Origin of the sequence: Chlorogloeopsis sp. ULAP01, from assembly GCF_030381805.1 — a bacterium.
GTDB lineage: Bacteria > Cyanobacteriota > Cyanobacteriia > Cyanobacteriales > Nostocaceae > Chlorogloeopsis.
This window is the reverse complement of record NZ_JAUDRH010000016.1, coordinates 1-57,671: the sequence shown is the minus strand read 5'-3', so window position 1 is coordinate 57,671 and position 57,671 is coordinate 1. Positions and strand designations below refer to the sequence as shown.

At 40.9% G+C, this 57,671-nt stretch carries 52 protein-coding genes, 1 tRNA gene and 1 pseudogene (1 of these 54 running past the window's edge); 23 read left to right on the top strand and 31 right to left on the bottom strand.

What is annotated here, in order from left to right; translation table 11 throughout:
• On the bottom strand, window positions 1-53 hold the 5' end (the start) of the coding sequence (locus tag QUB80_RS27315) for a hypothetical protein (protein WP_289792620.1). 163 nt of this gene lie to the left of the window's left edge; 53 of the gene's 216 nt are visible here — the first part of the coding sequence; it begins with the start codon at window positions 51-53; the stop codon falls past the left edge of the window.
• 453 nt (window positions 54-506) lie between these two features.
• Here QUB80_RS27315 and QUB80_RS27310 point away from each other — a divergent pair, with 453 nt between their 5' ends.
• Window positions 507-1,313 carry a creatininase family protein gene (locus QUB80_RS27310; protein WP_289792619.1) on the top strand — a complete coding sequence of 269 codons (807 nt, stop codon included), beginning with the start codon at window positions 507-509 and terminating at the stop codon, window positions 1,311-1,313.
• A gap of 163 nt (window positions 1,314-1,476) precedes the next feature.
• On the opposite strand, the gene QUB80_RS27305 is transcribed toward QUB80_RS27310, so the two are convergent.
• Window positions 1,477-2,343: a serine/threonine protein kinase gene (locus QUB80_RS27305; RefSeq protein WP_336622355.1), complete on the bottom strand. Its 867-nt coding sequence runs from the start codon at window positions 2,341-2,343 to the stop codon at window positions 1,477-1,479.
• Window positions 2,344-2,420: 77 nt separating this feature from the next.
• Window positions 2,421-3,257 (bottom strand): alpha/beta fold hydrolase, encoded by an 837-nt coding sequence (locus tag QUB80_RS27300; RefSeq protein WP_289792777.1) that lies wholly within the window; start codon window positions 3,255-3,257, stop codon window positions 2,421-2,423.
• A 128-nt stretch (window positions 3,258-3,385) separates the two neighbouring features.
• Between QUB80_RS27300 and QUB80_RS27295 the strand changes: the two genes are divergently transcribed.
• On the top strand, window positions 3,386-3,523 hold the full coding sequence (locus QUB80_RS27295; RefSeq protein ID WP_289792618.1) for a hypothetical protein: 138 nt from the start codon (window positions 3,386-3,388) through the stop codon (window positions 3,521-3,523).
• A 201-nt stretch (window positions 3,524-3,724) separates the two neighbouring features.
• Here QUB80_RS27295 and QUB80_RS27290 read toward each other — a convergent pair whose 3' ends face one another.
• The 5 genes from QUB80_RS27290 to QUB80_RS27270 all read right to left on the bottom strand — a co-directional run bounded on the left by QUB80_RS27290 (window position 3,725) and on the right by QUB80_RS27270 (window position 8,556).
• Window positions 3,725-4,960: an LL-diaminopimelate aminotransferase gene (locus QUB80_RS27290; protein WP_289792776.1), complete on the bottom strand. Its 1,236-nt coding sequence runs from the start codon at window positions 4,958-4,960 to the stop codon at window positions 3,725-3,727.
• 59 nt (window positions 4,961-5,019) lie between these two features.
• Window positions 5,020-5,349, bottom strand: coding sequence for a thioredoxin family protein (locus QUB80_RS27285; RefSeq protein WP_289792617.1), 330 nt, complete (start codon window positions 5,347-5,349; stop codon window positions 5,020-5,022).
• Between the two features lie 200 nt (window positions 5,350-5,549).
• Entirely contained in the window at window positions 5,550-6,329 is a 780-nt protein-coding gene (locus tag QUB80_RS27280) for a PspA/IM30 family protein (protein WP_289792616.1), read from the bottom strand.
• Window positions 6,330-6,490: 161 nt separating this feature from the next.
• Window positions 6,491-7,165, bottom strand: coding sequence for a PspA/IM30 family protein (locus QUB80_RS27275; protein ID WP_289792615.1), 675 nt, complete (start codon window positions 7,163-7,165; stop codon window positions 6,491-6,493).
• 83 nt (window positions 7,166-7,248) lie between these two features.
• The gene (locus tag QUB80_RS27270) at window positions 7,249-8,556 is read right to left on the bottom strand and encodes a hypothetical protein (protein ID WP_289792614.1); all 1,308 of its coding nucleotides are present in this window, start codon (window positions 8,554-8,556) and stop codon (window positions 7,249-7,251) included.
• Between the two features lie 192 nt (window positions 8,557-8,748).
• Here QUB80_RS27270 and QUB80_RS27265 point away from each other — a divergent pair, with 192 nt between their 5' ends.
• Together QUB80_RS27265 and QUB80_RS27260 are read left to right on the top strand one after the other, a co-directional pair.
• The gene (locus tag QUB80_RS27265) at window positions 8,749-9,309 is read left to right on the top strand and encodes a DciA family protein (protein WP_289792613.1); all 561 of its coding nucleotides are present in this window, start codon (window positions 8,749-8,751) and stop codon (window positions 9,307-9,309) included.
• Window positions 9,310-10,088: 779 nt separating this feature from the next.
• Window positions 10,089-10,385: a hypothetical protein gene (locus QUB80_RS27260; protein ID WP_289792612.1), complete on the top strand. Its 297-nt coding sequence runs from the start codon at window positions 10,089-10,091 to the stop codon at window positions 10,383-10,385.
• A 339-nt stretch (window positions 10,386-10,724) separates the two neighbouring features.
• On the opposite strand, the gene menB is transcribed toward QUB80_RS27260, so the two are convergent.
• A complete protein-coding gene (gene menB / locus QUB80_RS27255; RefSeq protein ID WP_289792611.1) occupies window positions 10,725-11,558 on the bottom strand; it encodes a 1,4-dihydroxy-2-naphthoyl-CoA synthase in 834 nt (277 codons plus the stop codon).
• Between the two features lie 102 nt (window positions 11,559-11,660).
• Here menB and QUB80_RS27250 point away from each other — a divergent pair, with 102 nt between their 5' ends.
• The 3 genes from QUB80_RS27250 to QUB80_RS27240 all read left to right on the top strand — a co-directional run bounded on the left by QUB80_RS27250 (window position 11,661) and on the right by QUB80_RS27240 (window position 15,053).
• Window positions 11,661-12,653 carry a P-loop NTPase fold protein gene (locus tag QUB80_RS27250; RefSeq protein ID WP_289792610.1) on the top strand — a complete coding sequence of 331 codons (993 nt, stop codon included), beginning with the start codon at window positions 11,661-11,663 and terminating at the stop codon, window positions 12,651-12,653.
• Window positions 12,654-12,718: 65 nt separating this feature from the next.
• Window positions 12,719-13,255: a hypothetical protein gene (locus tag QUB80_RS27245; protein ID WP_289792609.1), complete on the top strand. Its 537-nt coding sequence runs from the start codon at window positions 12,719-12,721 to the stop codon at window positions 13,253-13,255.
• 457 nt (window positions 13,256-13,712) lie between these two features.
• Window positions 13,713-15,053, top strand: a complete 1,341-nt coding sequence (locus QUB80_RS27240) for a YncE family protein (RefSeq protein ID WP_289792608.1) — start codon at window positions 13,713-13,715, stop codon at window positions 15,051-15,053.
• Between the two features lies 1 nt (window position 15,054).
• Here QUB80_RS27240 and QUB80_RS27235 read toward each other — a convergent pair whose 3' ends face one another.
• Together QUB80_RS27235 and QUB80_RS27230 are read right to left on the bottom strand one after the other, a co-directional pair.
• Window positions 15,055-15,336 carry a monooxygenase family protein gene (locus QUB80_RS27235; protein WP_289792607.1) on the bottom strand — a complete coding sequence of 94 codons (282 nt, stop codon included), beginning with the start codon at window positions 15,334-15,336 and terminating at the stop codon, window positions 15,055-15,057.
• A gap of 237 nt (window positions 15,337-15,573) precedes the next feature.
• Window positions 15,574-16,401, bottom strand: a complete 828-nt coding sequence (locus QUB80_RS27230) for a carbohydrate ABC transporter permease (protein ID WP_289792606.1) — start codon at window positions 16,399-16,401, stop codon at window positions 15,574-15,576.
• Between the two features lie 384 nt (window positions 16,402-16,785).
• Here QUB80_RS27230 and QUB80_RS27225 point away from each other — a divergent pair, with 384 nt between their 5' ends.
• The 5 genes from QUB80_RS27225 (at window position 16,786) to folE (ending at window position 21,648) form a co-directional block, all read left to right on the top strand.
• The gene (locus tag QUB80_RS27225) at window positions 16,786-17,481 is read left to right on the top strand and encodes an aldehyde oxygenase (deformylating) (RefSeq protein WP_289792605.1); all 696 of its coding nucleotides are present in this window, start codon (window positions 16,786-16,788) and stop codon (window positions 17,479-17,481) included.
• A gap of 208 nt (window positions 17,482-17,689) precedes the next feature.
• Entirely contained in the window at window positions 17,690-18,709 is a 1,020-nt protein-coding gene (locus QUB80_RS27220; RefSeq protein ID WP_289792604.1) for a long-chain acyl-[acyl-carrier-protein] reductase, read from the top strand.
• Window positions 18,710-18,812: 103 nt separating this feature from the next.
• On the top strand, window positions 18,813-19,793 hold the full coding sequence (locus tag QUB80_RS27215) for an acetyl-CoA carboxylase carboxyltransferase subunit alpha (RefSeq protein WP_289792603.1): 981 nt from the start codon (window positions 18,813-18,815) through the stop codon (window positions 19,791-19,793).
• A 376-nt stretch (window positions 19,794-20,169) separates the two neighbouring features.
• Window positions 20,170-20,895: an SDR family oxidoreductase gene (locus QUB80_RS27210; protein ID WP_289792602.1), complete on the top strand. Its 726-nt coding sequence runs from the start codon at window positions 20,170-20,172 to the stop codon at window positions 20,893-20,895.
• Window positions 20,896-20,937: 42 nt separating this feature from the next.
• Window positions 20,938-21,648, top strand: a complete 711-nt coding sequence (folE, locus tag QUB80_RS27205; protein ID WP_289792601.1) for a GTP cyclohydrolase I FolE — start codon at window positions 20,938-20,940, stop codon at window positions 21,646-21,648.
• Window positions 21,649-21,709: 61 nt separating this feature from the next.
• On the opposite strand, the gene QUB80_RS27200 is transcribed toward folE, so the two are convergent.
• Complete coding sequence (locus QUB80_RS27200) at window positions 21,710-22,342, bottom strand: phosphoribosylanthranilate isomerase (protein ID WP_289792600.1); 633 nt, start codon at window positions 22,340-22,342, stop codon at window positions 21,710-21,712.
• A gap of 89 nt (window positions 22,343-22,431) precedes the next feature.
• Here QUB80_RS27200 and psaK point away from each other — a divergent pair, with 89 nt between their 5' ends.
• Both psaK and QUB80_RS27190 read left to right on the top strand, forming a co-directional pair.
• Window positions 22,432-22,683 (top strand): photosystem I reaction center subunit PsaK, encoded by a 252-nt coding sequence (gene psaK, locus QUB80_RS27195; RefSeq protein ID WP_289792775.1) that lies wholly within the window; start codon window positions 22,432-22,434, stop codon window positions 22,681-22,683.
• Window positions 22,684-22,882: 199 nt separating this feature from the next.
• Window positions 22,883-23,167, top strand: a complete 285-nt coding sequence (locus tag QUB80_RS27190; protein WP_289792599.1) for a photosystem I reaction center subunit PsaK — start codon at window positions 22,883-22,885, stop codon at window positions 23,165-23,167.
• 38 nt (window positions 23,168-23,205) lie between these two features.
• On the opposite strand, the gene QUB80_RS27185 is transcribed toward QUB80_RS27190, so the two are convergent.
• The 5 genes and pseudogenes from QUB80_RS27185 to QUB80_RS27165 form a co-directional block, all read right to left on the bottom strand.
• A complete protein-coding gene (locus tag QUB80_RS27185) occupies window positions 23,206-25,305 on the bottom strand; it encodes a cation:proton antiporter domain-containing protein (RefSeq protein WP_289792598.1) in 2,100 nt (699 codons plus the stop codon).
• A gap of 197 nt (window positions 25,306-25,502) precedes the next feature.
• Window positions 25,503-27,860, bottom strand: a complete 2,358-nt coding sequence (locus tag QUB80_RS27180) for an alpha-glucosidase (RefSeq protein WP_289792597.1) — start codon at window positions 27,858-27,860, stop codon at window positions 25,503-25,505.
• 565 nt (window positions 27,861-28,425) lie between these two features.
• Complete coding sequence (locus QUB80_RS27175) at window positions 28,426-28,785, bottom strand: hypothetical protein (RefSeq protein ID WP_289792596.1); 360 nt, start codon at window positions 28,783-28,785, stop codon at window positions 28,426-28,428.
• Between the two features lie 324 nt (window positions 28,786-29,109).
• A complete protein-coding gene (gene ccmS / locus QUB80_RS27170) occupies window positions 29,110-29,538 on the bottom strand; it encodes a beta-carboxysome assembly chaperone CcmS (RefSeq protein ID WP_289792595.1) in 429 nt (142 codons plus the stop codon).
• Between the two features lie 161 nt (window positions 29,539-29,699).
• Window positions 29,700-31,506, bottom strand: a pseudogene (locus QUB80_RS27165) (ABC transporter ATP-binding protein).
• Between the two features lie 104 nt (window positions 31,507-31,610).
• Between QUB80_RS27165 and QUB80_RS27160 the strand changes: the two are divergent.
• The 3 genes from QUB80_RS27160 to QUB80_RS27150 all read left to right on the top strand — a co-directional run bounded on the left by QUB80_RS27160 (window position 31,611) and on the right by QUB80_RS27150 (window position 35,215).
• Window positions 31,611-32,453 carry a prohibitin family protein gene (locus QUB80_RS27160; RefSeq protein WP_289792594.1) on the top strand — a complete coding sequence of 281 codons (843 nt, stop codon included), beginning with the start codon at window positions 31,611-31,613 and terminating at the stop codon, window positions 32,451-32,453.
• Window positions 32,454-32,530: 77 nt separating this feature from the next.
• Window positions 32,531-32,947, top strand: coding sequence for a DUF1824 family protein (locus QUB80_RS27155; RefSeq protein ID WP_289792593.1), 417 nt, complete (start codon window positions 32,531-32,533; stop codon window positions 32,945-32,947).
• Between the two features lie 336 nt (window positions 32,948-33,283).
• A complete protein-coding gene (locus QUB80_RS27150; RefSeq protein WP_289792592.1) occupies window positions 33,284-35,215 on the top strand; it encodes an ABC transporter ATP-binding protein in 1,932 nt (643 codons plus the stop codon).
• 19 nt (window positions 35,216-35,234) lie between these two features.
• Here QUB80_RS27150 and QUB80_RS27145 read toward each other — a convergent pair whose 3' ends face one another.
• The 9 genes from QUB80_RS27145 to QUB80_RS27110 form a co-directional block, all read right to left on the bottom strand.
• Window positions 35,235-36,587 carry a selenium-binding family protein gene (locus QUB80_RS27145; RefSeq protein ID WP_289792591.1) on the bottom strand — a complete coding sequence of 451 codons (1,353 nt, stop codon included), beginning with the start codon at window positions 36,585-36,587 and terminating at the stop codon, window positions 35,235-35,237.
• A 122-nt stretch (window positions 36,588-36,709) separates the two neighbouring features.
• Window positions 36,710-37,834, bottom strand: coding sequence for an aminotransferase class V-fold PLP-dependent enzyme (locus QUB80_RS27140; protein WP_289792590.1), 1,125 nt, complete (start codon window positions 37,832-37,834; stop codon window positions 36,710-36,712).
• Between the two features lie 132 nt (window positions 37,835-37,966).
• Window positions 37,967-38,701 (bottom strand): tryptophan 2,3-dioxygenase family protein, encoded by a 735-nt coding sequence (locus QUB80_RS27135; protein ID WP_289792589.1) that lies wholly within the window; start codon window positions 38,699-38,701, stop codon window positions 37,967-37,969.
• Window positions 38,702-39,128: 427 nt separating this feature from the next.
• Window positions 39,129-39,977, bottom strand: coding sequence for a class I SAM-dependent methyltransferase (locus QUB80_RS27130; protein WP_289792588.1), 849 nt, complete (start codon window positions 39,975-39,977; stop codon window positions 39,129-39,131).
• A gap of 47 nt (window positions 39,978-40,024) precedes the next feature.
• Window positions 40,025-40,630 carry a gamma-glutamylcyclotransferase family protein gene (locus QUB80_RS27125; RefSeq protein ID WP_289792587.1) on the bottom strand — a complete coding sequence of 202 codons (606 nt, stop codon included), beginning with the start codon at window positions 40,628-40,630 and terminating at the stop codon, window positions 40,025-40,027.
• A gap of 102 nt (window positions 40,631-40,732) precedes the next feature.
• Complete coding sequence (locus QUB80_RS27120; protein WP_289792586.1) at window positions 40,733-41,419, bottom strand: class I SAM-dependent methyltransferase; 687 nt, start codon at window positions 41,417-41,419, stop codon at window positions 40,733-40,735.
• A gap of 10 nt (window positions 41,420-41,429) precedes the next feature.
• Complete coding sequence (locus QUB80_RS34970; RefSeq protein WP_502875333.1) at window positions 41,430-42,104, bottom strand: DUF8738 domain-containing protein; 675 nt, start codon at window positions 42,102-42,104, stop codon at window positions 41,430-41,432.
• 117 nt (window positions 42,105-42,221) lie between these two features.
• Complete coding sequence (locus QUB80_RS34965) at window positions 42,222-43,115, bottom strand: DUF8738 domain-containing protein (RefSeq protein WP_336622353.1); 894 nt, start codon at window positions 43,113-43,115, stop codon at window positions 42,222-42,224.
• A 396-nt stretch (window positions 43,116-43,511) separates the two neighbouring features.
• Window positions 43,512-44,747, bottom strand: a complete 1,236-nt coding sequence (locus QUB80_RS27110) for a DUF4336 domain-containing protein (protein WP_289792585.1) — start codon at window positions 44,745-44,747, stop codon at window positions 43,512-43,514.
• A gap of 206 nt (window positions 44,748-44,953) precedes the next feature.
• Between QUB80_RS27110 and lysS the strand changes: the two genes are divergently transcribed.
• Complete coding sequence (gene lysS / locus QUB80_RS27105; RefSeq protein ID WP_289792584.1) at window positions 44,954-46,480, top strand: lysine--tRNA ligase; 1,527 nt, start codon at window positions 44,954-44,956, stop codon at window positions 46,478-46,480.
• A 132-nt stretch (window positions 46,481-46,612) separates the two neighbouring features.
• Here the strand turns inward: lysS and QUB80_RS27100 are convergent.
• Window positions 46,613-46,684, bottom strand: a tRNA-Thr gene (locus QUB80_RS27100).
• A gap of 38 nt (window positions 46,685-46,722) precedes the next feature.
• Between QUB80_RS27100 and QUB80_RS27095 the strand changes: the two genes are divergently transcribed.
• Window positions 46,723-47,001 carry a DUF3493 domain-containing protein gene (locus QUB80_RS27095; protein WP_289792583.1) on the top strand — a complete coding sequence of 93 codons (279 nt, stop codon included), beginning with the start codon at window positions 46,723-46,725 and terminating at the stop codon, window positions 46,999-47,001.
• 315 nt (window positions 47,002-47,316) lie between these two features.
• Here QUB80_RS27095 and aroF read toward each other — a convergent pair whose 3' ends face one another.
• A complete protein-coding gene (gene aroF / locus QUB80_RS27090; protein ID WP_289792582.1) occupies window positions 47,317-48,192 on the bottom strand; it encodes a 3-deoxy-7-phosphoheptulonate synthase in 876 nt (291 codons plus the stop codon).
• A 1,152-nt stretch (window positions 48,193-49,344) separates the two neighbouring features.
• Here aroF and QUB80_RS27085 point away from each other — a divergent pair.
• A complete protein-coding gene (locus QUB80_RS27085; protein WP_289792581.1) occupies window positions 49,345-49,836 on the top strand; it encodes a hypothetical protein in 492 nt (163 codons plus the stop codon).
• A 912-nt stretch (window positions 49,837-50,748) separates the two neighbouring features.
• Window positions 50,749-51,435, top strand: a complete 687-nt coding sequence (locus QUB80_RS27080; protein ID WP_289792580.1) for a pentapeptide repeat-containing protein — start codon at window positions 50,749-50,751, stop codon at window positions 51,433-51,435.
• Here the strand turns inward: QUB80_RS27080 and QUB80_RS27075 are convergent.
• Entirely contained in the window at window positions 51,426-52,241 is an 816-nt protein-coding gene (locus QUB80_RS27075; RefSeq protein ID WP_289792774.1) for an alpha/beta fold hydrolase, read from the bottom strand. The two genes, QUB80_RS27080 and QUB80_RS27075, sit on opposite strands and share 10 nt — an antisense overlap.
• Window positions 52,242-52,831: 590 nt before the next feature.
• Between QUB80_RS27075 and QUB80_RS27070 the strand changes: the two genes are divergently transcribed.
• Window positions 52,832-53,614: a hypothetical protein gene (locus QUB80_RS27070; RefSeq protein WP_289792579.1), complete on the top strand. Its 783-nt coding sequence runs from the start codon at window positions 52,832-52,834 to the stop codon at window positions 53,612-53,614.
• 92 nt (window positions 53,615-53,706) lie between these two features.
• Here QUB80_RS27070 and QUB80_RS27065 read toward each other — a convergent pair whose 3' ends face one another.
• Window positions 53,707-53,898: a hypothetical protein gene (locus QUB80_RS27065; protein WP_289792578.1), complete on the bottom strand. Its 192-nt coding sequence runs from the start codon at window positions 53,896-53,898 to the stop codon at window positions 53,707-53,709.
• Window positions 53,899-53,907: 9 nt separating this feature from the next.
• A complete protein-coding gene (locus QUB80_RS27060; protein ID WP_289792577.1) occupies window positions 53,908-54,696 on the bottom strand; it encodes a B12-binding domain-containing radical SAM protein in 789 nt (262 codons plus the stop codon).
• Between the two features lie 336 nt (window positions 54,697-55,032).
• Here QUB80_RS27060 and ptsP point away from each other — a divergent pair, with 336 nt between their 5' ends.
• Window positions 55,033-57,603: a phosphoenolpyruvate--protein phosphotransferase gene (ptsP, locus tag QUB80_RS27055; protein WP_289792576.1), complete on the top strand. Its 2,571-nt coding sequence runs from the start codon at window positions 55,033-55,035 to the stop codon at window positions 57,601-57,603.
• Window positions 57,604-57,671 lie beyond the last annotated feature (68 nt).

Here is a 57,671-nt window from a genome sequence, read left to right as displayed (position 1 = left end):
GGACGTAATATCAATACCTTAGCTCCGATTTGAACGTTCTCTGGGGTGTGCAATCGCCCTCTTCAAACATTAGTACAAGTAAATCTTCAAATTTAGCATAACCTGATATTAACCTTAAGTTAATCTATAATTAAAGATTATTTTTTTGCCTTTGAAGTGGGTGTACAGGTATCTTTATAGTGAGCTGCGGATAACGACACAGCGAAAGCGATTTTGTAAATCTGCATTCAAGACTCCATTCCATGCTTTGACAAAGCCATGAGGCTGAATTTTTAGTAAGTTTAGGTTATTTTTCTGGTTTAGACAAAATCAGCAATATTTAATTAATAATTATGTATAGTTTACGTCTTTTAGAAATCGGCCACAGATGCACACGGATAATTTACCTCTGTACATCGGTAGTCATGATCGCCATAAAATTTGGATGTTGCAAATTTATTATTTGATACGGCTTAAGGTGAGTTTGGCTAATTTAGATTAGACGTAATTTTTAATTGTTTCTGAATATGCACAGCTTTATTCCTCCAGAACGCTTTTTCCCCTACTTGAGTTGGGCTGATATTCAGGCGATGCCAGACAAGGAAAATGTGGTATTAATTCAACCAGTAGGAGCAATAGAGCAACATGGCCCTCATTTGCCTTTGATTGTGGATGCTGCCATTGGTGTGGCTGTACTGGGAAAAGCTTTAGAAAAACTTGATGCAAGAATTCCTGCCTATGCTTTACCAACTCTTTATTACGGCAAATCTAACGAACATTGGCACTTTCCCGGTACGATAACCCTGAGTGCTGAGACTTTATTGGCAACAATTGTGGAAATAGGAGAAAGTGTTTACCGATCTGGATTTAGAAAGCTGGTGTTAATGAACTCCCACGGAGGGCAACCCCAGGTAATGGAAATTGCTGCCAGAGATTTGCACATCACCTACAGTGACTTTTTGGTATTTCCGCTCTTTACTTGGCGAGTTCCACATATTACTTGGGAATTGCTCTCACCTCAAGAAAAACAATTGGGTATTCATGCCGGAGATGCCGAAACTAGCATCATGCTGTCGATTTTGCCAAACCAAGTCAAGATGGAAAAAGCTGTGGCTGAGTATCCTCCACAGCAACCAGAAGATAGCTTGTTGAGTATAGAAGGTAAATTGAGCTTTGCTTGGGCAACACGCGATTTAAGTAAAAGCGGAGTTGTCGGCGATCCTACGACTGCAACAACAGAAAAAGGCGATCGCATCCTCGAATCTGTATCTGATGGTTGGGTACGAGTGATCAAAGATATCTATGCGTTTAAACAACCCCAAGCAAATAAGTAGAAGGCAGCTATGCTGAGGGCAGATGGCAGTAGACGCGTAGGGGCTACTTACCCGACGGGAAGCCGGGCAAAGCCCGTCTACAGAAGTCGCTAGCTAACGCAACGCCTGACGGCGAATGCGCAAGAGCGCAGATAGGGAAGACTTGGAGAAGGAGAAAGGGAGATTAAAAATTACTGGGTATGGTTTTAAATTTCTCAGCAGAACCTAACGAATAATCCTTTAATTTAAAATCGGCAAAGGGTTTTTTCTTGAGCCTATTTCTTAGTGCTTCATCTAAGACTACACCCTCTGATTCTTTGCGCACGCCAATAATAATAATACTTCTTTGATATGCAGTTAAATCACGTTTTGATTGACAATCTTGACGATGAAATTGGCCAAGATTTAAAAGTCGATAACTTTTTACACTAGATACATGAAAAAATAGTTTTTTGGCTAGAACTTGAGTTTGCTTTGCACGTTCAAAAGCCTTACGTTCATCAATTTGTGGTGTCCCTTCGCAAGCTGCTGTTCCCACTGAAATTATTTCAGTTGGGTTTTCCATAATAGTTTGTATTCCCTCTTGTTCGAGATTTGCTCTTAATTCGTCAATATTAATAATTTTATTCTTATGTTTAATTTGTTCTTCACTGCCCAATAACCATTTATATTTTGACAAAATAGCGATATTAAATTCTGCTGATCTGCCCTTACTATCCTTTCCTTCTTGATAGGGAAAGTAAGCAACTTTACCTTTTTTTTGGGGAATTTGTCCATAATCTGGAGGATAGGAAGTAAATTGAGGCGATCGCGCAGCCAATGCCCCTACACTAATTAACCCCAGCGAGACTAAAAGCGCAGTAACCAATGCCGATAGCGGTACTTTTTTTCGCGGCATTTGTTGTGGTGATTTTATATTACTTGATGGTGCTAAATTTTCTGCATTTCCATTCTCCGTCAACTCCAACGGAGAACCACTACTTTGACAAGAGTTTTTATCATGATCTGGATGATTTGGTTGAGGACAGTTGGGATTCTGACGAAAGCTCATAACCGATCCAGAAAACTACAAATGAGTGGTTCGTTAATACTCCTTTAGACAGATGTTAAAAGGTAAAAGTTGCGTGTTTATCTATTTTTTTTCAAAAAACTTTCCACTGTTTGATTAAATGCCTCAGGTTGTGTCAAAAACGGCCAATGATTTCCGGGAACCTGACACAATTGTAAGTTTCTCAAATATGTTTTATAAGGTTTTAATTGCCAATCTTGACGGTTCACACCTTTTTGTGGCTGTACGAGGAGAGTCGGAATCTGAATAGGAACTGTTAAACCAGGAACCCGCATAACTTCATCAAAGATGCCATCACGGACGGCAATGGTGAATTTACTACCCCAGCTACCATCAGATTTTTGTTCTATACCAGCTTGGAAGACTTGCTGCTGTAATGAACTCCATCCTTGATATTGATTTAACTGGCGTGCTTGCTGTTGTGCTGCTTCATAATTATGAAATGGCCCCATTGCTTTTAGAAACGGCAAAACACGATACAAAAGCGGAAATGTTGCCTTCAGGAAGCCGGGCATTTTCCAGATGAAAATTGGATCGACTAAAACCATGCTCCGCAGCCTTTGGGGATATTGCCTTGCCCAGATACAAGCTAGTTTACCAGACCATGAGTGAGCAACAACATGAGTGCTTGCCCATCCTAAGCGATCCATCAGTGCTTCCAAATCAGCGATCGCACTCTCAAAGCTATAGTCTTGCTCAGGTTTACTGCTTTCCCCATGACCGCGCATATCGGGCGCAACTATATGATATTCTGCTGCCAGATAATCTCCCAAACTAGACCACACCAAGGCATGATCGGCTAAACCGTGCAGTAATAATAAAGGTTCTTGACCTTGATTCCACTCTAAATAAGAAAGTTGAATATCAGGCTTTGATAAGGTTTGGCGTACAGGCAACATTAGTATTGTGGAGAGAAAGCTTTCCGCTTCAATGGTACAGGAATGATGCATCTGTGGGTTGCGATCGCTTTTGCAGTCTTAAGTAGGTTGCCGTGAATATTTATTGTTAAGATAAGGCAGTCCCAATGAAACAAGTTTCATCGCTAGGCATGAAAAACCTCACCCCGTCCTGTCGGACACCCCTCTCCTTAGCAAGGAGAGGGGCAGGGGGTGAGGTGACTTTCAAGTCAGAGGGCAGAGGGCAGAATGTAACAGAGTTTTAGTTTATTTTACTTTGCTGCATTTTAAACGCGATCGCATTCATTTTTTAACCACAGAACTAACGCCAAATACCTCTCTAAATCTTCTTCCTCCGTGCTCTTTGCGCCTGGAGCGATTTTATTCTTCAGTAACTCCTGCGTAAGCTTAATCCACTACAAGCTTTATTCTTATAGCCCTAGATTTTCACTCTGCGAATAATTTTCCTACAAAAACTCCGCAATTCTTCGTACTGCTGTTTCCAAAATATCTGGTTCATGCACTAAGGCAAAGCGAACATAACCTTCGCCAAATTTACCAAAGCCTGCACCAGGCGAAACTGCTACTCCCGTATTTTCAACTAGCTGAGTACAAAATCCTATCGAATTTTGACTCCAAGGTTCCGGTAACTTTGCCCAAACATACATCGTTGCTTTGGGAGTGGGGACTTGCCAACCAATATTGTGTAGCGCATTCACAAACGCATCCCGACGTTGACGGAAGGTAGCAACAGTTTTTTTCACTCCATCTTGGTTACCAGTCAGAGCAGCGATCGCGCCATTCAAAATCCCACGATACTGATTAAAATCAACTGCTGCTTTTACTTGCCGCAAAGCCCGAATTAACTCGGCATTGCCAATAGCAAAACCAATCCGGAAACCGCCCATATTATAGGACTTGGACAAAGTGAAAAATTCAATCGAGACACTTTTTTCTGGATCGGCTTGAAGAATAGAGGGAGCCAGAGAAGAAGGACGCGGGGACGCGGGGACACGGAGACGCGGGGATGTATTTAAAGAACTCTCCGCATCTTCTTTAGTATCCTCAAATACTAAATCGACGTAGGGGAAATCGTGAACTAAAACGAGATGGTGTTGCTGACAAAATGCAACGGCTTCTTGGAAGAAAGATAATGGTGCGATCGCACTGGTTGGATTGTGCGGATAGCTTAATACCATCATCCGTGACTGTGCCAGAACGGGTGTGGGAATATCGGCAAATACTGGTAAAAAACCGTTTTCTGCCCGTAGTGGCATGGGATAAATTTGACCGCTAGCTAAGTAGACTCCGCCTGCATGGGAAGGATAGCCCGGATCGAGTAATAAAGCAAAATCTCCAGGATTGAGTACAGCTAAGGGTAAATGAGCTGTTCCTTCCTGGGAACCAATTAGTGGTATGACTTCGGTTTCTGGATTGATGGGAATGCCAAATCTTTGCTCGTACCACAAAGCAGCAGCGTGGCGAAATGCTTGCGTACCGTGAAACAGTAGGTAGCCGTGGGTACTTGGATCGTAGAGAGATTGGGCGATCGCCTCAATTGCGTGGGCTTCAGCTGGCAAATCCGAAGATCCTAATGATAAATCTATTAATTGCCGTCCCGCAGCCAAAGCTTTTGCCTTGGCTCTATCCATGTCGGCAAATACATTCGATTGGAGAAATTGTAAACGTTGTGCAAACAGCATATGTGATTTGTCCTTCGTCATTAGTCATTAGTTAATGACCAATGACTAATGACTAATGACTAATTTAAGTGAGTATCTAACAAATCGAGTAATTTATCTTTGGTAATGACACCTTCAGTTGATGCTAGGAGTTGTTCCCCTTGAATGAGTCGTAGAGCCGGCACTCCCTCTACCTGGTATTGCTTAACAGTGGCTGGGTTGGGATCAACTTCCATTTTCACCACTTTCAAGCGATCGCTATAGGTATCAGCAGCTAAGTTTATCAATGGCGACATCAATCGACAAGGCCCGCACCAGGAAGCCCAAAAGTAAACCAACACCGGGCTGGAGGCTTGCATGACTTCGTTTTCAAATTCGGCATCAGTTATGGCTTTTACACCCTTATTCATTCCAGTCTCCATCAGGTGATATCGTTTTATCGTTATAAATTGACACACAAATTACTCTATCCCAAAGTAGTCAATCGTCCATAACCAATAGTCAATAGTGATTTTTACGATCAACTATTAACTTTTATGATGGTCACTTGTGGACACAAAATCCCACTACCAATAGGCGTGGGATTAACTTGAATAAGGAACTATAACTTTTACATTTGATCCAGTTGCTTGCGTAGGGAATCCAACTCGGCATCAACCACTTCAGATTGTTGATTTGATTTTGGCGCAGAGGTTTCTGGTGGTAATTGCTGTTGATTGGGCGTAGCACCTGGTAGGGAAATCTGAGCTTTTAAAGCTGCCAGTTCATCATCGATATCACTACTAGCCTCCAAACGAGCAAATTGCTGTTCTAAGTCTGCTCCAGCCAACTCAGCCGACGATTGAGCACGAGCTTCTTGGATCATGACTTTTTCTTCCATGCGCTCGAATGCAGCCATTGCACTGCTGGTATTCATACCGCGTACCATACCTTGGAGTTGTTCTTGGGCTTTGGCGGCTGTGATCCGAGCTTTGAGCATTTCTTTTTTGGTTTTGGCCTCAGAAATCTTGCTTTCGAGCTGAATTAAGTTGCGCTTGAGAGATTCTACCTGAACGGATTGCTGCTCTAGGCTAGCTTTGAGGGCAGTTCCTGATTCTGTAAAAGTCTTTTTGCGCTCTAGTGCTTGCCTGGCTAAATTTTCGTCGCCTTTTTGCAGAGCTAACTGGGCATTGCGTTGCCATTTATTGATTTCATTTTGAGCATCATTGTACTGTTTTTCGGTACGTTTTTGAGCAGCGATCGCCTGAGCAACTCCCTGACGCAGTTGTACCAAGTCTTCCTGCATTTCCAGAATGGCTTGTTCCAACATCTTTTCAGGGTCTTCGGCTTTGCTGACCATATCGTTGAGGTTGGCGCTGACTACTCTCTTAATGCGATCAAATAATCCCATAACTTTGTTTTTCCTTTTGAGATTTACGCGCTACTTTTTTACTATTTAATGCCTACTTATTTAAATTTAATCTTTCTAGACTGGTTCAGTCCTCCCCTGTATTAGTCTTTATTGATTAAGATATGCTTTTCAATTGGTCATTGCCCAATTTTTTCTATTCTTCAGGATTGGGTATTTTCCTTACTACTAGGAAGTTGTGCCTTCATTTGCGCCAAATCATTATCAACACTAGACTCTAAGACTGCAAATTTTTTCTCTAGTTCATCTGTACCCGTAACGGCAATAGCATCTTTTTGGGCTTCGAGTTGTAAAACTTTATCTTCCATGCGCTCAAAAGCACTTAAGCTGCTTGTACCCGAAACTCCATCCAGCATTTCTCGCAACCGTACAGAAGCTTCAGCAGAACGAGCGCGGGCAATATAAATATCTTTTCTGGTTCTCAGCTCAGTAATTTTGAGTTCGAGTTCCCGCATATCTTTTTTTAATCTAGCCACAACGCTACTTTGTTCTTCAATCTGGTTTAAGAGATCTGTGGCAGTTTTTTGATAAGCTTGACGTTTGGTCAGAGCTTCCCGTGCTAGAGGTTCGTTGCCTTGTTGTAGTGCTATTTGGGCGCGACGATACCATTCCTCTGCCGCAGACTGCGCTTGAGCCGCCTGCCGTTCGGTGCGTTTTTGGCTGGCGATCGCTGCTGCTACTGCTTGTCGTAACTGCACCAAATTGTCCTGCATTTCGATTACAGCTTGTTCCAGGACTTTTTCTGGATCTTCGGTAGCCCCAATTAAACTATTGATGTTAGCACGAATTGCCCGCCCGATACGGTCTATCAGTCCCATGTCGGCCCTCCAATGATATTTTGCCAGTCAGCAGCAAAGTTATGAGTAGATATTTACCTCATGGTATCTTATCGTCTGACTCGTTATGGCTGCTGCACCCTAGCTTTAATTCCTTTTGTCTCTAACATTTGCAAATGTTGTTTGACTTGCTCTTTTGTCTTAAAAGCTCCTAGATAAATAAATTTTTTTTCGGGTGACAAATAAGCATCAGGAACTGCTAGCCGTGCTTTAGTCAAATTATTGTCACCTTGATTATCAACGACCACATGATAGAAGCCATCCGCCAACGGTTTAATTTCTGCATCATCCAGCTTTTCTGGGGTGGGAGTTGGTTGGGGGGAGGGTGTGGCTGTGGCAGTCGGCTGTGGTACTTGGGCTGTATTTGTAGGAGTAATAACTGGGCTGGGTGTTGCGATCGGCAACGGTGGTGCCTGAGCAGTGGTTGTGGGAGAAACTATGGGGTTTTGGGTAACAACTGGGCTGGGTGTTGATATTAAAGTTGGTGTGGCTGTAGGTGCTAAACCAACTACATCATCAGGGGTTTTCACCTCTGAAAATTCGTTGTTAGCCAAATTAGGATATTTTGGTATGGGTGTGAGTGGTGCTTGCGTCTGTGCTTTAGTGTTGCTGCTTACATTTTCAGTCTTTATCCCTGAGTTGGAAGCGTTTCTTTGAAACAAATTATTTAAACTAAACTGGGGTAAACTTTTTGGATTAAACATTACATAACCAAGGGTAAGACTCGATAGTAATAGCAATAGCATCGAGCCAATACCTATGGGCGAGAGCAGACTATCGCTGGAAGTGCGAATTTTAGTTGTTTGGGGTTGTTCTTGTGCCAAACTCCGCAGCAGTGCTTCTGATGATTCTAAATAGTCATCTGGTGGTTTGGGAGTAGCTTGCGGCTTGACAATATCTTCACTCTTATTTTCCCCGATCGCCGCAGGAACAATATTGGCAGAATTTGGTGTTGGCAATGTTGGTTTTTCTTCTGTGGTGGATGCAGAGGAGATTTGAAGAGTATGCTGTCTTGGCAAGTTTTCCTTTTCAGACTTTGGCGATTCCTCATGAATATCTGCTACAACTGTTGGCGGTGTGGAGGATGAAACTTGGGGCAAGGAAATTTCGTTAACATTTTCTCCAATGGGTGGTGGTTGAGTTGTCACCCCCGCAGTCGTCACAACAGCTATCTTCTGAGCTTGATTGCTCATTGAAGCACGCATCCGGGGTTGATTGAGTGTTCTATATGCAGCTAACCGCGTTCGTCGATATCGCGTTAACTCTTGCTCTAGTTGTACTTCTAAACTTGCCAGTGCTGCTGCTAGAACTGGCTTCAAGCCAGGTGTTTTAGACGACTGTACACCCGAATCTTCCAGGTGATTTTGACTCATTGCCTATCTGCCTCAAATTTAGACTGCCGAAAATTAGGAATAATAGTAAAGTTAAAAACGGCTAGCTAAAAACTGTTAGCTAATCGGTGATAATTTAATTTAAATTTCAAAATACAGTTGTACTAAAAAACTGTGAAATTAGCATAAGGTTATTCCATCATCTAGATGCTATTTTGACACGCCCATACCAGGATGTCTTTGAACTCAGTTAACAATATTTTAGGTAGTCTAGAAATACAGACAAAATTACAACAGCAGCCGTTCCAGCGTTTGCTTTGCTGCTGGGCTGAAATTGTCGGAGTTGCGATCGCCGCCCATACTCGCCCAATATCGATACAACGTGATGTCTTGTATGTGGCTGCTTCTAGTGCTGCTTGGACACAAAACCTAACTTTTGAACGTCAGCGTCTGCTTGTTAAGGTCAATGCAGTGCTGCCTACTCCTTTGTTAGATATTCGTTTTTCTACAGCTTATTGGCATTCTAAAAAAGAAATTGCCGATCAACAAATACTCCTTCCGCAACAGCATCCGAGTCACCTGGATGAGGAAATCACATCGCCCCCTGAGGTTCCGTTGACTGCCAAAAACGCAAATACAGCGTTTGCTGATTGGGCAAAAACTGTACAAGCGCGATCGCATCACTTACCCTTGTGTCCTCAATGTCAATGTCCTACTCCTCCTGGGGAACTACAACGTTGGCAAGTCTGTTGTCTGTGTGCTGCTAAAAAGTTTTCAAATACTTTTGACTCTTAACTGTAATTTTTGTTACAACTATAATTGTTGATTTTCTGGATTCACATTATTTTTATTTGCATTTAGTTTAGTTAGGTTAAGCCTAGTGCTAATACTATTTCACGAAAAGGCTGATATGGATGTACCCCACCGCCTATGGCACCTCCCCTTAGTAAGGGGAGGTTGGGAGGGGTTGAATATGAATCACTCAAAAAGTTAAATAGTATAACAAGGCCACTAGAATAGTTCAAGGCATCTATATCTAGTAATTTTACTAGCCTGATTATCAGCTTGCCCTAAAGGTACTTATACACAAGTAGGAGGTTCATAAACTATTTCTTTATTTCGGTCATAGCTCAATAGTTGAACGAAACTTTATTAGCTAATTTATTCTTAAGCACATTCTTCTCCCATTGGATAGAAATTTTTGTCATTCAAACGTTACACAGGCTACCTTTTTTCTAAGACTTAATATGGCAGAATATACGATTGCCTTTATGCTCTTATGTATATCTTTTGCTAAGATTAGAAGATTAAAAGGAATTGAGAGCTTAGTTTTTAACCTTGATCCCTAGCAATTTTAAGTCAAAAGTCATTAGAGTCTAACTTTGGAAGTATATGTATCGTAATGTTAACTAAAATAATTGAAATATATAACACAAAGCTAAAAAGATTCTAAAGCAAATTATTTCTTAGGGATCGCTATAACCTAGATAAAAATATGCTTTTTGGCTCTTATCAGTATTTATATCTAGATGCAAAATTAGATTATGTAAATGAGCCGTAAAAGGCAATATATTATGAAAAATATTAAAGACTTAACTTCTGCTTGTAGATATTGTCGCTACTATCAGCCAGAGGGTCGTCGTGGTGGTATGTGTCAGCAGTTAGGAGCGCCAGTTCAAGCTAATTGGAAGGCTTGCTCTCTATCACTTCCGCCCTTTGCTCCCTCATGGGAAAGTTTGGAAGATGTTTGGAATTTGCCAGATGCCACCCCAGCGATCCCTTCAGAGATCAAGAAAGTAGTTATTGCTTCAATTGAAGGAACAGTTAGCAATACTACTGAACAGCCAAAAGCAAAAGTAGTAATAAGTTAGCTGTGTGGTTTAGACCAAGGGCAGTTAAATTACAAAAATAAAATTTGTATAGTGTTCAAATGCATCGTCAGGGTGAATTTCATCTAAACCAAAAAAATGAAACCAAGAATTTTTGAGAGACAACTTTTTACATTTGGCATTTGGAAACCGAAGCAGCACAGAGAGTTGTTAGTTATTAAAAAATTTCTTTGCAGGCAGTCTAAAAGAAAATTTACTTTTAACTTTTATTAACATAAGCGTGAATACTCCCCGCTAAGTAGATGTGGAACTGTATAGGTCTATAAATGACCTTAATATTTAAGAATCGCTCCTCGATATTAAGGAGCGATTTTTGCAATTTTAGGGTAACCAAGGATACTGACGAAAATTAGGTGGACGTTTTTCCAAAAATGCTTGTTTACCCTCGACTCCTTCTTCTGTCATGTAATAAAGTAAAGTGGCATTACCAGCAAGCTCTTGTAAACCAGCTTGCCCGTCACAGTCAGCATTAAATGCTGCTTTTAGACAACGAATCGCAATTGGACTTTTTTCTAAAATCTCTTTTCCCCACTGGATACCTTCTGCCTCTAATTGTTCTACTGGCACAACGCAGTTAACTAAGCCCATTTCTAGTGCTTGTTTAGCGTCGTACTGGCGACAGAGAAACCAAATTTCTCGTGCCTTTTTTTGTCCAACTATACGAGCGAGATAACTAGCTCCAAAACCACCATCAAAACTGCCTACTTTAGGGCCAGTCTGTCCGAAAATGGCATTGTCAGCAGCAATGGTGAGATCGCAAATTAAGTGAAGAACATGCCCACCACCGATCGCATAACCAGCTACCAAGGCAATCACTACTTTCGGCATTGTTCGGATCAGGCGTTGTAAATCTAGCACATTCAAACGGGGAATGCCGTCATCATCTAAATAACCTGCATTACCCCGTACACTTTGGTCACCTCCCGCACAAAACGCATATTTACCGTCTGTATGCGGCCCATAACCTGTAAATAAAACTACACCTATGCTAGTATCTTCGCGGGAATCACAGAAGGCATCGTAAAGTTCAAAAACTGTTTTAGGACGAAAGGCATTGCGTTTGTGTGGACGGTTAATGGTGATTTTAGCAATGCCATCGGCTTTGTGATAGAGAATGTCTTCGTAGGTTTTGGCAGTTTGCCAGTCAATTTGCATAACTGTGGAATGCTACTTGGAGTTGAAAATTGTATCTTGGGATAGGGAATACACCACCTATTAACTGTGCCACGATTACGTTACGAGTTGGAGAAGTTTCTCATGGCACAGACTGAAATAAATTCACAATCAGCCAACAATCCCCTGATTACTCCTGAACAAGACAAGCTAGGATATGCATCCTTTGCCCAGTATCTTGCAGATAGTATCTGTAAAATGAAATTTTCAGGAGGATTTGCGATCGCCGTGTATGGTGGTTGGAATTCTGGCAAATCTACGTTACTAAATTTTGTCATTAACTATCTCCAACAAAAGCCAGAAAACGAGCAACCAATCATAGTCCACTTTAATCCTTGGTTATTTTCTGGAAATGAAAACATTACAAGGCAATTTTTTGACCAATTACAAGATGTTTTAAGTCAAGTAACAAGTGTACCGAAAGGCTTGAAAGAGAGAATAGCAGATATTGCGAATGTGATTTCGGAAATTCCGCTTCCTTATACTAAAGCTACTAAGGCAGTAGCAAAGTTATTTGATGAGGAAGAGAAAGAAGCATCTGAAATCAAAGAAGAAGTTGAACAGATAGTTGCACAGCAACCACGACGAATAGTCATCGCCATTGACGATATTGATAGACTTGGTGCGGATGATATCAGAACACTCTTTCGCATTGTCAAAGCAATTCCCCATTTTACTAATGTTGTCTATCTTTTATTTTTTAATAAAGCAGTAGTTGCTAAAGCACTTGCAGAAACTGGAGACTCTCTAGAAAAAATTATCCAATATGCGTTTGAAATTCCTACTCCAGATCAAACATCGCTACGTAGATTACTGTTTGAAAAGCTGAATTTCATCATGGCTGATACACCAGAGGAGCTATTTGAATCAAATCGCTGGGGTAATATTTACTTACGAGGTATAGACCACTTTATTAATAATATTAGTGATATTGTTAGCTTTACTAATGCTCTGACAGTAATGTATCCTATCGTAAAAGGAGAAGTTAATGCAGTTGATTTTATTGCTATAGAATCACTACATTTGTTTTGCCCCAGCATTTATGAAAAAATATACAATAACTTTCCTGTTTCATAGAATATAACTATTCAGAGGAGAAAGTTAAAAGTTTAGTAAATACTTGGCTAGCTCAACTCAACGAGTTGGATAAACAACCTGTACAATATTTGCTCATGCAGCTTTTTCCAAAACTAGGAGACGTTTGGGGTAATATTAATGGTGACGACAGACAGCAAAAATTAGAATACTGTAAGCAACTTCGTATATGCTGTCCCGAAATATTTCCTATCTATTTTCGACTGAATTTAACAATAGGTGAATTAACCGATAGCCAGTTCCAATCCATTCTTACTTTAGCTGATGATACTCAAGTATTTAGCAACAAACTTATAGAATTGGTTCATCAAAAACGGCCTGATGGTATTACGCAAATTAGAGTATTTCTAGAACAGCTTGAAAATTACACTGAGAATAAAATTCCTCAAGATAGGCTTTCTATGATAGTAAAAGCTTTATGTAATATATGTGATAAAATTTCCTGTTTTGGAGATAAATCTCAGACAATGTTTGATTTAGGAAATAAAATAATAATCACTAACATTGTTTATAAAGTGTTACATAGACTGGATGAAAATACACGCTCTCATGTGTCTAAATTGTTATATCACAAAGCAAATTAACATCAAGAATTGTGAAAGAATGGGATATTGATATTCAAAATAAGGTAAGAGTTATCGTAAGATAAATTACTCACCCAAGTTAGAGATACTGAGTGCAAACACATTCAATAACTAAAATACATACCATTTCAAGTCAGGAAGAAAAGAACGAGACTGGTTTTAACGTCAATTCCTGCTAAGAAAATATGAATTTATTAGTAGATAACTCTCTGACAAAATAAAGTTGTTGACTCTATGATATAGAAGCTACATATAAATTTGGAACTAGGAGTGTGTTCAAAATAGCATATTGAAAGAATATCAAAATAAATTTTCTATCTGATTGTTATTCAAGAGTTTTCTTGTATTAATAGACAAAGTCTTCGAATTTTGTATTGCCAAAGTTACACTTCCAGAACATCACATCCAAGGATGAATGATGTGAACTGTGGTGTCAAATCTTTGGCATCAGTTTCTAATGTTGAATAGAATTATTGAAGCCATGTTCAAGATGAGAAATTGGTTAATTTTTGGATTACTGCTAGTTTTGGTAGTGTCGGGATGGAATGGGCAGGCGATCGCCAAGGATAATTTTGAAGTTTGGTTAGTGGATCAATCTAATTCTCCTGGAGTTTCCCACGGAGGCAAGATTTATATTTATGAAGGTTCCGATTTAATGGGCAAGCATCTCTCATCTGTGAAGCCCACTAGCGTGATTGACTTGGCAGGAAAAACTGCACAGATGTGTTCAGCCAACACTGGTGCGAACCCAGTTCGACCACATATGCTCTTATTTAATTCCAGCAATAGCCACGCTATTCTTTCATTTGTGGCAAGCGGGCATGTGGTAATTTATGATGCTGCCAAGCGAGAGCCAATTGCCTGCATCAGAACTAGTAAAGGAGCAGGTGGAGTACAACAAGCACATGCAGCCTATCCTTCTTCAGACAACAGCTACATTTTAGTAGCCAATCAAAATGGTAAATTACTAGAACGAATTGATACAGATTATAAAACTAACATTTACACGCTCAATCCTAGTGCAACAATAGATCTAGCCAATTGTACAACTCCGAATGGAGTAGGTTGCGAGTTAGCAGGTGTACGACCAGACAATGCACCCATCTGTCCTATTCTCGATTCATCAAGTCATCTGGGGTTTGTTACCTTGCGTGGAGGTGGAATGTTTGTTGTCAATCCAAAATCAAGCCCGATGACAATCTTGGCTGAGTATGACATGAATACAGTGCATGGCAACGGATGCGGCGGTGCTGAAGCTAGGAGCAATATGTACGTGAACTCTGGAGGTGGAACTGCTAGCAATCTTTCGCAGTTTGATGTATATAAATTTCCCCTTTTGGGTTACAACCCATTAAATCCACCCAACATACCTACACCGAAAGTCGTCTTTTCTGATAACACCACTCCCGATCGCGATGCTCACGGAATGGTGGTTACAAAGAATCAGCGTTTTGTGTGGGTAGGCGATCGCGCTGCAAACAAGATAGAGGTTATTTCTGTAAACTCAAACACGCAAGTCAATACGATTGACTTAGTAGGAGTATACAGTAACGATCCGACTCCTGACCTGATAGATATTGCTCCATCAGGTAAACTAGTTTTCATCTCTCTGCGTGGCCCTAATCCCTTGAGCGCCGATCCACACGTTTCCACTGGTAGTACTCCAGGTTTAGGTATCGTAAAAGTTACCGAAGGCGGCAAGAGTGGTATGATCAAGGGAATCGTCCCCATCAGTAATCTTGGCTTCGACAACGTAGAACGCGCTGATGCACACGGCATCAAAGTGCGGATTAAGTAAATTACTTCTGTTGGGCAATTCGTTCTGCTTCCTTTGCTGCCCTAACAAAGCACTGCTGACGCTCTTTTGATTTTCCCTCTCCATTCTTCACGGAATGCAAAGAACAAAAAACACCTGGGTCGACGGGTTTAATTCCTGGCTTATAAAGGGCTTCTGCTGTCTTTACCTGGTAAATTTCATGGTAGAAGCCTAACCCCCTACCTGCATTCTCCGTCAACCATTGCCACCAACAACTATGAGACAAATGACGCGCCCATTTATCTAGATCTGCATATGGTCGCAATATTGCATACTCACAGGCCCCTCTTCAGTCATCATCTGGCAAGTGAGTAAAAGTACTTCCGTACGAGCGGCTTCTAAGGCGGGGAACATTTCCTCTTATATACCAGATTGTTGGTATAAACGTTGTCCTTCCTTAGTATGAAATTGCACACCGAAGAAAGCTAAACATAGCGTCGGTTGTTCCCATAGTGCGGCGAGATAAGTTTAATTGGCAGGAATTTCGGGCATACAGTTAATCTCAATTTTTCATTCCCGTTGTAGCAATACCCCGAATCAACTGACGCTGACCGAGAAGAAATAACAACAATACTGGTATGGTGGCTATAGTTACTGCCGCCATCAGTAAGGGCCAATTATTGGTAAATTGCTCCTGAAATTCTGCTAGGGCTAGCTGCACTGTCCTTAATTCTGGTCGCGTGGTAAATACTAATGGTTTAAATAAGTCATTCCATTCACCAATAAAGGTGAATAAAAACAACGTTACCAAGGCTGGGCGTGCTAAAGGTAACATGATTCGCCACAAACTTTGCAGTCGGTTTGCCCCATCAATTGCTGCGGCTTCCTCTAATTCTACTGGGATAGTTAAGAAATACTGCCGCAGCAGGAAAATACCGAAACCATTAGCCGCAGTTGGAAAAATTAATGCCCAGTAAGTATTGATTAAGTGTCCCCACTTTAAAACTAAAAATATTGGAATTACTAACAATTGAAAGGGAATTACCAATGTTGCCAGTACAATGAGTAATAGTGCTTGCCGTCCGCGAAATTTTAGCCTGGCTAAAGCATAGCCTGCCAATGCCGAAGTTATAATCTGAAAGCCTGTGACAGCTAGGGCTACCAAGGTAGAATTAGCAAACGCCAGCAAAAATTTACCTCGTTGCCATGCCTCGCGGTAATTAGCAAAAGACCAACTATTTTTGGAGAAAAGTGTAGGAGTTGCCCCAGATGGTGCAAAAGATGTCAGGAAAACCACACATAGGGGCAGCAGGACAACAGTGGCCCCTAACAATAATACTCCCAGACTCCAAATGAGAGGATATTTGAGATTTGAGCTTGGTTTTGACATGAATTATAAAGAGATCCAAGCATTTTCTGATGCAACTGACGTAAACCTCCTTTCGGAAGAGATACGCTAAGGCTGCCAGCAACAGATAATCTATAACATAGTACTGGTTAAGTTAAATTAAACCATAGTGAGTAAATTAAAGGATGAAGGAAAGCAGAAGTAAGAAGTCAGAATCTGGAAGGGTACGTATTATTTGATTACTTCATGCTCCTTGCCCTGTAGCAAATAAGCGTGCAGGTGTTGACGAGTCTCCATAACTCGTTCATTAACCCTCTCCTACTGGCTTCTATAGATTTTAACTTAGGGATGATTATTGCCCTGCATACATAGGGTTAAATACAAATTTGGGATCTAATACTCTACACATTCAGGAGTGAAAATAAAATGCAGCAGCTAGCAGAGCAATTTGAAATTGATTTCCACAGTGAGACTTACAAAGATGCCTACAGCCGGATTAACGCAATTGTGATTGAAGGGGAGCAAGAAGCCCATGAAAATTATCTCAAACTAGCTGAACTGCTGCCAGAACATCAAGATGAACTAATTCGTCTTTCCAAGATGGAAAGTCGCCACAAAAAAGGATTTGAAGCGTGCGGGCGTAATCTCCAGGTGACACCAGATATGGAATTTGCCAAGCAGTTTTTTGCCGATCTACACCAAAATTTCCGTGATGCAGCTGCAGAAGGTAAGATTGTCACTTGCTTGCTAATTCAGTCTTTAATTATTGAATGTTTTGCGATCGCAGCATACAACATTTATATTCCTGTTGCCGATCCGTTCGCCCGCAAAATTACTGAAGGTGTAGTGAAAGATGAATACACTCATCTCAATTTTGGTGAAGTTTGGTTACAAGAACACTTCCAAGAATCCAAAGCTGAATTGGAAGAAGCAAATCGTCAAAATTTGCCTATAGTCTGGAAAATGCTTAATAAGGTTCAAGAAGATGCCGAGACTTTAGCAATGGAAAAAGAGGCTTTGGTAGAAGACTTTATGATTCAGTACGGTGAAGCTTTAAGTAACATTGGCTTCAATACCCGTGACATCATGCGTCTTTCAGCTTACGGACTTAGAACTGTGTAATTACTGCAACAGGTAGAGCTTGCAGAGCAAAGGTAAAAGGCAGAAAACACAAAGCTTTATACATTTACCTTTTACCTTCACCTCCTAGAAGCAGCTACTCTCAGTCTGGATAATCTTACGCTTTGTGTAGTATTTTTAAGGGTTAGTTAGCATCTTTCCCAACTTCCACCACGCTTTTGGCAAAGCTCACGCCTAAATAGAATAGTTCATGTTTGGTCTCATCGGACATCTCACTAGTTTAGAACACGCGCAGTCGGTAGCCAGAGAATTAGGCTATCCAGAATATGCTGATCAAGGTTTAGATTTTTGGTGCAGTGCTCCGCCCCAAATAGTCGATCACATTACCGTTACTAGCGTCACTGGGCAAAAAATCGAAGGTAAGTATGTAGAATCTTGCTTTTTACCAGAAATGCTGGCAAATCGCCGGATCAAAACAGCGACGCGTAAAATTCTCAACGCTATGGCTCATGCTCAAAAGCACGGAATCGACATCACGGCTTTGGGCGGCTTTTCTTCGATTATTTTTGAAAATTTTAAGTTAGAGCAGTTCCGGCAAGTCCGCAACATCAAACTGGAATTTGAACGCTTCACTACAGGGAATACTCATACAGCTTATATTATCTGTAAGCAAGTTGAGGAAGCCTCAAAACAATTAGGAATTAACCTATCGCAAGCAACTGTTGCTGTTTGTGGTGCAACCGGAGATATTGGCAGTGCTGTCTGTCGTTGGTTGGATGCGAGAACCGATGTTAAAGATCTATTATTGATCGCTCGTAACGAGGAACGACTCATAAATTTACAAGCAGAACTTGGGCGTGGGAAAATCCTGGCTTTGGAAGAAGCTCTACCCCTGGCTGATATTGTAGTTTGGGTTGCTAGTATGCCTAAAGGTGTAGAAATTGACCCCAACTCATTAAAGCAACCTTGTTTGCTAATTGATGGAGGCTACCCGAAAAATCTGGCTACTAAACTTCAGCATCCTGGTGTTTATGTCCTCAATGGTGGGATTGTAGAACATTCTCTTGATATTGACTGGAAAATTATGCAAATTGTCAATATGGATGTTCCGGCGCGTCAGTTATTTGCTTGTTTTGCAGAATCAATGCTATTGGAGTTTGAGAAGTTGTATACGAACTTCTCTTGGGGACGCAATCAGATTACTGTAGAGAAGATGGATCATATAGGTCAGGTGTCGGTAAAACACGGCTTTAGACCGCTGCTAGTTTAGAAATTTTGTTAGTAGATAGTAGTTAGTAGATTATTTACGATTAACCACTATCCACTATCCATTCCCCACTCTCGAACACTCAACTCCTATACAAGTCAGTAAAATGGCAACTACTGAGCGTAAACCACTACTATTGGATTTTGAAAAGCCACTGGCAGAACTTGCAAACCGGATTGATCAAATCCGTAAACTTGCAGAAGAAAATGGCGTCGATGTTTCTAGTCAAATTCGTCAATTGGAAGCACGTGCCATGCAACTGCGTGAGGAAATTTTTACTAGTCTATCTCCGTCTCAACGACTGCAAGTCGCTCGTCATCCCCGCCGTCCAAGTACTCTAGATTACATTCAAACTATCACTGATGAATGGTTTGAGCTGCATGGCGATCGCAATGGTTCTGACGATCCGGCTTTGATTGGTGGTGTGGCTCGCTTGGCAGGACAACCTGTGGTCATGTTGGGACATCAAAAGGGGCGCGACACAAAAGATAATATTGCCCGTAACTTTGGGATGGCGACTCCTGGTGGTTATCGCAAGGCAATGCGGTTAATGGAACACGCCAATAAGTTCGGGATGCCTATTTTGACTTTTATTGACACACCTGGAGCTTTACCCACAGTAGTCGCTGAAAGACAAGGCGCAGGAGAAGCGATCGCCTACAATCTGCGCGAGATGTTTTGCTTAGATGTACCAATTATTTGCACAGTGATTGGTGAAGGCGGATCTGGGGGAGCCTTAGGTATTGGAGTCGGCGATCGCGTTTTGATGTTTGAACACTCCGTTTATACCGTCATTACTCCGGAAGCTTGTGCAGCTATTTTGTGGAAGGACGCTAGCAAAGCTCCGCAAGCAGCAGCAGTCTTGAAAATGACTTCCTATGATTTGAAAAACTTAGGCATTATCGATCAGATATTGTCTGAACCTATTGGTGGTGCTCATTCCGAACCACTCAAAGCTGCTCAAGCTCTCAAAAGTGCTTTGTTAGACAACTTGGAGGAACTAGGGCGCTTAACTCCTACAGAACGTCGCCAACTCCGGTACGAGAAATTCCGCAAAATGGGTGTTTTTACTGAAGTTGCTCACTGATAGCATTCAAAACTATTGATTAGCATATTAGCAATGCTATAATTGCCTGTGGCACTGTAAAGATTTTTAACAATCTTTAAGAGTCATAGGCGTTTGCAATTTTTGCAAATCGACTCAAATTAACGAGTGATTTGTAATGTATTTATGAGAAAACCACGGGCGCAACCTTGCTTCCAAGACATACATTCTTATATGAGTCTTGGAAAAGCTTAATTAGTTGTATCCTATAGTATTCCCACCTTGGCTATGGAGTTTAGCACTTGTCCAAGCAAATTAATCTAATTTTAAGGTTTGCTTAATCTAGAGCAGCAAATCGAGAAGTTTGAGTATAAAGCTATGGCGATGCAGTTTCGTCTGCCAAAAATTGGAAAAGAGCATGAGTTTTGAGCAAAAACAACGCGCCCTAATAACAGGGGCAAGTAGTGGGATTGGCAAAGCAACTGCTTTGGCTTTTGCTAAAGCAGGGGTAGATGTAGCTCTAATTGGTCGTTCTGTTGACAAGTTAGAAGCAACAGCACAAGCAGCTAGGCACGCAGGAGTAAAAGCGAAAGCTTATTCTTTGGATCTAGCTTGTGTATCCCAAATTCAAGAAAAAATACAAAATATCAACCGTGACTTTGGGGATATAGATATTTTGGTAAACAACGCCGGTATAGGTTACACCGCAAGCTTAAGTGAAACTTCCTTATCTGATTGGCAGCAGGTGATGGATTTAAATCTTACCAGTGTGTTTCAGTGTATTATGGGAGTTCTGCCGGGAATGCGCGATCGCAACAGAGGTACGATCATTAACGTTGCGTCAATAGCAGGCAAACAAGCTTTTCCTGGATGGGGAGCCTACTGTGTTAGTAAAGCTGGTTTAATTGCTCTTTCTCAAACCTTGGCACAAGAAGAACGTCCCCACGGCATCCGCGTTACTACTGTTTGTCCTGGTGCTGTCAATACCGAACTTTGGGATCAAGAAACTGTAAACGTCAACTTTGACCGCTCAAAAATGTTAACTCCAGAAATAGTCGCTCAATCGATTGTATATGCTGCATTGCTACCACAGCAGGCAGTAATTGATGAGTTAACAGTAATGCCCAGTGCCGGCACTCTTTAAACGCCCAGTCATCGACTTTAAAACCTATTCAAGACTTATACCATGACTATAGCTCGTTCCAACGGTTCCAATCGCTTTCAATCTCCATTGATTCCCGACTTAACCGATGCCATAACTACCAGACCAGATCGCAACACTCACGATGGGCATCCAGCAGAATTACATCCCTCTGTGGAGGAGGAACCAATCGAGGAGATGATAGATGCCGTCAGGAAGCTACTGGTGGGTGTAGGAGAAGATCCGGAACGCGAGGGACTCTTGAAAACCCCTAAGCGAGTGGCAGAGGCACTGCGGTTTCTAACCAGTGGCTATAACCAGTCTTTGGAAGAACTTGTCAATGGTGCTATTTTTGATGAAGGACACAACGAGATGGTGCTCGTTCGAGATATCAACGTCTTCAGTTTGTGCGAACACCATATGTTACCGTTTATGGGCAAAGCTCATGTTGCTTATATTCCCAACCAAAAAGTGGTAGGATTAAGTAAACTGGCTCGAATTGTGGAAATGTACTCTCGTCGCTTACAAGTGCAAGAGAGATTAACTCGGCAAATAGCTGAAGCCATTCAGGAAATTTTAGAACCACAAGGCGTTGCAGTTGTGATGGAAGCCACCCATATGTGCATGGTGATGCGCGGTGTACAAAAACCCGGTTCCTGGACTGTTACCAGTGCTATGGTGGGTGTTTTTCAAGAAGAGCAAAAAACCCGCGAAGAATTCTTCAACTTAATTCGTCATCAAGCAGCAATATTTTAGGGACTAGGGATTAGGGACTAGGGACTAGTAATCAAGTATTTAGTCAAGGTTGTATATTATTCTAGCCTCTAGCCCCTAGCCTCTCAAACAACCTAGCCACCTTATCTAAATCTTTGTCTCCAGGGGTATGTTCTACACCACTAGATAAATCAATGCCACCGGGATGAACTTGCTTGAGGGCTTCTAAAACATTATCGGGCGTTAGTCCCCCAGCTAAAAACCAAGGACAACTGGGGTTAAATTGCTGTAACATTTGCCAATCTAAAGTTTTACCTGTGCCACCTAGTTGCTGGGGATGATAAGCATCAAGTAGTAGTGTATCTACACAAGCACTATAGATAATTGCTTTGTCAAAATCTCTGGCATTACGTATCCTGATAGCTTTAATAATTTCTACATCGGGCAAATTTTCACGTAACTTTTGGCAAAATTCTGGTGATTCGTCTGCGTGCAATTGAACACCAGTTAGCCCAGAATTGGTGACTATCTGTGTAATTTCCTCAAGACTAGTATTAGCAAATACACCAATTTTGTCAATTGTGTCGGGTAAAAGTGCCACTACTGCTTGAATTTGTTCTAATTGTACGTAGCGGAGTGAGGTAGCAACACAGATAAATCCTAAAGCCGTTGCGCCAAAAGAAGCGATCGCTTTACCTTGTTCCGGTTTTGTAATGCCGCAAATCTTAACCCGCATAAAATAAAAATTTCAGAGTTTCTGTGTCGCTGGCAATTCTATAATTTTTGTGGTCTATGTCAATATTTTTTTGAGGAGATACGAGTTTGATTTCTTCAATTTTACTAGCAGCCCAACCCACTGTTCCTGCTACACCAGCGTGGAATCCCACAGTGGGAATCATTATCAGTGTTAGCTGTATAGTAGCAGTTTTACTGACTACCAGAATTGAGCGCCCTCAAGTTGGCCCTAAATTACCTGGGCTGCCTTTGAGTGTTCCTGCATTCATTGCGGCAATGGCTTTCGGTCATTTAATTGGCGTTGGTATTGTTTTAGGGCTGACTAATATCGGTAGTATTTAGTTTTGAGTAGAGACGTTTAATCTAACGCTCTGATTCAAGTATTTCTCCTGCCATCCTCCTAACCACGGGAAGAGTTTTAACCTACCTGTAGAAGGAGGATGCAGTTGCTAAATCAGATAGAGCATAGACGTGGTTATAAAAAGGTGATCGCGTCGCATTTTTATAGCTAACTCAATTGATGTATGCAGGAGAAGTAAACATGATTTCAGCAATTCTATTTGCAGTTCAATCTACTGTTCCCTACACTGGCATGGGATGGAGCTTGGCGCAGCCAGTAATTATCATTGGTGCTTGTCTATTATGTCTTTTTATCATTCCCCGTGTGGTTTGGTATCCTCATGTAGGGCCGAAAATGCCTTTACCCTTCCCATCAGTGTTCAATAATCCCAGCGTCGCTACATTTCTGGCTGCAATGGCTGCCGGTCATTTAATTGGTGTTGGTGCCTACTTAGGATTAACCAATGTTGGCTATTTAGCAAGTTAATAACCAGCATATAATATAACTTACATTCCCAAGGCACATCATGATGCTGGTGTGCCTGATCGTTCTGGAAAATGTACGATTGTGATCGAAGTTTCTGGATGATTGCGAGCGATCGCTTCCGGTTCTTTTCCCAAGGCTGGTTGACCGAAGCGATGAGTACTTTCAAGCAAAACCAATAAATCATTGGCTTTGAGTAATTCTGAGATTTTCCTGACTGAATTTCCTCGCACTTTTTGGATAGAAATTTCAGTGTCGGCTACCAATGATTCTAAATTGGGTAAATATTCTTTTGGTTCGGCAAATACCTGTAAAACTTCTAAGGGAGCCTTGAGTGCTTCTGAAAGGATTTTAGCCAAGCTTAGAGTTTGGCGGAGCGTAGAAGCAGAAACTCTGTGGTCAGTGATAGCTAACAATACTCTTTGGGTATTCTCAATTGGCTGGGCAAAGCGAGTGATAAGTACGGGTGCTGTTGAACGCCGGACAATGTTATCGATTACACCACCGAAGAAGTTTTCTCGATATGTAGAGTAACCCTTCCAACCACAAATTACTAAACTAGCATCTCTTTCTTGGGCTGCTCGCAAAATGCCTAAATCAATAGAATCATCAATCCTGCCGATAGGTTCAACACGAGTAACAGCAGCGTGGGCAAGAGTTTCAGCAGTGTCTAACAGCCGTTTTTGTTGCGTCTTTGCTGTTATACCTACAGAGCCATGTTTATCTGAAATAATAACGTGTAGTGGTAATAAAGTGCCGTTGCCTTGTTTAGTGAGGATAATAGCCAAATTGAGGAGGTTATCTTCTGTACTGGGGTTAGCAACAGGAACTAAAACACGATTTGCCAAATTACTGAACGCTGCCGAATGTTCCAAGTCTTCTGTTTTAGAACTTGCAGCATGGGCAGGCTCCTGCTGAATTCTTCCTCCCCAACGCTCCACAATCCACGGGGAAGCAATACAGCTTACCAGTATCATCGCGATAATTCCATTGACAGTTAATTCATCAACTAGCTTGATGTTAAAGGCAACTGTAATGGCTGCTAGTGTGGAAGCGGCTTGGGCAACAGAAAGCCCAAACATCACCATCGTGCTGGGGATTTTCCAATTAAATACCTTGGCTGTACCCCAAGCTGCTAAAAATTTGCTAGCGAATTCTGCCCCAATCATCACAACAGCAACTAAGATACCACGGGCATCTTGGATGAGGATAAGAGGGTTTACCAACATTCCCACAGAAATGAGGAAAATAGGCACAAACAACGTATTGCCAATGAACTGAATTCGATTCATCAACGGACTCATCTGGGGAATGAGTTGAGTAATCGCTACTCCGGCTAAGAATGCTCCAACAATTGGCTCAATTTCAATTAACTTGGCAAGATAAGAGACAATAAATAGAGCCGCTAATACAAACAAAAATTCTGCCCCCTCATCATGTCCGAAGCGACGAAAAAACCAACGACCTAAATTTGGCACTCCCCAGAGAGTAGCAAAGGTATAGATTGCTAGAGATGGAATCAAAAATAGCCAGAAGTTGAGTGTGAGATTACCTTGGTTGGCTTTGACAACAATTGCTAGCACCAACAGTGCTAGCACATTCGTAATCAGGGTTCCTCCTAAAGTGGCGGTGACAACCTGATTACGCATAATCCCAAGCTTAGACAGAACAGGTAAAGCCAACAGCGTATGGGAAGCAAAACAAGACGCTACCAACACCGAGGCTAAAAAGCTATATCCTAGAGGCAACATTGCTGCTGTGCCTATAACCATTGGAATCAAAAACGTTGCCATTCCAAAGGTTAAGGCTTTATTGGCGTTGCGTTTAAGATCATCTAAACTGGTTTCTAAGCCCCCAAGAAACATCAAAAACAGCAACCCTACCGTGCCAAGCAACTCAATTGTTTTGTCTCGTTCTAGCAAACCCAAACCATGAGGCCCGACAAGTATCCCTGCTAAAATTAAGCCGATAATTCCTGGCAACTTGAAGCGCTCAAATAGTAGAGGCGTGACAAGCATAATTGCCAGAATAATTAGGAAAATGGCAACTGGATCGGTGATAGGTTGAAATATCTGTGCAAAAACTAACTGCTGAGTTAGTATAATTTCTCGGAAATTCAAAAGCTGTAGTTCAATGTTCACAATGGCTACTTTTGAGAAGACTGTTAATTATAGGCAGACGGCAGAAGGGAAAGAAAAAGCTTTTATGAAAGCCTTCAAGTTCCACCTCAAATAAGGATTTGAGAGTCTAACCTGCAAAACTTCTATCACCGTATAATAAAGAGTTAGTTTAAAATTCTTCTTAATTACCTTCTGCCTCCTGCATACGTACTTCTGCCTTAATTTAGTAAACCCTTCTCCTTCAACGCTTCCAAAACTACCTGAGCATCAGGTGAACCCTGACGGTAGAATACAGGCGGCTGCCCAACAGGAGCATCTATCTGCTGATACATGCCTTGAGCTGCATTACCGTAAGTATTGCCACTCCACAGGTGAACCCATTTACCAATGGGCAAATAAACATTAACACTAGTCGCGCCCGGCTTTAAAACTGGTGCAATTAAAAACTCACTTCCCAGTAAAAACTTATCTTCGATTTTGTAAGTATTGGGGTCATCGGGATAGTGTAAAAATAGATGGCGAACGAGCGGATATCCTGTTGTTGCTGCTTCTGCCATTAATTTTTTCCTATATCCAGCAAACGCCGCATAAATTTTTGCCCAATAACTGAAAGTTGCTAGTGTTTCATCATTAGTATAAAACTGAACGTTGGCATCGGGCTGATTACCTTCGTGAGTACGAAATATTGGACTAAAGGCGTTCATCTCCATCCATCGGAAGAGGAGTTCCTGAGAACGTTTGAAACCTATGCCAAAAGCGAGCAAAATTGGATAGGCAATACTGGTGTAGCCACCAATATCACTGTGGTTAATGCTAAACCCGGATATCCCACCACTAATTAATCCTTTCAGGGCGCTAGGCATACCGTCGTTTTCTTTCCAGGTGACATTTTGATCGCCCAACCACATAGCTGTACTAAAAAGAGGAGTTTTGAGGTAACCGGCGCGATTGAAAAACCATGCCTCGCCTTCTTTACCAGCTTCTGCGATCGCCTCTCGATTTACTTGCGCCCAGTCAACTACATACTGATTGTGGTAGCTAAGTCCTGATTCTTGAGAATAAAATTTACCGTCAAATTGTGCTGCTTCGGCGAAGTCTGCCATCCAAAATTTTGCACCGTTGCCTAGTATCTCTTCCTTAATCAGGCTTTTAAACCATTCACGGGCATTAGGGTTACTTAAGTCAACAAGAGCAGCAGCAAAATCAGTATTATCCACAAGATAAATCTCTCCAGCTTCATCCTTAACCAAAAAATCTTGTTCTTCTGCTTCTTGGTAAAGGTTACGTCTACCTTGAATTTGTTCGGAAGGAGGATTGACTAAAAAAGGGTTGATATACACACCGACTCTAATTCCTTCCTGCGCTAAATCGGCTACCAATTCTTTCCAGTGAGGATAAGTATTTTCATCTAACTGCCAATTCCACCACAGTTGTTTGCCAACCGCAGTTTTGCGTTGCCCTACCCAATCTTGCAACCAAAAACCAGCAATAGGAGTGTTGAGAGCGCGTAGCTTTTCCCAGACAGATCGCACTAACCGAGAACCACCCTGCATCCCAACAATGGCACCATAGTTCACCCAGTCGGGAAGAGGGGGCATCCTTCCCGTGTGCGCACTATACAGTTCTATCAACTCTAATGGAGTCTCACCAGCAAGAATTCGCCCCTGCATCCGGTTGGAAAAAATTCTGACGCTGGCTGTTTCTTTCTCTCGTAAATCGAATACAGAGGGTTCGGTATTCATCAGAAACAGCGATCGCATTTTGCTGGTAATAAAATGAGGTGCTGGAGCGTAGCTAGAGAACATTGTACCTGCCACCCCCAGCAAATTCAGGGTTTTGGGGCCGGGATCTCCACGACCGATTCCCCCTTCTTCGGTCACAATTCGCACTTCATAACCTTTGCAATCAATTCGAGAAAATTGCTCGCCGAAGCCGTAAAAGTGTTCGTCAGCCGATGTAGCAAATCGCAATTGAGCCAGATTTATGTCATCGCCAATGATATGCAGGTAAAAATCGAGTTGATTGGAGGCAGAAGTACGGAAGTAAAGTGCGTACTGAGCGCTCTCACCTTGAGAACGTGATTCCTGGAGACGACCAAAAATTACCAGAAAATCTCCTGCTTCCTCAATCCGATCTACTGTTTGATTGGGAAATTGGGACTTTCTATTTTCATCAATCTCTACCGAACCCCGTTCCTCAATAATTTCTAGGTATACTTTTGCCCCAGCGATAAAGTTCTGACCAGCAGGTGTGTGCCATACTATCTTTGATGGATTGTCTGCATGATTGATGTACAGGTACGGCTTTTGTGTATCAGCACCCTGCCAATTGATCGTAAATTCCCCTAACTGATAAGTTTGGCTGGGGACAACTGTGGCGATCGCACCAAAATCGATAACTTTTGGACGAAAAATGATCCGAAAAGGTTGACTCAGCACTCGCAGGAGCCGCCTTACTACCCAACCAGAAGAACGCACTCTACACTTTGGTTGTTTTACCTGTTTTTGAAGTTGCTGTAGCTGTTTAAAAGTTACCGCTTCTGGGGTATTTTCCTGGTAGTGCTGGGGAGAGGGCATATTCTTTTTTCCTATATTGATGAAATTACTTACAATGGTGTTGTTTATGTGTATTTAAATTAACTTTATCTATCATCTCAAGAAAATTTATAGTTTTTGTTACACATCGAAAAGTTTTTTCATTAATGTAACAAAACAATTAAGTACGTTAGGATGATCCGTAACGCACGCTAATACACATAGGTAATTTCAATCGATAAAGAAATAATTCCCGACTGGCTTGAAAAAGGGTGTGGGGGTGTGAGGGTGTAGGGGTGTAGGAAGAGTCAAATTTTCATGACGAGCATTGTGGGCTATTTGCCCGTGGGAGTCTAACTTGAAAAAAGGTGTAGGGGAAATACCTTATTTCATGCTTACTCTCGTTAACAGGTTCAAATACGCGAGGCAGTAGCAGAGTATGAAGAATTGCTTAGTTAGGAGCATGGCGATCTGTGACTTGCACCATAAAATGTCAAATCACATAGTTTAATCAGTCTAAATTGAAGCAATAATTGCATTTTTTATAGAATTAATATAAGCATCTATTTGCTGGATTGCTTGCACGTTGCTACTCGTACCAATATCCTTAATACCATGCGCCAACCACTTTGCCAACTCCTGCTGCACCAATACCTGATACGAGTATGATTGCACCAGCGATTGCCGTAGGAGTAAATAGGGTTAAAGCCGCACCTGTCACTATTGCAGCCAATCCTGCTCCGCTAGAGGCTAGCTTAGTGATGTCTCCTCCTGTCTGAGTGTTATTCATTGCTTTTTGATACCTCACTTTTGCAGCCTCAAGCCCTCCGATAACCAGTTTTGCTTCTTCGACTGTCATATTGATTCCATTCCATGCCACCGGGGTAATATCTGGTCGATCTCCAACGCCTACCCGATGTTGCTCAACCATTTGGTTAACAAGTTCAATCACATCTTTGAGGGTCATGCCCATTTCCTCGTTTATTGCTTAGATCTAGTCTTCCCTGAAATTCTGGTACATAACTCAATCTAAGCTGGTAAACTTTGTTTATTGCGAACCTCGTCATTTCAAGTCCGTTTAGGGACTTGCAAATAAAAAATATCCAAAAATTTCTTGTGGTGCGGCGTGATCGCCCGCTAATCACCAAGAAAGGGCAGGATGCCCATCCCACAAGATGAGATAATTCATTTTCTGGTGTTCCCTTAAATTCATCATCATAAAAATCTCTCCGCGTCTTTGTGTCACCGTGTCCCCACGTCAACCTTAACGAGAAGTTCTGAGTTCTGATTTTTAGCCTTGCAGCTGTTCGCTCAGACGTTGCTCCAACATTTCTAATAAGCTATCAACATCCTTGCCAACTTGTTCAAAACAAATTGGCGGTGCTGGTTGTGGTTCAAAATGAATTAACTTAATTTGGTCTTTTGCAATAGCAATCATGACAACTTCCACTTCAGGTTGGTAATGCGCCACAATTCCCAAAATTTCCTGAAGTCTATTCTCAACTTTTAGATTTAAGTTCTCTACTGCTTCTTGAGGACAGTAAACAAAATGCGGCTTTGGTTGCAAGTCAATGCCGATAGTAACTTTGCTGTCACTATTTTCTAACCACAAGCCCCAAGCTAGTGCCGCCAGTTCTTGCTGATGGGTTTTGATAAATTGATCGAGTTGGCGACGCCACTTATTCTCTGGTGATTCCGGTTGGGTAGTACCAAACATCATATTTAATTAGGGGACAGCGGATAGGGGACAGGGATAGGAGATAGGGAACAGGTTAGTTCTATTTTTATGTAACCTGTAAGCTATAGCCTTTTACCTATTTACCCAGTGCAGAAGAACGATTCATAGAAAATCATCTCACGCCGAGAGGCAATGTTGACAAACTACCTTAAACCAGATTGAACGCGCCATAAACTAGCATAAACTCCGTTTTGCTGTAACAGTTGCTCGTGGGTTCCAGCCTCAATGAATTTTCCGTGCTCCATCACATAGATCCGATCGCTATTACGAATGGTAGAAAGACGGTGAGCGATTGCGATCGTTGTTCGATTGACAGTAATGCGTTCTAGCGATCGCTGAATAGCTGCTTCTGTTTCGTTATCTACGGCTGAGGTGGCTTCGTCTAAAATTAGAATGGGCGGATTTTTGAGTACGGCACGAGCAATAGCAATTCGTTGGCGTTGTCCGCCAGATAGCTTTTGTCCTCGTTCACCCACAATTGTTTCATATCCTTGGGGCAGAGTTGTAATAAATTCATGCGCCTCTGCGATTTTGGCCGCTATAATAATTTCTCGTTCGGTAGCATCAAAGCTTCGTAGGCAATATTCTCTGCCACAGTACCATGAAATAAAAAGACATCTTGACTCACCAAACCAAGACAACGGCGTAAATCTTGCAACCTTAGCTTTTGGATATCAAAACCATCTAGAGTGATTTCTCCCGATTGCACTTCGTAAAACCGTAATAACAGTTTAACTAAAGTGCTCTTCCCAGAACCATTAGAACCGACAATAGCGATCGTTTTCCCTGCTGGAATAATTAATGACAAATTCTTGATGACCGATTGCCTACCTTGATAAGCGAAAGTAATATGTTTAAATTCCACCTCCCCACGCACTTCTTGCAAAGGTAGCGGCACATCTCCCGGATGGATAGCAATGGGAGTATCCAACAAATTCATAACTCTATTTGTGGAAGCCATTGCTCGTTGATATTGAGCAAAAGTCTCGCCTAATCTAGTTAAAAGCCAAAGTAATCGTTGAATTAAAAATACCAAAACGCTATATGCGCCTACAGAAATTGTGCCTCGAACTGCTGCCAAGCCACCATAGAATAACAATGTTGTGAATCCCACTAAAATCAGCATCCTACTTAAAGGAATATAAGCAGCAGAAAGTATAATTGCTTTGGCATTACTACGGCGATATGCTTCACTTTCTACTCCTAAACGTGAGATTTCGTAATCTTCGGCAGTGAAACTTTTAATAGTAGTAATTGCACTGAGATTGTTCGCTAGGCAAGAATTTAGTAAACCCACCTTTTCTCGAACATCAGCGTAGCGAGGCGCCAGTACATCCTGATAAGCAAATGTTCCCCAAATAATAAAAGGTATAGGTGACATTGCCATCCAAGCCACATTAGGAGCCACAATAAAGAAAGCGCCACCAATAATTACTACAGTAGTCGCAACTTGGATAATATCATTTGCTCCTCTATCTAAAAAATGCTCCAACTGGTTGATATCGTCACTGAGGATAGACATCAAGCCACCTGTGCTACATTCTTCAAAGTATGCCAGTTCCAATTCTTGTAAATGCTTGTAAGCATCCAAACGTAAATCATGCTGGATGTTTTGTGCCAAATTACGCCATAGTCTGGCGTAGGCATACTCAAAAATAGATTCTAAAATCCAAATAATGACAGTCAGAAAAGCAAGAATTAAAAATTGTCCAAAAATATCTTTGATTCCCAACTGTGCAATGATAGAATCTTGCTGCTTTACAACCACATCAACCGCAATGCCAATCAACCTTGGTGGTGCCAAATCCATCAGCTTGTTAAGCATAGAACAAGTACTGGCTTGCCAAAATTGTTTGCGATACTGCTGTCCATAATTCAGCAGACGTTGAAGAGGATGGGTTAAGCCCCTGCCTTTTTTGCCGCCTGACGAGATTTAAATACCGTAGTCACTGCCGTTTGCAATTACGTGAAATAACTGATACTACCATGTTTGCCAATGATGAAGTGTCACTATATAGCTAGAAATACTTAACAATAATTAAAGGAGATAGAATTTGAAAAATCAGCAATTTGGTAGTTGGCAAAGCTTAGTAGCAGGTGTTGCAATAGCAGTACTTGTGATATTTGCTCTCAATTCCTTTATCATTATTAATCCAGGCGAGGCGGGGGTGCTAAGTATTTTGGGTAAAGCAAGAGATGGAGCTTTACTAGAGGGTATTCATATCAAACCACCTTTGATCTCTAGAGTAGATGTATATGATGTAACGGTGCAAAAATACGAAATACCTGCTCAAAGTGCTACCAAAGATTTACAAGAACTAACAGCTAAATTTGCGATCAATTTCCGCATCGATCCTCAACAAGTAGTTGAGATTAGAAGAAAACAGGGAAGTTTGGAGAATATTGTCTCCAAAATCATCGCTCCCCAAACTCAAGAATCTTTTAAAATTGCAGCCGCAAGGAGGACAGTAGAAGAAGCAATTACCAAAAGAAATGAACTAAAGGAAGATTTTGATACAGCCTTGGGACAACGCTTAGATAAATATGGGATTATTGTTCTAGATACTAGTGTGATTGACTTAACTTTCTCTCCAGAGTTTGCGAAAGCAGTTGAAGATAAACAAATTGCGGAACAAAGAGCGCAAAGAGCTGTCTACATAGCACAAGAAGCTGAACAAGAAGCACAAGCAGATATTAATCGTGCCAAGGGAAAGGCTGAAGCTCAAAGACTTTTAGCAGAAACATTAAAAGCCCAAGGAGGGCAGTTAGTTCTACAAAAGGAAGCAATTGAAGCGTGGAAAAATGGTGGTGCTCAAATGCCAAAAGTTCTTGTCATCGGTAAAGATTCTCAAAGTAGTGTGCCTTTCCTTTTTAATGTGAGCAATTTGCAGGAATAAACCTAAGTTTAATCTGAAATGTAGATTATGCCCTAATCAGCAACAAAGTACACACCTAGTAGATAATAAGCAGATTTATGTCAAGCAAAAATCAGACTAACTTCACGATCGCAGACGCTAAAAAAGTTCTTAACAAGTTTAATTGCGTAGATATTGCACCAAAAATTAAGCCGTCAGAAAAGTCTTTAATTCGTGAAGCTTTACTTTTGATTGCCAAACTTTCTGATTACCAAATTTTAGGTATTTGTGCTGATACAGAAGCAGAAGGAATGTTAGCGATGAAAACATATTCCTTGGCTTTGGGTTATGAACCACCAAGTAATTTACCTGCTATTGAGGGGCCTGTTTATATTAAATTAAACGGCAAAAATGGTGTATGTAATATCGACTCTTACTTTGGGCATCATCGTGGTGTTTTAGTATCATGTCAATCTTTTTCTCCTCATGGTATTAACGAAATGTATGGTCATTTACCACTTGATTTATTTGTATAGGTAGAGTGGATAATGGGACGTTAATGTGCCATTTACAATTAGGTGCAAAAGCACAACATTCATAGGAGAAGTTAAAATTGTAGGGTGCGTTGTCGCTTGCGTAACGCACCTTATTATATAAGTAAGCGAACATAATTAAACTGAAAATGCCAAATTATTAAACTCTATCAAGAAGGGACTTTTACCTTCTGCCTCTCCGAAGCTTTGAGCCTCCTTCGGAGGAGCAACGCTTTCGGAGGAAACCTCCACACCCTTACGGGAATTCGCTCCGCGCCTACAAACTTCTCTCTGCCCTCTGCCTTATACTTAATACAAAATTTTAAATTTGAAATTGTTATGAGTTTGATTACACTGCAATCAGTTAAAAAAGATTTTGGCATTAAAGAAATTCTTAAAGATGCAAGCTTTAGTCTAGATGCGACTGATAAAGTTGGCTTAATTGGTACTAACGGTTCTGGTAAATCAACATTATTAAAAATGATTGCTGGACTAGAACCAATTGATAGTGGGCAAATTTTTGTGAATTCTGGTGTGAAAATTATCTACTTGCCCCAACAGCCAGATTTAGATGAAAATCACACAGTTTTAGAGCAAGTTTTTGCTGATAGTGGTGAAGAAATGGCTTTGGTGCGTGAGTATGAAGAAATTTCCGAGCAACTAGCTCACGAGCCAGAAAATAATCAGTTGATGTCTCGCCTTTCGGCGGTGATGCAGCGTATGGATGCAAATGGAGCTTGGGAACTAGAAACCAATGCTAAAATCATCCTCTCAAAATTAGGAATTACAGATTTTAATGCTCGCATCGGAACTTTGTCTGGAGGTTACCGCAAGCGTATCGCCTTAGCCACAGCTTTGCTATCAGAACCAGATTTATTACTGATGGATGAGCCAACAAACCATTTAGATGCAAATTCTGTCGAGTGGTTGCAAAGTTATTTAAATCGTTATCGCGGTGCATTGCTTTTGATTACTCACGATCGCTATTTTTTAGATCGTGTCACCAACCGCATTATTGAAATTGATCGAGGCGATATTTACACCTACTCTGGGAATTATTCATACTATCTAGAAAAGAAAGCCGAAGCCGAAGAATCCGCTCTGAGCAGTCAGCGTAAATTTCAGGGAGTATTGCGGCGCGAATTGGAATGGTTGAAAAGAGGGCCAAAAGCCAGAAGTACTAAACAAAAAGCTAGAATAGATCGGATTAGTGATATGCAAGCAACTGAGTTTAAACAAGCTCAGGGAAAAGTTGATATTTCTACAGCCAGTCGTCGGATCGGCAAAAAAGTTATCGAACTGGAAAATATCTCCAAAGCCTACAATGGGCGTACCCTAATTAAAAATTTTACCTACGAATTTAACCCAGAAGACCGGATTGGAATTATCGGCGGTAACGGTGCAGGTAAGTCTACATTGATGGATATTATTACCGGGCGCGTACAGCCGGATACTGGTAATGTGGACATTGGTACTACCATTCACATTGGCTATTTTGACCAACATTCTGAAGAATTACTGACAGCCTTGAACGACAATCAGCGCGTGATTGAATACATTAAAGAAGAAGGTGAATACGTTCAAGTTGCTGATGGCACTAAAATTACTGCATCCCAAATGTTAGAACGATTTTTGTTTCCTGGGAATCAGCAATATGCTCCCATTCATAAACTTTCTGGAGGAGAAAAACGACGCTTATTTTTATTGCGCGTTTTGATGGGTGCGCCGAATGTTTTGATATTAGATGAACCGACGAATGATTTGGATGTACAAACGTTAGCAATTTTGGAAGAATATTTAGAAGATTTTAGTGGCTGTGTAATTGTTGTTTCCCACGATCGCTATTTTCTCGATCGGACAGTAGATACTATATTTGCTCTCGAAGAAGAAGGAAAGATTCGACAGTATCCTGGTAATTATTCAGTTTATCTAGATTACAAAAAAGCTGAAGAAGAAAAGCAGCAAGCAACTAACAATACTAAGGAAAAGCCGAAAAATCTAGAGGCAGAAAAAGTAAATTCTCAGCCCCAACAACCAGAACAAAAAAAACGGCGCAGGCTCTCAACTTGGGAAAGGCGGGAATTTGAAGAACTTGAAGGTAAAATTGCCCAATTAGAAGCCGAGAAAACAGAAACAGAAAAAGCGCTCTCCAAAGTGCCACCAGGAAATTACACCCAAGTACAAAAACTCTACGAAGAGGTGGAAACATTGAAGCAGGCAATAGATGTGGCGACAGAGCGCTGGTTAGAATTAGCTGAAATGGAGTCTTAGAGAATATCAACAGTATCAATTATACCCAAATATCAGAGGTGCAATCGCCTCCTGGATAACGTATTTCGTGCGCACGAGCAGAGCCGGCTGGTTCTTTACCAAAATCAACGTAGAAATCCTGGTTAATTTTCATACCGCCATTTTCGGTATCGCAGTCAATTTGCAACAAATAGGAACCTGTCTTGGATAAATCTGGGTAAAACTGATTGTCCCAACTACTAAATAGAGAATTTGTGACATAAAGCCGCTTACCATCCAAACTTAGTTGTAGCATCTGCGGGCCACCAGCCAATTTATGAGCTTGAACTTCGCTGCCATTACCAAGCAAACCACCGCACCAAACCTGTCCCGTGAGTTGGGGTTGGGAAGGGTTGCTGATGTCATACTGACGAATATCGCCGTGCAACCAGTTGGAGAAGTAAACAAAGCGATCGTCCATTGAAATTAGGATATCAGTAATTAAAGATGGCACAGGGATTGGCCAACCTTCCACTTCTTGTGATGGCACATCAATAACTTTTTCTAGTTGCCAATTTCCATTGGATTTGTACCAATGCCAAACATTACTGCTGAGTGCAGCACCAACAAAACCATGCGTACTCTCAGGGTTATGATGAAAACGCACTTCTAAGGGGATAATTCCTTCTTCACCTAAATCAAAACTTTCAATAATTTCGTGTTTTGACCAATCCCAGAAATGTAAATGATGCCCGTATTTTGCGGCTGCTACGTCATTGAGATCAAAACCAGGATAAAAAGTTTTTGGCGCACCCCATTCACTACTCACCATGACGTTATGTCGCGGTTGATACCAGAAGTCGTAGTTGAACTGCATGGCTTCGGCTTGACGTTCCCAGCGCCCAACAATATCAAAATTCTCATCCAGCAACAAAAAGCCACCGGGGCCATTGCCTTCGCCATCACCTAACATAGAAATCATCATGTGGCTATCGGCTAGGCAGTGGACTGTATGGGGGGCTGTTAAATTGGTTTTTGCTTTGATTTCTTCTGGTTCAATGATTTTATAAAGTTTAGGAGTACGAGCATCTGCCGTATCAACAATATAAACTCGGCTAGAACGCAGTCCGGGAATAACTAAAAAGCGTCGGGATTTACTGCTATCATCATGACACGAGCTACAAGCATTCCAGCCAAAATGATGTAATTCATCGCCAAGATAGGGCATAGGCAGACGATGAATGATTTGGGAGTAAGTCGGAGAATTGGGATCGACATCTACAGTGGCAAGATAATCTGGTGCTTCGATACCTGTACCCGTATATAAGGCGATCGCATAAAGAATCTTTTCGCGTTCTGCTTTGATTGCCGCTTCTGGAGAAGCGTAACCAGGCCCGCAACAAGTATGAGTCATATTTTACACCTCAGATGAATTCTTAGAAATCATATGCAGACTATTCTTATTTTCACCGATGCATACACTGAAAGTATAATCAAAGCTTTGTCTACTAATTAAATATTTTCTAGATATATTTTTTAATCTTCTTCTTGCATCAAATCAATGACTTTATCTATTTCTTCCTCGTCATTGTATATGTGAGGAGAAAAACGCAAACCATAGTTAACTCTAGTATCAATACAAATATTTTCTTTTTTGAATTTTTCATAAGCTTTTTGAGGATGATTAAATTGAATAACCACCGTTCCTCCACGTTGCGAAGCTTCAGTAGGCGTCAGCACAGTTAACCTTTTCGTTCGAGCAGCCTGAACTATACGTTCTGTCAATACTAAATTGTGAAAGCGAATTTTATCTACACCAATGCTGTTAATTTCATCAATACCTACCTTAGCAATAATAAAAGGGAGAACAGAGGGAGTTCCGCCCCAAAAACGTTTAGCGTTATTAGCATATTGAAAATTATGAATATTAAACTCCCAGGGATTTTCATGAGAAAACCAACCCACATCAACTGGAGCAAAGCTTAAAACACTTTCCGAGTTCGCCCAAAGAAATGCAGCACCTGGGCCTCCACATAACCATTTAATAGACGAGCCTATCACAAAATCAGCATTCCATGCACCGACATCAATCGGTATCACACCAACAGATTGGGCAATATCAACTACTGTAAAGATGCCTTGCTCTTTAGCATATTGAATAATTTCTTTGACTGGATTTAAGAGGCTGTTACCGTAATTAACATGAGTAATAAACGCAAGTTGAGTATCTTTTGTAAGATGCTGTTTCCATATATCTATAAATAATTGATTATCCTTGATTGGTAAGAATTTAATTTGGTAGCCGCTTCTCTCCATTTGAGACAAAGCAAATCCCATCGATGGAAAATCATTTTCTGCAAGAAGAATTTTAGTTCTGTCTTTACGTAGTGGAAGCGAATGTAGAATTTTGCAAATAGCAGAAGACACATTAGTTTGAGGACAAACTTCTTGAGAATCACTATGAATTAAGGTTGAGAGAGATTTGCAAAATTCATCGATTAATCTCAACCATTCCTCCCAAGCTTTACCACCTTGGAACTTCCACAAATCAAAGAAACGCTCCTGTTCTATAGCTGTTTTTTGGGGAAGACATCCTACCGAGTGGTTTAGTAAATAAATACCTTCAGGAATAAAAAAGTGCTGTTTATATCGATTCACCATTATTAATCCGATAATACGGAATTAGTCATTTCAAAATTAGATTAATTTTCCAAACAACTAAGATTTCTTTATTTATATATTGTCATAATAGTCAATATACAAATAGCCTAGAGCTACAGAAAATAAGTTGAGTTATATAGCAATAGATTCCCTAATTTTACCGTATTGTAATCCCCAAGCATCGGTCATTTTATTTCTGATTTCCCAAAGCTCTGGAAAAAATTTCATACGCATTCCACTTTCTAGTAATTCTACAGGACGTCCTTTCAGAGATTGGGAACCCATTCCTATAGTTCTATGAATCAGTTGAATGTGATGATAGCGGAATTTTTGGAACAGTTCATCATATTCTGCTAAAGCTTCTGCAACCATGTAAGCATTGCAATGAGAATACCCTGTATCATAAATTTGTTCTAAACTCAGTCCATGTTTATCCAAATAAAAAGTTTTAAAAGAATTCCATAGAGGTTGATACATTTTCATAATAGTGCGAAAACCCGGAGATTCTTGTCCACTGCCATTTCCTAAGTGTATGCGTATCTCCTGATATTCCTTTGGTGACATGGTTTCCAAAAGGCTCAATTGTTGGATCATGATTTTTTGGATTTCATGCACTCGATTAAAAAGTGTAATTACTCTGTTAGTATTTTCTTGTTGGATATACTCATCAATATCTAAAAGTGTATAAGCAATAAGCTTCATCCAAAGTTCTTCTGATTGATGAACAATTTGAAACTGAAGTTCGTCTTGGTTGCACAATTCCTTATAGTCTTTCTGGCAGGAAAGTAAAGCGTGAGTATTCAAATAAATCTCATAATCCAACGTTCCCTGCCCATGCATAATCGAATAAAAATACTGGCGTTCCATTGAAGCCTCCTAACCCTTGGTTTAGAGTCTGTAATCTTCAGGTTAATAATTGAGAATTGGTTCAAAAATTTTCAACTAATGTTCTCAGCTAATGTGTTTATTTTCTTGCTCACTGGCTTTAACATTTTCAACCAGTTTCATCTAAACTTTTTATTCAGATACGACAAAGCCGCTCTGCTGATGCTCTATTTTTTTATTTTAGTTTGTGGTGTTGGAGGTTGGGGTCTATCTAGGGAATTGTTATTAGATCGGCACCCTATTTTTCTTTCAGAATGACAAAAACCTTCTGATACCGTAGGCGATCGCTTTCCCCATGAGTGTAAAGAAAGATTTCTTTGTCTGAGATGCAGCTTCACGAGTGGTGCTACAAATGAAAAAATAAATAAGTCACATCCTCTTTCCTGTCTACGGTAGGCGCGTTTAGGACTTATTTACCACGTTTTGTAGCTATGATGATATCCTGATAGCTTACAAAACAATCTCTTCCACACCAAGCACCATAATGAATAGGAGTATAAATTTCTAGACCGTGTTTTTCATAAATTTCTTTAATAATATTTTCATCAAAGGCTACAGCGTCTTCTGGTGTATGAGAATTTGTAGTTAATCCACCATCAATTTCAAACTTAAATTCCAAACTACTTAGACTTGAGTTTATATTACCCAATGATTCTGAATTTAGTAAAAAAAATGTAGCTAAAAAATTCTTATTTGGCTTTATAACTCTTGATATTTCTGATATATAATTTTCTATTTCTTCAAGAAGCATATGGGTAAAAACTGAGGTTAAAAAGATAAAATCAAAATATGAATTTTCATAAGGGAATTTATAGTTAGACGCTTGAAAATACCCTCGATGATTGTAAGTTCTATTATAGATGTCAGCAAGTTGAAAATGAAAGTTTTTAAACCGAATTGGGTAGATAGTACGACACCAATCAATACCCTCTTTAACTATGTCAAATCCCCAATATTCTCCCTTGTCGGATAAATAGTTAGTCAGGGGTAGTGCCATTCTTCCGATACCACAACCAACGTCTAAAACTCGATCATCAGGTTTGAGATTGCCATAATCCGCAAAATATTTGAGGAATTCATTTCCTATGTCTCTAAAATCTCCATCTCCAATAAAAATTATTCTTTTAGGAGGAACTAAATAATCATCTTGCTTGCTAATTATGTAAGATATTAAATGTTTATAAATTAATATATAATATAAAAATAAGTTGAGGGCTTTGGCACTATATTTACTGAGGTTATTAACTTTAATACTCATTGCTATATTACCATGATATGAATACTACAATACTTAAGAAAGTACTTTTAGTGCTTGAGTTGATCGCCTGAATTATGCAATTGATACTTCTGTTGCAATTGGTACATATGATTAAATAAATTCCAGCAATATTCTTCTGGTAATCCGCAAGTTACAGCACCACGTAAAACTACGTTAAAGTACCAGTCATTAGGTGCAAATTCTTTTGATAATTTATTAACTACTACATAAGTACGAACACGATTGTAAACTTGCCCCTGGCAGTGAACATCTATAAATTCGTGGCGATAACCACCGCGTGGCACATCCTCTCGTTCATCCAAGCGATCGCTCACCCGCATAGGTAGCTGGTAGAGTACACCGTGTACCGTGCTAGCTGGATCTTTAACTATATCCAACACTCCACATTTACGAAATTGAGAATAGCGATAAAAACCTAGTCGATAACCTTTGAGTATCCCCGAACCAATCACATAACAGTGGGTATTTTCGCCAAGCGATCGCTTCAAATCTACCGGACACATACACGAGCCATAGGCAAAATAGTAAAACATTGGCTCTTTTTGTTGCATTGGTTGCAGTCTTGAGTCTAAGTTTGCAGACTCTTGAGACTGAACCCAACTGTGACGTAAGTGTCTGCCCTGCTTGTTCATCTGTTTTTAGCAGTATTAATACAAATTTTTAACTACACTATAATATACAAATCTTTTTATCAGTATTCCGGTTGACAAACAGTAGTTTATTTTTAGTAAGTATCAAGTATTCTTTGATTTTTCCCATACTACTGAATAACGCCAAAACAAGTGCCTTCTGACATTTACTCCTGGTAGGAAATGTGTATAGATTTGTTGTGCTTGCGATAAGGTAAGGTAAGTATCTGTGCGCCCATGCTCTCTCCATGCTTCTAGTGCTTCCGGTGACGGTTTGATGCGCTTGTTTTTGAGGATCTTAAATATCAAGTTAAGTGGAACAGCCATTAAATCTGTGAAAGTATCTTGAATACTTTCACTTTTGAGCAAGTCTAGAATCACTAGCTTTCCACCTGGTTTCAAAGCAACCTGCAAATCAGACAATAAATTCTCCACTGGCAAGTGATGAACAGTTGCAATAGAGGCAATGACATCGAATTGCTCAACTGGAAACTCCCACTTCAATATATCGGCAACCTGGAAATTTATATTTGTATAATCTCCAAACTGCCTTTGAGCAACTTCTATCATTTTTGGGGATAAGTCTATTGCAAGCACTCTGTCACAACGTTCAGCTAAAAGGCGAGAGAAGACGCCAGTTCCACAGCCAATTTCCAGAATACTCTCGCAAACAGTTGGTAGTTGCTTGAGCAAAAAACTATGGTAGTGGCTGTTGTGATCCCATTGCGCTTCCTCCAACAGTGCAATTCTGTCAAAATCATTCTGAATCTTTTGAGTTGGCGTCTCACTCATTTTGTCTTTTTTATGTAGGCGACTGAATCAATTGATTCCAAGCTTTGAGTACTACCTGTAAATTGTTAGGTAGACGATTTTGAGAAATATCGTTGAATTGCACCGTACCATCTGGACTGGTTAAAGTATAGGTGATGTAATCAGCAGCACCTGTGGGGGCTGGGTAACTCAAATTCTGGAATGAGTCGGCTCCGTTTTCTTCTAACAGTCTTTGAAAGTGTCGCAGTTGCTGCAAAGAAATTCGGCTAACGCTGCGTTCTGAGTCGTTCGCATCACCTATGCGAACACGAATCAAGCTTCCGTCATCTAGCAATAAAGTTTCATAGGTTCTACCAGCAAAGCCGCCACTAGAAATTTGGCGAAAAACCATCCCACTTTCTAATGGTGGTGGTAATTCACTTGTCGGAATTGACACAGGTTGCCAACTACCATTACGAGTAATTTTGCTAGCTCGTCTGTCGAATTTGATTGTATCTGGTTCACCAACGCGATAAACCAAACGCTGTTGTCCATCGCTGACAGTGACTCGCCAACCAGGTACAATGCTTGGGGCGCATAAAATCAACGGTTCGCTGATACCCAAGCAGCGATCGCGCCATTCTCGGCGTTCTACTTCAACTATGCGCAGTTGAGAAACAGTTAATCCCAACTCCTTAGACGCATTCTCTAAAACAGCGTTGCTAATCGATTGTGGTAAACTAACGCGACTTGCGTTTTCATTGAACCTAACTTGAGAACCATCCTGATTAGCACGATAAACTAGGCGTTGTCTTGGTGCTTGTATAGTTATTTCCCAAACTTTTTAAGCAATCTGAATGCAAGCTTCATCAGGACGTGCTAAACCTAAACAACCATCAGCAGTTATTTGTTGAACGTTAGTAACCCGTAGTTGAGAAATTGGTAATCCTGTGCGTTGAGATGCTGCTTTTAAAACAGTATCGTTCACTCTTTGGGGTAACTTATTACTACTAATTTGGCTTTCTCGTTGATTGAACCTGATTATAGAACCGGAATTATTAGTGTGATAAACCAAACTTTGATTGCTTGTCCTAGCTACTACCCGCCAACCTGGAACTAAAACCTGGATGCAGTTTGTATTCGAGCCACCTAATTCCAAACAGCCATTTCTCCAAGTTCTTCGTTGTGCTTCAATAATTTGAAATCGAGAAATCGGTTGATTCAAACGTCTAGAACTAGCTTTTAAGACAGCGTTTCTAACTGAGTTTGGTAAGTTTTTTGACTCGTTGTTTGTGGGAGTATGAGAATTTGCTAACCGTAAAAAACTTCCACTGCTATTTGTATGATAAATCCATCTTTGGCTACCATTAGACGCTATAACCCGCCAACCTGGAACTAATGCTTGGGTACAAAGTTCATCAGGTTTGGGTAGTTCTAGACATCCATTACGCCAAGTCTGTTGGCTATATTCAATAATTTCTAATTTATTAGGTAAAATTCCTTCTCTACCAGAAAGATTTTGCAGTACAGATCTCGCTACTGGCTGTGGTAAACCGCTTTTTTTAATCTTTTCTTTTTGAAATTCATTAACTGTTTCTGGTAAAGAATTGCTTGGATTGGCAGTGGCGCTTTTGAATACTATTAAACCATAACTAACTGACAAAATGCCAGTCAAAATTAAAGCAGTGAAAATTTTAGTTTGTTTGATACTACAATAATTATTTAAGAAGGTTTTCATAGGAAAATTGCCAAATTAGTAACTAGACAATAGTTATTAATCCAAAATACAACTAACAAGTAAGAACTAAAATATATTCTGTAATGAATTAAATAATCAAGATAGAATCAAATTTGTTCTTGTAAGGATTACATAAAGACAGACGCCGATGTCCTTGTCTTTTGTTCCTTATTTTTCAGAGTTAATAAATATTAAGTTATTTTGTACAAAGTATTGGCAATTAGTCTAAGCTACAATGCTGCATACAAACTCTAGGGAATCAAAGCGAAAATCAAGGCAAAAATCTTTGTAGTCGTTTTTAAGTAGAGGCAGAAGGTAAAAAGCTTCTCCTATTTAGTTTTGTGAAATCAGCATTTTACGTTTAATTATGTCTACCTACTTAGCTTGCTCCTTACTTCACACTTTCTCTTTTGGTGGTGTGGCAATACCGCGCTTAATTAAACCCGCCTCCAGTTCTTTAATAAATTTCAAGTCTTCTTCTGGCAAAGACTGGCTTGCCAATAAATCTTCACTTATGGCAGGTTTTTTCTCAAGGAAAGTAAATGCTTGCCGAAATTGACGCCCAGTTGCCTGAATAGGTGAATCAAAATGACAAGAAATTATCTGTTGAAAATCCCATGTTGCGATTTTGTCAACCCAGTTAAGCACTTGGGTTGGTGCTTGAGGAAAAATCAGAGTTTGCAGAATCGGCGCTACAAATGGACGCCCATTTAAGCGTAGAGCATCAAATGATTTTTGCCAGTGTTCTTGCCATCGAAACGGAAATAAACCGAAGTACGCTTTTTTTGAATGATCAGGGGCTTTGAGTGCATCGCGAAAAGCTTGCCACAAATTACTCGTTTCCACCGCATGAGGACGAAAGTAAATCGCAAATAATGAGATGCGTTGCCATCCCTTACGGCGATTTGCTGGATTATCCTCGATCGCTTCCCAAGCATTATCTCTGGCATGAAACAACAACGGATACGGATCTAATTGGGCGATCGCGGGTGGATCTTCTGGCACAGACAAAATAGAATCAGTGACAAGCAGAGTGCGCGATCGCTTGTGAAAGACTGCAACTTCTGCAAAAGATCCTCTTCCCAAGTCAATATCTAACACCGCATAGTCAAACTCATTGGCAAAGGGAGCAAGGCTGCCATCTGCTGAGAGTACTTGAGTCCGTTTTTGAGGAAAACCAAGCCAACTCAATGGCAAATTGAACGGAAAACTCCACTGATGAGGAGCAACAAAGACTTGAGCTTGGGGAAAACATCTGGCGAAGGGACCAACAAAAATTTTATGTTCCAAACCGGAACTAGTGGGCAGAATAATATACTTAACATCGCCGTGCTCTGCTACCAACTCGTTAATCATACGCACACACTCAGCCGTCGGAGCAACGGGTGCATAAACCAATAAGCCACCCTCTGCAAGCTTGATCAGTGTCATCCGAATTGGGGCGATCGTGTAGAGAATGCCCTGAAGCTGATCAAATGTCCAGATAATATCCTCAATTATTTCCCTGCAAATTGTCTGCCGTCTGCCGTAGGGGTAGAGTGGTAAAGCAGGCCAAAATGGCCATGACCAATCTTTTGGATGTATCCGTTGCTGTTGCGCTTGTAACTTCGACTTATGTTTGTGTGCGTTCATAGGCATTCTACCTACTTTTTGCTCCTTTCCAATTTCTAGCACTGGAAAAGCTACTGCTATTTTGACGCGATCGCCCTTGGTATTTCCAAGTTAAGCTTAGAAAAATAAAGCAAATTTAGATTTTGACACAGCTGTATGCAGTTGAGAGTTCATGCTACTTTGACAGCATCTATAATTAATTCTTGCCCTATGAGAGTTCGTTAACCATGTCGGAAGAAGATATCCGTGCCACCAGGCTGGAGAAAGTAGAACAGTTAAGACAGCTAGGGATGAATCCCTACGCCTATCATTGGGAATCTACCCACCAAGCAGCACCATTGCAAGAAAAATTTGCCGATCTAGCCAATGGTGAAGAAGTTGATATCGAGGTGGCAGTTGCTGGACGCATTATGGCGCGTCGCGTCTTCGGTAAACTGGCTTTCTTCACATTGCAAGATGAGACGGGTAATATTCAGCTTTATCTAGAGAAAAATCGCATCCAAGAAGGGATGGCAGATATCGACTCTGATGCCTTTAATCACCTCAAACAACTTACAGATGTTGGCGACATTATCGGAGCGAAAGGAACAATCAAACGGACTGAAAAGGGCGAGTTATCAGTTTACGTTAAACAATACGCAATTCTGACTAAATCTCTATTGCCTTTGCCCGATAAGTGGCACGGATTAACAGATGTTGCCAAGCGCTACCGTCAGCGCTACGTAGATTTAATTGTTAACCCTGAAGTAAGACAAACTTTTCGTCGTCGCGCCCAAATTACTGCTGGTATTCGGAGATTCTTAGAAGAACGTGGTTTTTTAGAAATAGAAACTCCTGTTTTGCAAGCAGAAGCAGGAGGAGCGGATGCCCGTCCGTTTATTACTTATCACAATACTTTAGAAATGGAGTTGTATTTGCGAATTGCTACAGAGCTCCATCTGAAGCGGTTAATTGTGGGTGGCTTTGAAAAAGTATTTGAACTGGGGCGAATTTTCCGTAATGAAGGGATTTCTACCCGTCACAACCCAGAATTTACGACAATTGAAGTTTACCAAGCCTACGCTGACTACAATGATATGATGGCATTGACGGAAGGAATTATTACCACCGTCGCCAAAGAAGTACTTGGCACGCTGCAAATTAGCTACCAAGGACAAATCATTGATTTAACACCACCTTGGCGTCGCATCACCATGCACGAGCTGGTGAAGGAGTATACAGGTTTAGATTTCAACTCTTTCCAAACTTTGGCAGAAGCGAAAGCTGCTGGTAAAAATGCCGGATTAGAAAACACAGAAGATTGCCCTTCAATTGGCAAACTTCTCAATGAAGCCTTTGAGCAAAAGGTAGAAGCCAACCTCATGCAGCCTACCTTTGTCATCGATTACCCAGTGGAGATTTCACCACTAGCGAAACCGCATCGTTCCAAGCCTAATTTAGTAGAGCGTTTTGAGTTATTTATTGTCGGGCGAGAAACTGCTAACAGTTTCTCCGAGCTTACCGATCCAATAGAGCAAAGACAACGCTTAGAAGAACAAGCAGCACGAAAAGCAGCAGGTGATTTAGAAGCGCAGGGAGTAGATGAAGACTTTCTTGCAGCTTTGGAATATGGGTTGCCGCCTACAGGTGGATTAGGTATCGGCATAGATCGTTTGATTATGTTGTTGACTGACAGTCCGAGTATTCGGGATGTAATCGCCTTCCCTTTACTCAAACCCGAAAAATCTGACTCAGCCTCAGAATCATCAACTTAGAGACTGAAAATTAAAAAATCTCCAATTTGTAGGGGAGGCAGTTTGCGGTGTAGATTTTCTGACCGCAATACTGCCGTTGCGTTAGGATGATAGTTCGTAACGCGCCATCAACACACCATATGATTTAAACAAAGCCGATGGCGGGATTTGAACCCGCGACCGCTCGATTACGAATCGAGTGCTCTACCACTGAGCCACATCGGCACATTCACCTTGAGATTATAGCAGCATCATTAGTAATCATGGTACAGCCAAATCCCAAAAATCGTACAGCAAGCCAACTTAACTCAGAACAATATGCCCGTCTCAAGGCGGAAATCAAAAATCCTTATCGGAATTTACGGAAATTTATTTATATTGCTGGCTGTGCTTCTGGTTTAATTGGGGCATTTATCTTTTTTTTTCAATCACTGGCTGGGCGCAATCTTGATACTGCCTTGCCCAACTTGGCATTGCAAATTGGAATAGTAGGGCTGATGGCTTTTTTATGGCGCTGGGAAGAGCGAGGGCAAAAACGCTAATGGTTCCATGTCATTAGTTCTGAGGGGTTCGTAGTGAGTGATTTATCGCTCAATTTCAGCGGCTCCAGCCCTAACTACAAACTTTTACAACTTATCATAATTCATGACATAAACCATTAATGGTCTGTCGCAAAAGTTTTGATAAGTTTGTGTAAGCACAAAGAGTGCTGCACTCATAAAGGACTAAAGTCCTTACTACGAACTTATATAACCATTATCATTAAATACGATCAACCACTAGTAAAAGAAGGCAGACAGTGAACAATTAATAATTATCAAATGATAACTGTTCACTGATAACTGATAACTGATAACTTATGCAGCAGACAAACAAATAGGGGCAGGTTTTAAACCTACCCCTAGTTCTGTTGATACACTGCGCCCGACTGCTGCTGCTACCGACTTTAAACTATGAACTAAATTCACCATATCTTCTAAAGATAAGGCTTGTCGTGCGTCAGAAACAGATTTTTCTGGTTCTGGGTGACACTCAATAATTAAACCATCCGCTCCACATGCAATAGCAGCCTTTGCTACAGGTGCTACCAACTCTCGCTTACCTACAGCATGAGAGGGATCGACAATTATGGGTAAGTGAGTGATTTGCTTAAGGGCTGCTACTGCTGCTAAATCAAGTACGTTGCGGGTATAGTTATCGAAACTGCGGATACCTCGTTCGCATAGTACTACATTAGGATTGCCGTGGCTTAAAATGTATTCGGCTGCCATCACGAATTCTTCTAGTGTTGCTGCTAAACCACGTTTGAGGAGTATGGGTTTACCTGCTTGTCCTAAAGCTTTCAGTAAGTCAAAGTTTTGCATATTACGGCTACCAATCTGAAGCATATCAGCGTGAGCAGCAACTATCTCAATTTGAGAAATAGACATGACTTCGGTGATGACTGGGATATTGTAGCGCGATCGCACTCCTGCCAGAATTTTTAGTCCTTCTTCTCCCATTCCCTGAAAAGCGTAAGGGGAAGTGCGGGGTTTGAATACACCGCCACGCAAAGCTTGTACAGGAGCAGCAGATAGGTTTTGAGCTACTGTTTCCATTTGCTCCCAGCTTTCAACGGTACAAGGGCCACCGATAATTACTAATTCTGCACCACCAAAAGCAACTTTGTCTGAGAGTTTTACAATTGTTTGGTGATCGGTATCAGACTTACTGGCTAGTTTTGCACTAATCATGATGGAATTCTCCTTTGGACTACAGAATTTGAGGTTGATAATAAAAAACCCGGAACTGTTTGGTTCAGTTCCGGGTGCTTACGTTTCATCGCCATGAAGCTATTTACCCGGAACTTATTCTGGGCCAAAAGTAATAGTTATAAAACCAGCTACCGAAATAAATCATGACGACGAGATTCTCCTTAAAAAACAAAAACCGCAGAGTTCACTCTGCGGTTCACCGGGTAGTTTCCATCAGGAAACTCGATTCACTCCCGGTGAACCACCCTAAACCAGTAATAAAAGTAAGAATTGTGTGTGAACATCTGCGAGAAACTTTTTTTAAAACTAAAATTACACCTATACCCAAAGACGATAGCAGACGCCTAGACCTGCGTCAAGACCCTGAACTAAAAAAGGTATGAAGTATGAGGTATGACAATTTTGAATTGCTTGTTAAGTACAATTTAGAAAATCAAGCTAGCCTCCATGGGCAAAAGTCCACAACTAAGGAATGAAAATCTCTTTTCTCTAGCCTCTAATCTCTAGCCCCTATTTTCAAGCTAGCTTGCCGACAACACAAATCTGGCGATAGAGACTAGTTGCTTGCCAAAGGCGATCGCGTGCAAGAGGATTTATCCGAACTTTCTGTCATCTGCCACACCAGTTGCACGTCAATAGCTTTAAGGAATGGTAGTTGTTACAACAGTAAGAATACTCTGAAATTCTAAACAGATGACGCGACTAGCGCACTGCCGATGAATTCTCTGAAAATGTTCCACCTTCACAAAGTACTGACATTGCCTGCTTCCAGTGATACTAATTTAAAATGCCACAGATGGATTCATTCAACCCAGACACACCAAGGCGATTTCCAATTCCATTTTCCAAAACTTGTACTGAGCTTGTCGAAGTATCCAAAATGGAATGAGTTATGGTTAATTCACTACCCAATATCTAAAAGTATTGGTTTTGAAAATCTTGTGAGCTTTAATTAAATTCAGTTAATTAATAACCTAGCTGTAAATCTTGCGTGTCTCGACGTCTGTGTTAGAAATTCAGTATTCAATTGCACTTGATTTAACGGTATTCTATGGCGACAAACTACCACAAATTAGCCGTTACCAATTCCCTATTGACGTAACTCCGTTTTGAAGCATTCTAATTTGTATTATGCCTAGCTCCAAATCCAAACTTTTAGCTACTTCTTTCGACTATCAAGGAGTTTATCCTTGTCCAGTGTGCCATGTTGGTAAAATTACTCATATGCCTTTGATGGAGGCTATGTCCTGTGATTTTTGCCATCAAATTTTTACTGTCAATGTAGAGCAACAGCAACTACTAATGCCTTCTAGACAACCTCCCTTAGTTTGGCGTTGGAATGGCTTTCATTGGACAGAAGCTCATTTAGAAGGAGTGGAATTTGGTTGGGGTTATGTGCTAGCAGCAATTGCTTTTATATTTCTTCCGACTGCCTTAATTGGGATAGTCGCTTATATTTTCCCACCACATCCAGATGCTCCCTTTTCTTGGGTTCCATATATCTGGACTGTATTAACATTTTTCTCGCATTTAGCAATTATTGTTTGGCTGTTTATTGAGATTTATCAGATTCCTGTTCGAGCTTATGTTAGAGCCTTACGACAGCGTTTAAGCAGTCGTTGACAGAAAAATTGCCTAATGATTAAACTTTTGAATAGCATCTCGGTATATCGACTATGGCAAGACGCACCTCCCTCATAAAATTCTTGGCAAGCTTTTCTCAAACAAAGTAATCGCGCGATCAAGACATACAATCTTTCTCAATTGTTTCACATCACAAAGCTGTACAAAGATTCTTCCAGGGGCAGTTGAGTAAGCAAATACTCTCTGTCTTGTATCAGAAAGTGATTTTCAATTCCCAACGCTTGCTCGCACAATCTCCGCAATTGCTGCTCGTGAGATTAACAGGAGTATTCATATTGGAATTGAAGAAGAACCCAAAATACAAAATACAGAAGTAGAATGCGGAATAGAATTTTGAGTTCTAAATTATAACTTAGGTTATTAAATAAGATACTTCATATAGTAGAAGTGTGGGCATAAATACTCAATTTATACTCCTGTAATTGGATAAAAATTTAGTTAGATGAATAGGAGAATCTATTTCTTTAGAAGTATTTCAAAAAGTATACTATCTTATCTAAAAATTTAGATTTGGGATGAAATTACAAAAAGAATGTCCACTGCTAGCGAAAAAGACAAGAGAAAAATTAAATGTATCAGAGATTACTACATTATTTCCTAGTCATAAGCAACTATACTGAGAAAAATAAATTATTTAGTGGATAGTAACAGTCAATTAGGCATGAAGCTGCTTGTAAGAGCGTAACAAAACATTGATAATCCACTGAAGTGCCTAAACCTGTTGTTACAATTTTTAGACATTAGTATTACGGTATCTCTTTAACTGTGGCAAATACTGCGGAAAAATCCAATTTTAGTTGTAATCATTCAACAACAGAAACTTTGACAAAAAATCAAGCTGATAGTTAGCCGCATCACTCATAATTAAAGTTGATTATCTTTAAAAGTCTTATGAGAGAGCTGGAGCAATATTATCGGGTGTTAGACTTGGAGCCTGGAGCAACCCTAGAGGAAGTGAACCAGGCTTACAAAGATTTGGCTTTTATTTGGCACCCCGATCGCATTCCCCATGAAAATCAGCGCCTCAAGCAGAAGGCGCAAATCAAGCTACAACAAATCAATGAAGCACGTGAAAAATTACGCTCTCTCAAACCTAAATACCAAACTCCCCACCACCAACCGCCACCACCAAAAAAACCACAAGCCAAAACCTATCAGCCACAAGCCAAAACCTATGAACCACAAGCTAGAACCTATGAGCCACCAAAGCCAAATCCAGACTTGAGCGGGCAGGATTTTAGCCGAGCTAATTTAAGTAACAGAGACTTATCTGGCAGAAACATGAGTTATGCCAATTTGAGTGGTGCGAATCTTAGCGATACTTTTATGCACAAAGTAATTCTTAGAGGTGCCAATTTATCTGACACCAATATGTTTAGAGCCAACTTACTTTTAGCAGACTTGAGAGAAGCCAATCTACGCAATGCCAACTTGATTGGAGCCGACTTTAGTGGTGCTGACTTGCGGGGCGCTGACTTGACAGGAGCGCGGATGCGTTCTGGCGATCGCTTACTCGTAAAATTAATTGGTGCTAATTTATCTGGCGCAATCATGCCTGATGGTACAATTCATGCATAAGATTGCCCATGTTTTGCCAAGAAATCGAGCATTACTTTGACCACTGCATCTGCTGACTCTAACACAAAGGCATGGCCGCCGCGCTCAAGGATGACTAATTCAGCATTGGGAATGGCTTGAGTTAATTGCTCAGAAAATTTGATGGGAGTCATAATATCTTGCTTGCCAACTACAACGAGTGTGGGGCAGTGAATGTCTTTGAGGTGATCGCTCGTATCTCCATCAAGAATTGCTCGGCATTGATGATATAACCCACCAGGTGTGGGCGGAAACGGTTGATTCTCAATCATGTTGATGAGTGTTTCCATCGCCCCTGGAGTTGAGTAAAACGCATCGGTAAACAACCAGGGTAATAAAACCTTTTGATAAAGTATTCCCTCTAATTTATGTGTCAATTCGCCAAATAACTCGATTAGCGAATAAAACTTTTCATCTGTTTTTGTCCAAGATGAAAGGAGTATCAAAGTTTGAATTTTTTCTGGATGTGCTAAAGCTAGTTCTTGGGCAATTTGTCCGCCCATCGAATGCCCGGCTATATGCACCTTGGAAATGCTCAAGTAATCCAACAGTGCTGCCGCATCAGCAGCCATTTGTTTAATACTGTAGGGGCTATCTGGTGCAGAACTTTCCCCAACTCCCCGATTATCAAAGCGAAGTACTCGATACTGTTTAACTAGTGACGGCATCATTGCTGCCCATGTCGAACTATCACTGTTAAACCCTGCGATCAACAGTAATACCTCGTTTACACTGTCACCTTGAATTGTGTAAAACAAATCAATTCCATAAACTTGAATTACTGGCACAGCTAAATCTCCTCGAATTCTTGACATTGCTCATTGGCACTATTAACGTCTTAGATATTATGCACAATCAATGTAATCGTTAAACTCGGAAGGTAGTTTGTTAGTTCAAATATCCACATAAGTACAATTACTGTGGTTAAACTAATAAATCGGCGACCGTTGATTGAATTCTGCAAGGTGTGATAGGTGTTTTTAAGCAGGGTTTCCAGTATCGAATTCGAGGCTATTACCTTCGCGGTAGTCGTCGCAATGATAGCAGTGTTCCAAACAGCGACCTTGATCTGTATGATAAAACTTTATACTTTCAGTTCTTGAGTGGGCATACTAAGAGCAGTTTGCTAAAAAGTAGAAGTAATTAGTATGTATTGGTTTTCAGTACGTAGACAGAACGGGACTTACTTGTTAGGCATCGCTTTTGGATGTCTGTTTTGGAGCATTGCTTTTGCCGCAGTCTCAGAAGGCGATCACTGTATTTTGTACAATTTTGTATATTTTCTAAAATTTTGAAACTAAACGACTAAAATACACAATAAATCTCTACTAGGCATATTTAGACTTGCTAATAATATCCGGAATCTTATCAAATCCCGATGTCTGATCAAATTAAGGTAGCACAAATAGGTTTTTTGGCAACAGTCCTCGGAGCAATCATAGGGGCTGTTGGAACAATAATTGCATCAGACAAAGTAAGACTTCCTTTCTTTCCTATTACATATTATTCAGAGGAACAGCTATCTCAGGAAGAGAGGAGTTTTGTTGCCGATATTCTTAAAGATCTGGGGAGTTCTGTAAAAACACCTCTATTTGGTCAGCTTTTTACTAAGGAAAATGGGAAGTTAAGTATAACAAACCTTGGTCAAGTCAAAAATTTTATTGTTGAAGTCACGTTTCCTAATCCAAGTCACACATATTGGGACTATGGCTTTATCTTTAGAGACTATGACTCCTCTCAATACCGTCTTGCTTTTAATTACAATCTTGACAATAAAGTAAAGTGGACTCTTACAGTCGTCACAATAATTCCTCAACGAGAGAAACCCCAATTTAAAAAAATTCAATCGGGTGAAGTTCAAGATTTCCGCCAAGATAGTAGTCAGGCAAATAAGATTCGTCTTATTGTTTATGAAGATATAGGACTTTTATATGTTAATGACCAGTTTCTTGCAAAGCTGTCTGTAGGTGAATTACCTTCAGAAGGAGAGATAGCTATAGCAACAGATATGTTCGGTGACTCTGAAGGTAATGTCATATCCTATAGTGGATTGTCTCTGTGGAAGCTTAAGAGAAGTACATACGGCAATAAATCTGAACCCACTAGTCTATCTCTAATACCGATTCGTAAAAATATAGTTAATCATTACATTACTCTCTAATCAGAAAATATAAGATTAAATTTTAAAAGCAAAATAGCTGTAAACACATAAGTTGACTATCTTACTTTTATCGATCCAGTGTGTGCTGATTGTTAAATTGAAAGAGATTCTTTGATTGCCCTTACCGAGTTGAATAAATTATCTGTTTTTTTGGCAGAATTACTAAAACTGTTGAGAACGCCTTCCAAGACTGGTAACATTGTATTTACCTGTTTGGCACGAATAATCATATCCCAAACTGGTTCTAGCTTCTTCCAGGCACCAGAATAAACTAAGTGTCTCATCTTGTCGCCCTAAGTCTCTTTCACCCAAGCGCCCCGGAAAATATTACTCCAACGATAAAAGTCTTGATAGGCACGCCAATATCCAGATTCTAAAATCTCTGGTGTCATTTTTGCTGGTTTGTAAACTACATGACGGGTATCGTATAAATCCCAGTTATTCTCAGTCATACGGTTTTGCTGTACCATGCGGGTGTAAAGCGCCGTACCGGGATAGGGTGTGAGAATATGAAATGTAGCTGTTTCAATACCTTGGCTTACCGCCCATTCTACTGTTCGCTCAAAAATGGTTTTATCGTCATCATCCATACCAAACACAAAACTACCATTAATCATTACTCCCATATAGTGTAGGCGGCGAATGGCAGCATTGTAGTCACGATTCAAATTTTGATACTTGTGCTGTTCCCTAAGATTATTTGGGTTGAGTGTTTCAAATCCTACAAACATACTTCGCAAACCGCAAGCAACTGCTTTCTCTAACAATCCTGGTTGCAAGATAGATTGCACGGTTTCTGCTGCTTGCCACACGCGCCCCATTCCTTTCATTCCATCAAATAAGTTTGCGGCAAATTCTGCATTGCCAAATAAATGATCGTCTAAAAAATAGAGATGCTTCCCAGGTAATCGCTCAATTTCCGCAAGAGCATCATCTACTGCTTGCGTGTAAAAAGATTTACCATCTTTAAAAAACGCTTTTTTGTAGCAAAAATCGCAGGTATGCGGACAACCCCGTGAAACTATACTGAAATAGATGCTTGCTAAGTATTGTTGATAGTAAAAAGTAATAATTACTACCATAAAATGGTACAGCGATCGCTCATCGAAAGTTAAATTCTTGACACTACAAAAAAAATAAAGAGATCCCGGATAAGTGACGCAAGGTGATGATAAAGTTGTACGATTGCAGACATCTTAATGTTTTCTGCCAAAAATGGAGATTACCAATGGACACTACAAGTCCATTCAAAGAGAACTGGGAATTGGAAATCAAGTCGTCTTGCCAGCCAAAAAAGCCGAGTATTTGCTTTCTTTTAAATTGCAATTTTGATAAACACAGGGTTTGAGGTTGCAAAATGGAAGTAATAAAGGGTAGCAGGCAAGCAAAGGCTTTTTAATCAATTTGATGGTATTGCCGTGGTTGGAATTGTCATTGTTTCTCACAGCAAAGGTTTAGCTGAAGGAGTGCGGGAACTGGTAGTGCAGATGGTTCAGGGTAAAGTTTCCTTGGCTGTTGCTGCTGGAGTTGACGATCCACAGAACCCGCTCGGTACAGATGCTATACAAGTTTATGAAGCGATCGCCTCTGTTTACAGTGAAGATGGCGTTCTCGTGTTGATGGATCTGGGTAGTGCTTTAATGAGTGCAGAAATGGCACTAGAGTTTTTCCCACCAGAACAACAAACAAAAGTCCACTTGTGTGCAGCACCTCTGGTAGAAGGTGCGATCGCAGCAGCAGTTGCAGCAGCATCTGGCAGTGACATGCAGCGAGTTCTTGCAGAAGCCCAAGCAGCATTAGTACCAAAAGCAACTCAACTAGGCGCTGCTATTAATCATCCGTCATCAATCATTACTGAAGAACAACTAACTCATGACATCGGCGCACCTGAGGATGCTTCTCCCACGGCAGAACAAATAACTAGAGAAATTCACCTGAGTGTTCACAATCGGTTAGGATTGCACGCTCGCCCAGCAGCTAAGTTTGTAGCGTGTGCCACTCGATTTCAATCACTAATTCAGGTATGTAATCTAACTAAAAGTAGTGGTTTTGTACGTGCTGACAGTATTAACCAAGTGACAATGCTAGGGGCGCGTCAAGGACACGAAATTGTTATTACTGCAACAGGTACTGATGCAGATGAGGCTCTAGCTGCACTACAAGCATTGGTAGAAAGTCATTTTGGTGAAGATGACATTAGCTCAGAATCTCATCCGATTTCTCCCTCTCCCCCTCTCCCTCCTTCCTCCTTAAAAGGAATTCCCGCTTCGCCTGGAGTGGCGATCGCACCCAGCTTTCAATTTAAAAAAACAACTGTTGTTTGGCATCACGCTGCACCTATTCACGTTCATGAATATCACGTAGAAAATCCGGAAACTGAGTGGCAAAGACTACAATCAGCGCTGCGAATTGCACGACAGGAAATTCAGGCGTTACTGACACACTCTTCAATTCAAATTGGTGACGCGGAAGCTTCTATTTTTGACGCTCATTTGCTATTTCTTGAAGATCCCATACTGCTGGAGACTGTGCAGGAGAGGATTTTTGCACTGCACCTAAATGCAGAAGCTGCATGGAGTGCGGTGATAGAGGAGGTGGCGAGTAACTATCACCAACTTGAAGATCCATATTTGCAAGAGCGAGTAGCAGATGTGGTAGACGTGGGACAAAGAATTTTGCGAATCTTATCGGGTACTCCCATCACTACTGTCGATTTATCCCAACCAGCGATTTTAGTTGCTTGCGATCTCACTCCCTCCGACACAGCGAGTCTAGATCCGACAAAAGTTTTGGGCATTTGTATTACTGCTGGTAGTGCCACTGCCCATAGCGCTATTTTGGCACGTTCGTTAGGTATTCCCGCCGTTGTTGGTTTACCATCAGAGATATTGCAGGTTGCAGATGGGACGCTGCTGAGTGTTGATGGTGAGACTGGTAACGTATGGATAGAACCAGAAGCAGATACTTTGGCAGCACTTGAGGTAAAACGGCATACCCAGCAAACTGCCCGACAAAAAGCACTAGCTACTGCACACCAGCCTTGCTTAACGCGCGATCGCCACCAGATGAGTGTACTTGCAAATATTGGCAGTATAGAAGATACACAACAAGCTCTTAGTATGGGTGCCGAAGGTGTAGGATTGCTACGTACTGAATTTCTCTATCTTCACCGTACAAGCGCTCCTTCTGAAGAAGAGCAACTGACAGTTTATCAGGCGATCGCTCAACTTCTAGGTACGCATCCTTTAATCATTCGCACTCTTGATGTTGGTGGAGATAAACCACTGCCCTATTTAAAAATGCAACCGGAAACTAATCCTTTTTTGGGCTGGCGCGGCATTCGTTTTTGTTTGGATCGTCCCCAAATTTTGCAAACTCAATTACGAGCAATTTTAAGAGCTAGTGCGGGACATCAAGTTAAAATCATGTTTCCGATGATTGCCACTGTTGCAGAAATACAGGCGGCTAAAGCTATGCTGGCTGAGGTGCAAGCAGAACTACGTCAAGCTGGTATTCCCTTTGATGAAAAAATGGAAGTAGGCATAATGGTGGAAGTGCCATCGGCGGTTGCCGTTGCCGAGCAATTAGCTCAAGAAGTAGATTTTTTCAGTCTTGGCACTAATGATCTCAGCCAATATGTGATGGCAGCAGATCGCACCAATCCACAAGTGGCTCTTTTAGCTGATGCCTTGCATCCGGCAGTTTTGCGAATGATACAGCAAACAGTGCAAGCTGCCCATACTGCTGGCATTTGGGTAGGATTGTGTGGCGAAGTTGCCGCAGATCCCCTAGCAGCACCAATTTTACTAGGATTGGGACTAGATGAGGTAAGTTTGAGTCCTCCCGCAATTGGGGCGTTTAAAGAAGCGATCGCCCAATTAACAATGGCACAAGCACAGGCGATCGCAACCACAGCATTGCAACAAGATTCTGCTACCAAAGTCAGAGAAGTGGTTTTAAATTCTCATACCATTTCACTTTTTGAGTGATTCATATTCAACCCCTCCCAACCTCCCCTTACTAAGGGGAGGTGCCGTAGGCGGTGGGGTACATCCAT

Coding starts and splice junctions, on each gene's coding strand:
- QUB80_RS27295 (WP_289792618.1), top strand. CDS start 3,386: ATGAAACAAGTTTCATCGCTAGGCATGAAAAACCTCACCCCGTCCTGT.
- QUB80_RS27240 (WP_289792608.1), top strand. CDS start 13,713: ATGTTGAATAGAATTATTGAAGCCATGTTCAAGATGAGAAATTGGTTA.
- QUB80_RS27155 (WP_289792593.1), top strand. CDS start 32,531: ATGTCAAGCAAAAATCAGACTAACTTCACGATCGCAGACGCTAAAAAA.
- QUB80_RS27060 (WP_289792577.1), bottom strand. CDS start 54,696: ATGGTAGTAATTATTACTTTTTACTATCAACAATACTTAGCAAGCATC.
- QUB80_RS27080 (WP_289792580.1), top strand. CDS start 50,749: ATGAGAGAGCTGGAGCAATATTATCGGGTGTTAGACTTGGAGCCTGGA.
- lysS (WP_289792584.1), top strand. CDS start 44,954: ATGTCGGAAGAAGATATCCGTGCCACCAGGCTGGAGAAAGTAGAACAG.
- QUB80_RS27290 (WP_289792776.1), bottom strand. CDS start 4,960: ATGCTGTTTGCACAACGTTTACAATTTCTCCAATCGAATGTATTTGCC.
- QUB80_RS27265 (WP_289792613.1), top strand. CDS start 8,749: ATGTCTTTGAACTCAGTTAACAATATTTTAGGTAGTCTAGAAATACAG.
- QUB80_RS27210 (WP_289792602.1), top strand. CDS start 20,170: ATGAGTTTTGAGCAAAAACAACGCGCCCTAATAACAGGGGCAAGTAGT.
- ccmS (WP_289792595.1), bottom strand. CDS start 29,538: ATGATGTTTGGTACTACCCAACCGGAATCACCAGAGAATAAGTGGCGT.
- QUB80_RS27070 (WP_289792579.1), top strand. CDS start 52,832: ATGTCTGATCAAATTAAGGTAGCACAAATAGGTTTTTTGGCAACAGTC.
- QUB80_RS27095 (WP_289792583.1), top strand. CDS start 46,723: ATGGTACAGCCAAATCCCAAAAATCGTACAGCAAGCCAACTTAACTCA.
- QUB80_RS27130 (WP_289792588.1), bottom strand. CDS start 39,977: ATGAGTATTAAAGTTAATAACCTCAGTAAATATAGTGCCAAAGCCCTC.
- QUB80_RS27215 (WP_289792603.1), top strand. CDS start 18,813: ATGGCAACTACTGAGCGTAAACCACTACTATTGGATTTTGAAAAGCCA.
- QUB80_RS27250 (WP_289792610.1), top strand. CDS start 11,661: ATGGCACAGACTGAAATAAATTCACAATCAGCCAACAATCCCCTGATT.
- folE (WP_289792601.1), top strand. CDS start 20,938: ATGACTATAGCTCGTTCCAACGGTTCCAATCGCTTTCAATCTCCATTG.
- QUB80_RS27145 (WP_289792591.1), bottom strand. CDS start 36,587: ATGACTCATACTTGTTGCGGGCCTGGTTACGCTTCTCCAGAAGCGGCA.
- menB (WP_289792611.1), bottom strand. CDS start 11,558: ATGCAAATTGACTGGCAAACTGCCAAAACCTACGAAGACATTCTCTAT.
- QUB80_RS27280 (WP_289792616.1), bottom strand. CDS start 6,329: ATGGGATTATTTGATCGCATTAAGAGAGTAGTCAGCGCCAACCTCAAC.
- QUB80_RS27285 (WP_289792617.1), bottom strand. CDS start 5,349: ATGAATAAGGGTGTAAAAGCCATAACTGATGCCGAATTTGAAAACGAA.
- QUB80_RS27110 (WP_289792585.1), bottom strand. CDS start 44,747: ATGAACGCACACAAACATAAGTCGAAGTTACAAGCGCAACAGCAACGG.
- QUB80_RS27260 (WP_289792612.1), top strand. CDS start 10,089: ATGAAAAATATTAAAGACTTAACTTCTGCTTGTAGATATTGTCGCTAC.
- QUB80_RS27200 (WP_289792600.1), bottom strand. CDS start 22,342: ATGCGGGTTAAGATTTGCGGCATTACAAAACCGGAACAAGGTAAAGCG.
- QUB80_RS27125 (WP_289792587.1), bottom strand. CDS start 40,630: ATGAACAAGCAGGGCAGACACTTACGTCACAGTTGGGTTCAGTCTCAA.
- QUB80_RS27135 (WP_289792589.1), bottom strand. CDS start 38,701: ATGGAACGCCAGTATTTTTATTCGATTATGCATGGGCAGGGAACGTTG.
- QUB80_RS27225 (WP_289792605.1), top strand. CDS start 16,786: ATGCAGCAGCTAGCAGAGCAATTTGAAATTGATTTCCACAGTGAGACT.
- QUB80_RS27065 (WP_289792578.1), bottom strand. CDS start 53,898: ATGAGACACTTAGTTTATTCTGGTGCCTGGAAGAAGCTAGAACCAGTT.
- aroF (WP_289792582.1), bottom strand. CDS start 48,192: ATGATTAGTGCAAAACTAGCCAGTAAGTCTGATACCGATCACCAAACA.
- QUB80_RS27180 (WP_289792597.1), bottom strand. CDS start 27,860: ATGCCCTCTCCCCAGCACTACCAGGAAAATACCCCAGAAGCGGTAACT.
- QUB80_RS27120 (WP_289792586.1), bottom strand. CDS start 41,419: ATGAGTGAGACGCCAACTCAAAAGATTCAGAATGATTTTGACAGAATT.
- QUB80_RS27275 (WP_289792615.1), bottom strand. CDS start 7,165: ATGGGACTGATAGACCGTATCGGGCGGGCAATTCGTGCTAACATCAAT.
- QUB80_RS27220 (WP_289792604.1), top strand. CDS start 17,690: ATGTTTGGTCTCATCGGACATCTCACTAGTTTAGAACACGCGCAGTCG.
- QUB80_RS27175 (WP_289792596.1), bottom strand. CDS start 28,785: ATGACCCTCAAAGATGTGATTGAACTTGTTAACCAAATGGTTGAGCAA.
- QUB80_RS27230 (WP_289792606.1), bottom strand. CDS start 16,401: ATGTCAAAACCAAGCTCAAATCTCAAATATCCTCTCATTTGGAGTCTG.
- QUB80_RS27190 (WP_289792599.1), top strand. CDS start 22,883: ATGATTTCAGCAATTCTATTTGCAGTTCAATCTACTGTTCCCTACACT.
- QUB80_RS27140 (WP_289792590.1), bottom strand. CDS start 37,834: ATGGTGAATCGATATAAACAGCACTTTTTTATTCCTGAAGGTATTTAT.
- QUB80_RS27310 (WP_289792619.1), top strand. CDS start 507: ATGCACAGCTTTATTCCTCCAGAACGCTTTTTCCCCTACTTGAGTTGG.
- QUB80_RS27150 (WP_289792592.1), top strand. CDS start 33,284: ATGAGTTTGATTACACTGCAATCAGTTAAAAAAGATTTTGGCATTAAA.
- QUB80_RS27270 (WP_289792614.1), bottom strand. CDS start 8,556: ATGAGTCAAAATCACCTGGAAGATTCGGGTGTACAGTCGTCTAAAACA.
- QUB80_RS27305 (WP_336622355.1), bottom strand. CDS start 2,343: ATGAGCTTTCGTCAGAATCCCAACTGTCCTCAACCAAATCATCCAGAT.
- QUB80_RS27085 (WP_289792581.1), top strand. CDS start 49,345: ATGCCTAGCTCCAAATCCAAACTTTTAGCTACTTCTTTCGACTATCAA.
- QUB80_RS34965 (WP_336622353.1), bottom strand. CDS start 43,115: ATGAAAACCTTCTTAAATAATTATTGTAGTATCAAACAAACTAAAATT.